Origin of the sequence: Streptomyces sp. NPDC088812 (assembly GCF_044750285.1) — a bacterium.
Classification (GTDB): domain Bacteria; phylum Actinomycetota; class Actinomycetes; order Streptomycetales; family Streptomycetaceae; genus Streptomyces.
Map to the genome: position 1 here is coordinate 308,762 of NZ_JBIVJP010000007.1, position 56,213 is coordinate 364,974.

At 72.2% G+C, this 56,213-nt stretch carries 53 protein-coding genes, 6 pseudogenes and 1 riboswitch; of the genes and pseudogenes, 40 read left to right on the plus strand and 19 right to left on the minus strand.

Annotated features, from left to right (window positions below):
• Nucleotides 1–69 precede the first annotated feature (69 nt).
• A complete protein-coding gene (locus ACIP67_RS15310; RefSeq protein WP_401692014.1) occupies nt 70–744 on the minus strand; it encodes an AAA family ATPase in 675 nt (224 codons plus the stop codon).
• A gap of 171 nt (nt 745–915) precedes the next feature.
• A riboswitch (glycine riboswitch) is annotated at nt 916–1,009 on the plus strand.
• A gap of 194 nt (nt 1,010–1,203) precedes the next feature.
• On the opposite strand from ACIP67_RS15310, the gene gcvT reads away from it, so the two are divergent.
• From gcvT to ACIP67_RS15370, 12 genes are all read left to right on the plus strand, one after another.
• Nucleotides 1,204–2,331 carry a glycine cleavage system aminomethyltransferase GcvT gene (gcvT, locus tag ACIP67_RS15315; protein ID WP_401692016.1) on the plus strand — a complete coding sequence of 376 codons (1,128 nt, stop codon included), beginning with the start codon at nt 1,204–1,206 and terminating at the stop codon, nt 2,329–2,331.
• 147 nt (nt 2,332–2,478) lie between these two features.
• On the plus strand, nt 2,479–2,856 hold the full coding sequence (gcvH, locus tag ACIP67_RS15320) for a glycine cleavage system protein GcvH (protein WP_385068641.1): 378 nt from the start codon (nt 2,479–2,481) through the stop codon (nt 2,854–2,856).
• A gap of 14 nt (nt 2,857–2,870) precedes the next feature.
• Complete coding sequence (gene glyA / locus ACIP67_RS15325) at nt 2,871–4,133, plus strand: serine hydroxymethyltransferase (RefSeq protein WP_401692019.1); 1,263 nt, start codon at nt 2,871–2,873, stop codon at nt 4,131–4,133.
• A gap of 161 nt (nt 4,134–4,294) precedes the next feature.
• Complete coding sequence (locus ACIP67_RS15330) at nt 4,295–5,662, plus strand: L-serine ammonia-lyase (RefSeq protein ID WP_401692022.1); 1,368 nt, start codon at nt 4,295–4,297, stop codon at nt 5,660–5,662.
• Between the two features lie 202 nt (nt 5,663–5,864).
• A complete protein-coding gene (locus ACIP67_RS15335) occupies nt 5,865–6,050 on the plus strand; it encodes a hypothetical protein (protein ID WP_401692023.1) in 186 nt (61 codons plus the stop codon).
• Between the two features lie 311 nt (nt 6,051–6,361).
• The gene (locus tag ACIP67_RS15340) at nt 6,362–6,913 is read left to right on the plus strand and encodes a Uma2 family endonuclease (RefSeq protein WP_330348718.1); all 552 of its coding nucleotides are present in this window, start codon (nt 6,362–6,364) and stop codon (nt 6,911–6,913) included.
• A 914-nt stretch (nt 6,914–7,827) separates the two neighbouring features.
• Nucleotides 7,828–8,181 (plus strand): hypothetical protein, encoded by a 354-nt coding sequence (locus tag ACIP67_RS15345; protein WP_401692026.1) that lies wholly within the window; start codon nt 7,828–7,830, stop codon nt 8,179–8,181.
• Complete coding sequence (locus ACIP67_RS15350; RefSeq protein WP_401692029.1) at nt 8,178–8,357, plus strand: hypothetical protein; 180 nt, start codon at nt 8,178–8,180, stop codon at nt 8,355–8,357. Before ACIP67_RS15345 ends, ACIP67_RS15350 begins: the two co-directional genes overlap by 4 nt.
• Before the next feature lie 25 nt (nt 8,358–8,382).
• Entirely contained in the window at nt 8,383–8,691 is a 309-nt protein-coding gene (locus tag ACIP67_RS15355; RefSeq protein WP_401692031.1) for a hypothetical protein, read from the plus strand.
• The gene (locus ACIP67_RS15360; protein ID WP_401692033.1) at nt 8,688–9,278 is read left to right on the plus strand and encodes a hypothetical protein; all 591 of its coding nucleotides are present in this window, start codon (nt 8,688–8,690) and stop codon (nt 9,276–9,278) included. Before ACIP67_RS15355 ends, ACIP67_RS15360 begins: the two co-directional genes overlap by 4 nt.
• Nucleotides 9,275–9,493: a hypothetical protein gene (locus ACIP67_RS15365; protein WP_401692035.1), complete on the plus strand. Its 219-nt coding sequence runs from the start codon at nt 9,275–9,277 to the stop codon at nt 9,491–9,493. The genes ACIP67_RS15360 and ACIP67_RS15365 overlap by 4 nt, the downstream gene beginning before the upstream one ends.
• Nucleotides 9,494–9,786: 293 nt before the next feature.
• Nucleotides 9,787–10,032 (plus strand): hypothetical protein, encoded by a 246-nt coding sequence (locus ACIP67_RS15370; protein ID WP_401692037.1) that lies wholly within the window; start codon nt 9,787–9,789, stop codon nt 10,030–10,032.
• Between the two features lie 183 nt (nt 10,033–10,215).
• On the opposite strand, the gene ACIP67_RS15375 is transcribed toward ACIP67_RS15370, so the two are convergent.
• Genes ACIP67_RS15375 through ACIP67_RS15385 form a run of 3 tightly spaced genes read right to left on the minus strand, consistent with a single transcriptional unit; the run spans nt 10,216 to nt 13,234 of the window.
• On the minus strand, nt 10,216–10,785 hold the full coding sequence (locus ACIP67_RS15375) for a TetR/AcrR family transcriptional regulator (protein WP_401692039.1): 570 nt from the start codon (nt 10,783–10,785) through the stop codon (nt 10,216–10,218).
• Between the two features lie 30 nt (nt 10,786–10,815).
• Nucleotides 10,816–12,327, minus strand: coding sequence for an MFS transporter (locus ACIP67_RS15380; RefSeq protein WP_401692041.1), 1,512 nt, complete (start codon nt 12,325–12,327; stop codon nt 10,816–10,818).
• A gap of 13 nt (nt 12,328–12,340) precedes the next feature.
• A complete protein-coding gene (locus ACIP67_RS15385) occupies nt 12,341–13,234 on the minus strand; it encodes an SDR family oxidoreductase (protein ID WP_401692043.1) in 894 nt (297 codons plus the stop codon).
• Nucleotides 13,235–13,375: 141 nt separating this feature from the next.
• Between ACIP67_RS15385 and ACIP67_RS15390 the strand changes: the two genes are divergently transcribed.
• The 7 genes and pseudogenes from ACIP67_RS15390 to ACIP67_RS15420 form a co-directional block, all read left to right on the plus strand.
• The gene (locus ACIP67_RS15390; RefSeq protein ID WP_401692045.1) at nt 13,376–14,314 is read left to right on the plus strand and encodes a DUF3500 domain-containing protein; all 939 of its coding nucleotides are present in this window, start codon (nt 13,376–13,378) and stop codon (nt 14,312–14,314) included.
• Between the two features lie 146 nt (nt 14,315–14,460).
• Nucleotides 14,461–15,360 carry an SDR family oxidoreductase gene (locus ACIP67_RS15395; protein ID WP_401692047.1) on the plus strand — a complete coding sequence of 300 codons (900 nt, stop codon included), beginning with the start codon at nt 14,461–14,463 and terminating at the stop codon, nt 15,358–15,360.
• A gap of 48 nt (nt 15,361–15,408) precedes the next feature.
• The gene (locus ACIP67_RS15400) at nt 15,409–15,792 is read left to right on the plus strand and encodes a darcynin family protein (protein ID WP_401692050.1); all 384 of its coding nucleotides are present in this window, start codon (nt 15,409–15,411) and stop codon (nt 15,790–15,792) included.
• 6 nt (nt 15,793–15,798) lie between these two features.
• Nucleotides 15,799–16,056, plus strand: a pseudogene (locus ACIP67_RS15405) (IS5/IS1182 family transposase); the annotation flags it as partial.
• 136 nt (nt 16,057–16,192) lie between these two features.
• Nucleotides 16,193–16,819, plus strand: coding sequence for a transposase (locus tag ACIP67_RS15410; RefSeq protein WP_401692052.1), 627 nt, complete (start codon nt 16,193–16,195; stop codon nt 16,817–16,819).
• Nucleotides 16,820–16,853: 34 nt separating this feature from the next.
• Nucleotides 16,854–17,032 (plus strand): annotated as a pseudogene (locus ACIP67_RS15415) (transposase); the annotation flags it as partial.
• A gap of 201 nt (nt 17,033–17,233) precedes the next feature.
• Nucleotides 17,234–17,466, plus strand: a pseudogene (locus ACIP67_RS15420) (Tn3 family transposase); the annotation flags it as partial.
• 316 nt (nt 17,467–17,782) lie between these two features.
• On the opposite strand, the gene ACIP67_RS15425 reads toward ACIP67_RS15420, so the two are convergent.
• The 4 genes from ACIP67_RS15425 to ACIP67_RS15440 are packed head-to-tail and all read right to left on the minus strand — an operon-like array spanning nt 17,783 to nt 21,416.
• Complete coding sequence (locus ACIP67_RS15425) at nt 17,783–18,757, minus strand: NADP-dependent oxidoreductase (RefSeq protein WP_401692055.1); 975 nt, start codon at nt 18,755–18,757, stop codon at nt 17,783–17,785.
• Nucleotides 18,758–18,760: 3 nt separating this feature from the next.
• Nucleotides 18,761–19,660 (minus strand): alpha/beta hydrolase fold domain-containing protein, encoded by a 900-nt coding sequence (locus tag ACIP67_RS15430; RefSeq protein ID WP_401692058.1) that lies wholly within the window; start codon nt 19,658–19,660, stop codon nt 18,761–18,763.
• A gap of 55 nt (nt 19,661–19,715) precedes the next feature.
• Entirely contained in the window at nt 19,716–20,609 is an 894-nt protein-coding gene (locus ACIP67_RS15435; RefSeq protein WP_401692060.1) for an SDR family NAD(P)-dependent oxidoreductase, read from the minus strand.
• Between the two features lie 45 nt (nt 20,610–20,654).
• Complete coding sequence (locus ACIP67_RS15440; RefSeq protein ID WP_401692063.1) at nt 20,655–21,416, minus strand: SDR family oxidoreductase; 762 nt, start codon at nt 21,414–21,416, stop codon at nt 20,655–20,657.
• Between the two features lie 137 nt (nt 21,417–21,553).
• Here ACIP67_RS15440 and ACIP67_RS15445 point away from each other — a divergent pair, with 137 nt between their 5' ends.
• Nucleotides 21,554–22,495 carry a LysR family transcriptional regulator gene (locus tag ACIP67_RS15445; protein ID WP_401692065.1) on the plus strand — a complete coding sequence of 314 codons (942 nt, stop codon included), beginning with the start codon at nt 21,554–21,556 and terminating at the stop codon, nt 22,493–22,495.
• A gap of 28 nt (nt 22,496–22,523) precedes the next feature.
• On the opposite strand, the pseudogene ACIP67_RS15450 reads toward ACIP67_RS15445, so the two are convergent.
• A pseudogene (locus ACIP67_RS15450) lies at nt 22,524–23,083 on the minus strand (IS5 family transposase).
• A 61-nt stretch (nt 23,084–23,144) separates the two neighbouring features.
• A complete protein-coding gene (locus ACIP67_RS15455) occupies nt 23,145–23,495 on the minus strand; it encodes a hypothetical protein (RefSeq protein ID WP_401692068.1) in 351 nt (116 codons plus the stop codon).
• A gap of 350 nt (nt 23,496–23,845) precedes the next feature.
• Here ACIP67_RS15455 and ACIP67_RS15460 point away from each other — a divergent pair.
• The 3 genes and pseudogenes from ACIP67_RS15460 to ACIP67_RS15470 all read left to right on the plus strand — a co-directional run.
• A pseudogene (locus ACIP67_RS15460) lies at nt 23,846–24,410 on the plus strand (transposase); the annotation flags it as partial.
• Nucleotides 24,411–24,650: 240 nt separating this feature from the next.
• Nucleotides 24,651–25,223 carry a hypothetical protein gene (locus ACIP67_RS15465; RefSeq protein WP_401692148.1) on the plus strand — a complete coding sequence of 191 codons (573 nt, stop codon included), beginning with the start codon at nt 24,651–24,653 and terminating at the stop codon, nt 25,221–25,223.
• Entirely contained in the window at nt 25,136–25,960 is an 825-nt protein-coding gene (locus ACIP67_RS15470) for a right-handed parallel beta-helix repeat-containing protein (protein WP_401692145.1), read from the plus strand. The genes ACIP67_RS15465 and ACIP67_RS15470 overlap by 88 nt, the downstream gene beginning before the upstream one ends.
• A gap of 60 nt (nt 25,961–26,020) precedes the next feature.
• On the opposite strand, the pseudogene ACIP67_RS15475 reads toward ACIP67_RS15470, so the two are convergent.
• A pseudogene (locus ACIP67_RS15475) lies at nt 26,021–26,218 on the minus strand (winged helix-turn-helix domain-containing protein); the annotation flags it as partial.
• A gap of 226 nt (nt 26,219–26,444) precedes the next feature.
• On the opposite strand from ACIP67_RS15475, the gene ACIP67_RS15480 reads away from it, so the two are divergent.
• Entirely contained in the window at nt 26,445–27,002 is a 558-nt protein-coding gene (locus ACIP67_RS15480; RefSeq protein ID WP_401692070.1) for a glycoside hydrolase family 25 protein, read from the plus strand.
• A gap of 105 nt (nt 27,003–27,107) precedes the next feature.
• Here the strand turns inward: ACIP67_RS15480 and ACIP67_RS15485 are convergent, their stop codons facing one another.
• Complete coding sequence (locus ACIP67_RS15485; RefSeq protein WP_401692072.1) at nt 27,108–27,770, minus strand: NADPH-dependent F420 reductase; 663 nt, start codon at nt 27,768–27,770, stop codon at nt 27,108–27,110.
• 87 nt (nt 27,771–27,857) lie between these two features.
• Nucleotides 27,858–28,544 (minus strand): FadR/GntR family transcriptional regulator, encoded by a 687-nt coding sequence (locus ACIP67_RS15490; RefSeq protein ID WP_401692074.1) that lies wholly within the window; start codon nt 28,542–28,544, stop codon nt 27,858–27,860.
• 226 nt (nt 28,545–28,770) lie between these two features.
• Here ACIP67_RS15490 and ACIP67_RS15495 point away from each other — a divergent pair, with 226 nt between their 5' ends.
• Complete coding sequence (locus ACIP67_RS15495) at nt 28,771–30,726, plus strand: 2-isopropylmalate synthase (protein ID WP_401692076.1); 1,956 nt, start codon at nt 28,771–28,773, stop codon at nt 30,724–30,726.
• Nucleotides 30,723–31,571 (plus strand): ABC transporter ATP-binding protein, encoded by an 849-nt coding sequence (locus ACIP67_RS15500; RefSeq protein ID WP_401692078.1) that lies wholly within the window; start codon nt 30,723–30,725, stop codon nt 31,569–31,571. The genes ACIP67_RS15495 and ACIP67_RS15500 overlap by 4 nt, the downstream gene beginning before the upstream one ends.
• A gap of 42 nt (nt 31,572–31,613) precedes the next feature.
• Here ACIP67_RS15500 and ACIP67_RS15505 read toward each other — a convergent pair whose 3' ends face one another.
• On the minus strand, nt 31,614–31,826 hold the full coding sequence (locus ACIP67_RS15505) for an EF-hand domain-containing protein (protein ID WP_385068663.1): 213 nt from the start codon (nt 31,824–31,826) through the stop codon (nt 31,614–31,616).
• 47 nt (nt 31,827–31,873) lie between these two features.
• Complete coding sequence (locus ACIP67_RS15510; protein ID WP_401692082.1) at nt 31,874–32,788, minus strand: MerR family transcriptional regulator; 915 nt, start codon at nt 32,786–32,788, stop codon at nt 31,874–31,876.
• 58 nt (nt 32,789–32,846) lie between these two features.
• Here ACIP67_RS15510 and ACIP67_RS15515 point away from each other — a divergent pair, with 58 nt between their 5' ends.
• Nucleotides 32,847–33,482: a GNAT family N-acetyltransferase gene (locus ACIP67_RS15515; protein ID WP_401692084.1), complete on the plus strand. Its 636-nt coding sequence runs from the start codon at nt 32,847–32,849 to the stop codon at nt 33,480–33,482.
• Between the two features lie 201 nt (nt 33,483–33,683).
• Here ACIP67_RS15515 and ACIP67_RS15520 read toward each other — a convergent pair whose 3' ends face one another.
• From ACIP67_RS15520 to ACIP67_RS15530, 3 genes are all read right to left on the minus strand, one after another.
• Nucleotides 33,684–34,307: an ADP-ribosyltransferase gene (locus ACIP67_RS15520; protein ID WP_401692086.1), complete on the minus strand. Its 624-nt coding sequence runs from the start codon at nt 34,305–34,307 to the stop codon at nt 33,684–33,686.
• Nucleotides 34,308–34,382: 75 nt separating this feature from the next.
• A complete protein-coding gene (locus ACIP67_RS15525; protein ID WP_401692088.1) occupies nt 34,383–35,567 on the minus strand; it encodes a YncE family protein in 1,185 nt (394 codons plus the stop codon).
• Entirely contained in the window at nt 35,567–36,370 is an 804-nt protein-coding gene (locus tag ACIP67_RS15530; RefSeq protein WP_401692090.1) for a polysaccharide deacetylase family protein, read from the minus strand. The genes ACIP67_RS15525 and ACIP67_RS15530 overlap by 1 nt, the downstream gene beginning before the upstream one ends.
• Before the next feature lie 102 nt (nt 36,371–36,472).
• Here ACIP67_RS15530 and ACIP67_RS15535 point away from each other — a divergent pair, with 102 nt between their 5' ends.
• Nucleotides 36,473–36,925, plus strand: coding sequence for a hypothetical protein (locus ACIP67_RS15535; RefSeq protein WP_401692093.1), 453 nt, complete (start codon nt 36,473–36,475; stop codon nt 36,923–36,925).
• Nucleotides 36,926–37,033: 108 nt separating this feature from the next.
• On the opposite strand, the gene glgX is transcribed toward ACIP67_RS15535, so the two are convergent.
• Complete coding sequence (glgX, locus tag ACIP67_RS15540) at nt 37,034–39,268, minus strand: glycogen debranching protein GlgX (RefSeq protein ID WP_401692094.1); 2,235 nt, start codon at nt 39,266–39,268, stop codon at nt 37,034–37,036.
• Between the two features lie 206 nt (nt 39,269–39,474).
• Here glgX and ACIP67_RS15545 point away from each other — a divergent pair, with 206 nt between their 5' ends.
• From ACIP67_RS15545 to ACIP67_RS15600, 12 genes are all read left to right on the plus strand, one after another.
• On the plus strand, nt 39,475–40,665 hold the full coding sequence (locus ACIP67_RS15545) for an Ig-like domain-containing protein (protein ID WP_401692097.1): 1,191 nt from the start codon (nt 39,475–39,477) through the stop codon (nt 40,663–40,665).
• Between the two features lie 144 nt (nt 40,666–40,809).
• Nucleotides 40,810–42,060: an Ig-like domain-containing protein gene (locus ACIP67_RS15550; protein ID WP_401692099.1), complete on the plus strand. Its 1,251-nt coding sequence runs from the start codon at nt 40,810–40,812 to the stop codon at nt 42,058–42,060.
• Between the two features lie 78 nt (nt 42,061–42,138).
• Nucleotides 42,139–42,906, plus strand: a complete 768-nt coding sequence (locus ACIP67_RS15555) for an enoyl-CoA hydratase/isomerase family protein (protein ID WP_401692102.1) — start codon at nt 42,139–42,141, stop codon at nt 42,904–42,906.
• A 310-nt stretch (nt 42,907–43,216) separates the two neighbouring features.
• Complete coding sequence (locus tag ACIP67_RS15560; RefSeq protein WP_401692105.1) at nt 43,217–43,720, plus strand: ATP-binding protein; 504 nt, start codon at nt 43,217–43,219, stop codon at nt 43,718–43,720.
• Nucleotides 43,721–43,811: 91 nt separating this feature from the next.
• Entirely contained in the window at nt 43,812–43,907 is a 96-nt protein-coding gene (locus tag ACIP67_RS15565) for a putative leader peptide (RefSeq protein ID WP_401692107.1), read from the plus strand.
• A 122-nt stretch (nt 43,908–44,029) separates the two neighbouring features.
• Nucleotides 44,030–45,451: a sulfatase-like hydrolase/transferase gene (locus ACIP67_RS15570; RefSeq protein ID WP_401692110.1), complete on the plus strand. Its 1,422-nt coding sequence runs from the start codon at nt 44,030–44,032 to the stop codon at nt 45,449–45,451.
• A gap of 259 nt (nt 45,452–45,710) precedes the next feature.
• Nucleotides 45,711–47,684 (plus strand): ABC transporter ATP-binding protein, encoded by a 1,974-nt coding sequence (locus ACIP67_RS15575; RefSeq protein WP_401692113.1) that lies wholly within the window; start codon nt 45,711–45,713, stop codon nt 47,682–47,684.
• Complete coding sequence (locus ACIP67_RS15580; protein WP_401692116.1) at nt 47,681–49,582, plus strand: ABC transporter ATP-binding protein; 1,902 nt, start codon at nt 47,681–47,683, stop codon at nt 49,580–49,582. Before ACIP67_RS15575 ends, ACIP67_RS15580 begins: the two co-directional genes overlap by 4 nt.
• Before the next feature lie 105 nt (nt 49,583–49,687).
• Complete coding sequence (locus ACIP67_RS15585) at nt 49,688–51,499, plus strand: ABC transporter transmembrane domain-containing protein (protein ID WP_401692119.1); 1,812 nt, start codon at nt 49,688–49,690, stop codon at nt 51,497–51,499.
• Nucleotides 51,500–51,672: 173 nt separating this feature from the next.
• Complete coding sequence (locus tag ACIP67_RS15590) at nt 51,673–53,433, plus strand: ABC transporter ATP-binding protein (protein WP_401692122.1); 1,761 nt, start codon at nt 51,673–51,675, stop codon at nt 53,431–53,433.
• A gap of 441 nt (nt 53,434–53,874) precedes the next feature.
• Nucleotides 53,875–55,548: a M4 family metallopeptidase gene (locus tag ACIP67_RS15595; protein WP_401692124.1), complete on the plus strand. Its 1,674-nt coding sequence runs from the start codon at nt 53,875–53,877 to the stop codon at nt 55,546–55,548.
• Between the two features lie 71 nt (nt 55,549–55,619).
• Complete coding sequence (locus ACIP67_RS15600) at nt 55,620–56,141, plus strand: DUF1990 domain-containing protein (protein WP_401692127.1); 522 nt, start codon at nt 55,620–55,622, stop codon at nt 56,139–56,141.
• Nucleotides 56,142–56,213 lie beyond the last annotated feature (72 nt).

A 56,213-nucleotide genomic window follows, 5' to 3' on the forward strand; every position in this document is an offset into this window, starting at 1 on the left:
GGGCGCCGGGCCCGGGTCGGCGGCCTGCCGCGCTCCGCCGCCGGGGAAGGGAGGGCAGGGGCGGCCGGATCAGCCCGTGAAGGCGATGCGGCGGAGGGTGTCCGCCGCGGGGCGGTCGAGGAGGATCGCCGAGCCGCAGCCCTCGGGGAGGCGGCCCCGCTCGACGGAGCGCAGGAGGCGGGAGGCGGCCCGGCGGTGGCGCAGGAAGGCGTAGCGGGAGACGCCCCGGCCGCGCTCGCGCTGGCCCTCCAGGGCGGTGCCGGGGGTGACGTCGAGCATCAGCAGGTGCAGGGTGCCGCCGCGGCGGCGGGCCTCGCGGGCCAGCCAGGCGCGCACCCAGGCCTGCGTGCCGCAGTCGTGCACCACGACGCCCTCGCCGGTGCGCACGGCGCGGCGCAGCCCGGCGTAGTGGGCGACGCGGACGAGGGGGCGGTAGAGCGCGTAGGGCAGGAAGCGCGGCACGCCGGCGTCCCAGCGGTCGCGGGTGTCCTGGGAGTCGATACGGGCGCCCTTCACCGTGCGCCGCATCAGGGTGGACTTACCGCTGCCGGGCAGGCCCGTGACGACGACCAGGTCGTGGGGGCCGAACAGCAGGCCGTGCGGGCTGTGGCCGGCGCGGTCGCGCAGGTCGCGGACGACGGACGCGCGGGCCGTACCGCACGCCCCCCGGGCCGGGGTCGCGGGCTGCGCGGGCAGTGCGATCGCCGAGGTCGTCGCGTACGCCGTGGTCCTGTTCACCGTCATCGTCCTCCCCTGGGGTCAGACAAGTCTTCTCCCCTTCGAGCGTAAAGAGAAGGTAATGCTCGGTGTCTTCCTGTTTCGTACGCGTCCCGCCACAAGCCGGTTACAGATGCGGCCTGCCGTGACGGGGGCCGGGCGTGCAATGATGGCCGCGCCAACTGCATACCGGCCGTTTGAATCCGCGCGGGAGAGTCCCGGACCGTGTCCGGGCGCCGAAGGAGCAAGTCCCTCCCTTGAATCTCTCAGGCCCCGTTACCGCGCGGGCGAGGCACATCTGAAAAGCGGGCCGCTGCCACAGGGCCCCACCCAAGGTGCAAGTCAGGACCGCGTGATCGTCGCCGATCACCCGCGGTCAGGGCGAACCTCTCAGGTTCCGATGACAGATGGGGAGGACTTTCCTCGCCCTCCCCCGCGCCCGGCTGTGCTCGCGCGGGGCCCCTCGCCCTGGGAGACGACCGTCCGATGAGCAGTACCGAACCCTCGCGGCAGCGCCGTACCGCGCTCGACGCCGTGCACCGCTCGCTCGGTGCCACGATGACCGATTTCGCCGGCTGGGACATGCCGCTGCGCTACGGCTCCGAGCGCGACGAGCACCACGCCGTCCGCACCCACGCCGGCCTGTTCGACCTCTCGCACATGGGCGAGATCACGGTCACCGGTCCGCAGGCGGCCGCCCTGCTGAACTTCGCCCTGGTCGGCGACATCGCGTCCGTCGGCGTCGGCCGCGCCCGCTACACCATGATCTGCCGGGCCGACGGCGGCATCCTCGACGACCTGATCGTCTACCGGCTCGCCGACGGCGCGTACCTGGTCGTCGCGAACGCCTCGAACGCGCAGGTGGTGCTGGACGCGCTCGGGGAGCGCTCCGCCGGCTTCGACGCCGAGGTCCGCGACGACCGGGACGCCTACGCCCTGATCGCCGTCCAGGGCCCCCGGTCGCCGGGCATCCTGGCGTCCCTCACCGACGCCGACCTCGACGGCCTCAAGTACTACGCCGGACTGCCCGGCACCGTCGCCGGGGTCCCGGCGCTGATCGCCCGCACCGGCTACACCGGCGAGGACGGCTTCGAACTGTTCGTGAAGCCGGAGCACGCGGTGGAGCTGTGGCAGGCCCTGACCAAGGCCGGCGAGGGCGCCGGACTGGTCCCCTGCGGCCTGTCCTGCCGGGACACGCTGCGCCTGGAGGCCGGCATGCCGCTGTACGGGCACGAGCTGTCGACCGCGCTGACCCCCTTCGACGCCGGGCTCGGCCGGGTGGTCAAGTTCGGCAAGGAGGGCGACTTCGTCGGGCGCTCGGCGCTCGCCGAGGCGGCCTCGCGCGCGGAGACGGACCCGCCGCGCGTCCTGGTCGGCCTGGTCGCCGAGGGCCGCCGGGTGCCGCGCGCCGGGTACGCGGTGGTCGCGGGCGGCGAGGCGATCGGCGAGGTCACCTCCGGCGCCCCCTCCCCCACGCTGGGCAAGCCGATCGCGATGGCGTACGTCGACGCCGCGCACGCGGCACCGGGCACGCCGGGTGTCGGCGTGGACATCCGGGGCAGCCACGAACCGTACGAGGTCGTGGCGCTGCCGTTCTACCGGCGCCGGAAGTAAAGACTTCCACGAAGTAAGGACTCAGCGCAGAGATCGCCGCCGGGAACGGCCGGTGCGCGTGACCCTGCGCACATGTCCGCTGCTCACGAACGTCTTCAGCAGTCCCCCCTTCACCAGCACTCCCCCGCGTACAGGAGAATTCAGGCCATGAGCAACCCCCAGCAGCTGCGCTACAGCAAGGAGCACGAGTGGCTGTCGGCCGCCGAGGACGGCGTCTCGACGGTCGGCATCACGGAGCACGCGGCCAACGCGCTCGGCGACGTGGTCTTCGTGCAGCTCCCGGCGGTCGGCGACTCGGTGACCGCGGGCGAGTCCTGCGGCGAACTGGAATCGACCAAGTCGGTCAGTGAGCTGTACTCGCCCGTCGACGGCGAGATCGTCGAGGTCAACCAGGATGTCGTCGACGACCCGGCGCTGGTGAACTCCGCCCCCTTCGAGGGCGGATGGCTGTTCAAGGTACGCGTCTCGGGCGAGCAGGAAGAACTGCTCTCCGCCGACGAGTACACCGCCTACACCGCCGGCTGAGGAGTCGTAGACGCATGTCTGTCCTGAACACGCCCCTGCACGAGCTCGACCCGGAGATCGCCGCGGCGGTCGACGCCGAGCTGCGCCGCCAGCAGTCCACGCTGGAGATGATCGCCTCGGAGAACTTCGCTCCGCTCGCGGTCATGGAGGCGCAGGGCTCGGTCCTGACCAACAAGTACGCCGAGGGCTACCCCGGCCGCCGCTACTACGGCGGCTGCGAGCACGTCGACGTCGCCGAGCAGATCGCGATCGACCGGATCAAGGAGCTGTTCGGCGCCGAGTACGCCAACGTGCAGCCGCACTCGGGCGCCTCCGCCAACCAGGCCGCCCTGTTCGCGCTGGCCCAGCCGGGTGACACCATCCTCGGCCTGGACCTGGCGCACGGCGGTCACCTGACCCACGGGATGCGGCTGAACTTCTCCGGCAAGCAGTTCGATGTGGTCGCCTACCACGTGGACGAGGCCGGCCTGGTCGACATGGCCGAGGTCGAGCGGCTGGCCAAGGAGCACCGCCCGAAGGTGATCATCGCGGGCTGGTCGGCGTACCCGCGCCAGCTGGACTTCGCCGAGTTCCGCCGGATCGCCGACGAGGTCGAGGCGTACCTGTGGGTCGACATGGCGCACTTCGCCGGTCTGGTCGCGGCGGGCCTGCACCCGAACCCCGTCGAGTACGCCGACGTCGTCACCTCCACCACCCACAAGACGCTGGGCGGCCCGCGCGGCGGCATCATCCTCGCGAAGAAGGAGTTCGCGAAGAAGCTGAACTCGTCCGTCTTCCCGGGCTTCCAGGGCGGTCCCCTGGAGCACGTGATCGCGGCCAAGGCGGTGTCCTTCAAGGTCGCGGCCGGCGAGGAGTTCCAGGAGCGCCAGCGCCGTACGGTCGAGGGCGCGAAGATCCTCGCCGAGCGCCTGACGGCCGCCGACGCCCGCGAGGCCGGGGTCAACGTCCTGTCCGGCGGCACCGACGTGCACCTGCTCCTGGTCGACCTGCGCGAGTCGGAGCTGGACGGGCAGCAGGCCGAGGACCGTCTGCACGAGGTCGGCATCACCGTCAACCGCAACGCGGTGCCGAACGACCCGCGCCCGCCGATGGTCACCTCCGGCCTGCGGATCGGCACGCCCGCCCTCGCCACCCGCGGCTTCACCGCCGAGGACTTCGCCGAGGTCGCGGACGTGATCGCCGAGGCGCTGAAGCCGTCCTACGACGCCGAGGCGCTGAAGGCCCGGGTCGTCGCCCTGGCGGACAAGCACCCGCTGTACCCCGCTCTGACCAAGTAGGTTCCCGTTCCCGGTGGGGCATCCCGCACACTCGTAGACGGGTGTGCGGGGCGCCCCGGACCGGCGCCACCCCGGTGCGGCGATCCCGCGCCCGGTGGCACGCCGAGCCCGCACCACCCTTATGCGGAGACCCCGCACCACCCCCGTCCCGAGGAGTCACCGTGGCCATCTCGGTCTTCGACCTGTTCTCGATCGGCATCGGCCCGTCCAGCTCCCACACGGTCGGCCCCCTGCGCGCGGCGCGCATGTTCGCCCGCCGGCTGCGCAACGAGGACCTGCTGGCCTCCGTCGCCTCCGTCCGCACGGAGCTGTACGGCTCCCTGGGCGCCACCGGTCACGGCCACGGCACCCCGAAGGCCGTCCTCCTCGGCCTGGAGGGCGACTCGCCGCGCACGGTGGACGTGGAGACGGCGGACGAACGGGTGGAGTCGATCAGGTCGGCGGGCCGGATCCGGCTGCTCGGCGAGCACGAGATCCCGTTCTCCTACGACGACGACCTGGTCCTGCACCGCCGTACGGCCCTGCCGTACCACGCGAACGGCATGACGCTATGGGCGTACGACGCGCAGGGCGCGGAGCTGCTGACGAAGACGTACTACTCGGTGGGCGGCGGTTTCGTCGTCGACGAGGACGCGGTGGGCGCGGACCGCATCAAGCTCGACGACACCGTCCTGAAGTACCCCTTCCGCACGGGCGACGAGCTGCTGCGCCTGACGAAGGAGACGGGCCTGTCGATCTCCTCGCTGATGCTGGAGAACGAGCGGGCCTGGCGGACCGAGGAGGAGATCCGCGCGGGTCTGCTGGAGATCTGGCGGGTGATGCGGGTGTGCGTGGCGCGCGGCATGTCCCGCGAGGGCATCCTGCCGGGCGGCCTGCGGGTGCGCCGCCGCGCGGCGGTCACGGCCCGGCAGCTGCGCGCCGAGGGCGATCCGCAGGCCCACGCCATGGAGTGGATCACGCTCTACGCGATGGCGGTGAACGAGGAGAACGCGGCCGGCGGCCGGGTGGTCACCGCCCCCACGAACGGCGCCGCCGGCATCATCCCCGCCGTCCTCCACTACTACGTGAACTTCGTGCCGGGCGCGGACGAGGACGGCGTCGTCCGCTTCCTGCTCGCCGCCGGCGCGATCGGCATGCTCTTCAAGGAGAACGCCTCGATCTCCGGCGCCGAGGTCGGCTGCCAGGGCGAGGTCGGCTCGGCCTGCTCGATGGCCGCGGGCGCCCTGGCGGAGGTCCTCGGCGGCTCCCCGGAGCAGGTGGAGAACGCGGCCGAGATCGGCATGGAGCACAACCTCGGCCTGACCTGCGACCCGGTCGGCGGCCTGGTCCAGATCCCCTGCATCGAGCGCAACGGCATGGCCGCGGTGAAGGCGGTCACGGCGGCCCGTATGGCGATGCGCGGCGACGGCTCCCACAAGGTGTCCCTCGACAAGGTCATCAAGACGATGAAGGAGACGGGCGCCGACATGTCGGTGAAGTACAAGGAGACCGCGCGCGGTGGGCTCGCGGTGAACATCATCGAGTGCTAGGAGAACGGGCCCTGACCAGTGCGTTCGTGTCTTTCAGCGCTGTCAGGGCCTTCCCTGCTTACGCGGCGGAAAGTCCCTGAAACCGCCCCGGGACAGACGTGAAAGTCCCTGAAAAGTCCCTGGGGTGCCTGGTGGGCGGCCGCGCCAGTCGGACCAGGCAAGTGAGTGGGCCGTGTCACGGGCGGGCCGGACGACGAGCGCGATGAACAGGCGGCAGATCTCGTTGCAGGACAAACGGGATCACGTCGTCCGGCGTGGGCCGGTGTGCGTGTTCGTCGGCGCGGACGACGGCGAGGAAGGCGTGGGCCGGCATCGCGAGGGTGACCCGGCGGGCCCAGGCGGGACAGCGGCGGACCTGGTGCTCATCCAGCCCGCCCGGCCCTGGTGACGACTGATGCCGCCAGACGCCGTTGTGCCTGATCAAACCACATGCGTCGTACCGGACGCCGGTACCTCGTACCGCAACGTCCAAAGGCGTCCGGCCACCCCATGGCCACCCGGAAGGTGCCCGCCGCCCCTGGAGGCCACCCAACGCCAGCTGTTGGGTCCGAACACCTACGGGCCCAGCTCACGCCCCGTGTCACGGCGTCCGCTCGTGCGGACCGGTTCCCCCCTGTGGTGCGCGCACACCACGGAAGTCCACCCGTGGGACGGCTCTGTCCGCCGTATCATGACGGCACACGGGAAGGAGCACCGTCCATGAGTGTCGACGCGATCACGCACACCGAGTTCCCCGCGGGATACGTGGTGTTCTTCGGCGCCGACGGAAAGATCATCATGACCCCGCAGAGCGAAGAGCACTCCAGCACGATCAGGTCGATGCAGATCGACTCTCTCGCCCTCGGCCGTCACGCGAAGGTCACCTCGGACGTCTACATCGACTTCCCCGCTGACGAGAACTCCGCCCCCGACCTGGCCATCCTGCGCGAGGACGCGCGCAAGGAGGGCAAGCGCTACAGCTTCGAGGACGTCCTGTTGATCTCGGAGGTCGTCTCCACGTCCTCGGCACGCAAGGATTACGACGACTGCACCGCGAAGTACGGCCGGTACGGCATCCCCGTCTACCTCGTCGTGGATCCCTACGCCCGGGAAGTCGTCCTGCACACCGAGCCCACCTCCAGCGGCTACAGCACCGCCCACACCCGCGCATACGGCACAGGCAAGCTCCCCATCCCCCTGGCCGACGGCCGCACCTTCACCCTCGACCTCGACGAACTCCCCCTGCCGGACCCGGAGCCCGACACTCACTGAGTCTGAGAAAACGCGCCCCGAAGCAGGAAGAGGCCCGGCAGCCGGTCGGCGAGGGCACGATCATCGAAACCGCGACTGAAGAGCTCCACGCATTGGGGTGCCCGGAGTTTGGTGATCACGCCCGGGGTTTCCCTGTCCTTCCGGCCCCATTCTGGGCCCCAGGAAGGCCCGGCGGCGGGCTGGGCCCCGTCGGGCGGGACTCCAATTCTGGACCCGGCGACAAAAGGGCGTCCAGCGCACCGACCTTGCGACGCGAAGACGCTCTTCTCACATCCCCCGCACCGTTCATCCTGTGCGGGGCAAGCTCGGCACCATCACCGACGTGGTCCGCTCCGTCGTCGCCCCCGCCGCCCTCATCGCCGACCAAGCCGAGACCGCGATCGTCGAGGTCCGGAACCCGGCCGGCCTGGACGAGGTCGACGAGATCCCCCCGGTCGCGCCGCCGACCAGGCCCGCCGCACTGACCGCGGCGAGCGCGCCGCGAAGAAGGTCCTCGACAAGCTGCCCGCCGACACCTACGGCACATGACGCGTCTTCCGCACCCCGTCCTCGCGGTAGGCCCCGGACCTCGCCGAGATCACCCGCATCTCCAAGGCCCACGGCCTCGGCCCCGTCTCGATGAAGGCCTGCGCCCCGAGCCTCAAGGTCGAGCTCGCCGAGGCCACACCGGTCGGCGTCGATACCGCGGTCCTCGTCGCGGCCTAGCAGTCACCCAAGATCTGCAAAAAGGCGCATTCTACGCGCTTCGTAGCAGGGCGGTAATCGGTCTCGGGGGCAGCGTCCCCCGAACGGAGAAGGACGCCTGTTCCGCCCTCGCCAGGGCGACTACCACCGAAAGCAGAACGCCCTCGGCCGGTGGTTACGTCAACGGTCCCGAGGTCTGGACCCAACTCCTGCATTGAAGGAGCAAGACCATGGCGAAAACAGCAACAGGCGTTACTCCCGTCGGCGTCACCAAGCACCTAGCTTCTCGGCCTCCACAGCCCGAAGCCCTCAATTTCGACGCAGAAATGCAGGCCCGTGTCGAGCAGGACTCCGCCCGCATCATGGCTGCCATCAACGACCCCACCACCGTGTTCGAGGTGCTCACCGCTGCGCATGGCATCCAGGTCGTGGAGTTGGAAGTTCCATTCGACCGCCTGTACGGGCACTACCTGCAGCACAAGGACGGCACCCGTCTCCTCGTTGTCCCCGCCGGACAGGCTCCCTCCACCCGCCTGTGGGCCGCACGCGCCCTCCTCGCCCACCAGGGCGTGATGCCGGCATGACCTTCTCCGACTTCGACAAGGCCACCGCCGCCACCCCCACCGCGTTCCTCGACCGGCTCGCCGCCGTCCCCGGGGCAGTCGACGAGGCGATGCGGAAGGCCCTCCCGGACGTGTACACCCCGGAGAAGGCCAAGGAACTCGCGGACGACATCTTCCTCCGCCTCCGCCAGCTGTAACCGACAAGGCCACGGAGGTGACGCTGTGACCGTCTCCGCCACGAAGCCGTCCGCCGACCACCTGATGGACACCCCCCTGCCCGTGCTCATCAACGAGTTGGGCATCACCCTCACCGACTCCTCGATCACCGACCCGGCGTTCTTCGGCGCCGTCATCGTCCAGCGCAAGACGGGTGAGCTGCGGCTCACCATGCCGACCGGGCGCAGCGAACTGGAGCACGACACCGTCACCCGGTACCTGCTCGCCCAGGCGCTCGGGGTACCGGTGCCTGGCATGCCAGCGCCGTTCGTCACGACCCGTATCCCCGCCGAGCAGACCGAGGTGACGCTGTGACCGCCACGGTCCCCCTCGACCTCGCCCTCACGGTCCGACGCGGAACCACCTCCCCCGGCAAGGCCGCCGACATCCGCGACCTCAGCCCCGCCGACGGCACCGCCACCCTCGTCTACGACAGGCACCTCGCCAACCCCGGCACCGCCGTCTGGCTCGCCCGCATCTCGCTGCGCCGGCACGGGTACGCCGTCCGCGAGGTGATCCTCGACGGCATGGGCCCGGGCATCACCGCCCTGTTCCAGGAAGCGTCCCGGCTCCGCCTGGACGTCCACCTGGGCAGCGGCAAAGGCACTCCCAGGGTCGTCACCTACGACGACAGCCCGGCCGCGTACCAGGTCCCGGCTGGCTGGGACCTGGCGGACGCCACCGACCGGCTGCCCGCCGCGCATGCGGCGGCCCGCCCCCACGTTGTCCGCGCACTGCGCGCCATCGACGTAGAGAAGGAGAACAACGGCGGGCGTATCGACAAGGCCCTCGACGTGGTAGCCGGGATGATCCTGGAGACCGGGGACCCCGACCAGGTGTGGGGCACGCTCACCCGTGTCCTCTGCGAGACCCGGTCCGAGCGGGCGGAGGTGTCGGCATGACGACCGCCGTCAACGCCGACGCCGCCCGCATCATCGGGCAACTCCAGGAAGGGCACGCCGCGATAAACGCGGCCGGGCTCGGCAGCCCCGCACTGGACGACTTCAACAACCTGCTCACCGAAATGATCGCCGAGGCTCCCGACCCGAAGTTCCGTCTCCACGAGATCGTCGAGTTCCTCGCCCGAGAACGCGGCATGACTGCCAAGTCTGCCTGAGCGGCACCCCGTAGATGGCCCCGGGCTCAGCGACTCCGCCGCTGGCCCAGGGCCTGGGACTCGACCATTCACCAACAAGGAGTCAGACCTTGTGCAGGGCGCGGCGACGCGATCGACGCGCTGAACCAGAAGATCGGTGACAATCTCCCGGAAAAGCTGCGCAGGACGGTGACGTCCTTTCACGACGCGGCCCAGGCCTACACCGACTACGCGCCCCGGCTGCGGGAGGCGCAGGAGACGTTCGACCGGGCGGTGGACCAGGCCAACGACTGCCCGGCGCCCTGGTCGCTGCGGTGTCGGTGTTCTTCCCCGTCGCGGGCGCGCTGCTGGCCGGGGCGCTGTTCGCGCTCGACCAGATATCAGCCCTGGCGAATGGCCATTTCAACCTCGGTGACCTCGCACTCGGCCTGCTCAGCTTCGTTCCCCTCGGCTCGCTGTTCAAGGGCGGTGCGGGTGCGGCGTCGAAGTCTCTCCCGAACCTGAAGAACACCGGCGGTTCCATCAAGGACATCAAGTCCACCGTAGGCCCGGAAGGATAACGAACAGATCCCAGAGAAAGAGTTCGAGGACTCAGCGGAGCAGAAAGGCCCCGACGAGGATCACGGCACATCCAGCTCAAGAGGCAGGTGAAGCGGCGGGCCGAGCAGCCCCTGGACGGCCCCTGGCTCCGCAACCCGCTCCAAGGCCGGCACCGCCGCCTCGACCGCGGCAGCCGCGCTCGGTCAAGTCCACGCCGCGGCGAGGTGCTGGGCGTGGGCCCGCAGTTCGCGCAGTGCGGGCGGCGTGTTGCCGATGACCACCATGAGCACGACCGGCCCGCACAGTTCGGCGGCGGCCAGGCGGTCCTCGGGCATCCCTGGGAACGCCGGGCGCACCTGGTCCAGCACCGCTCGAGCCGGCCCGGCGAGCAGGTCGGCGTCGGCGAAGAGCCTGCTCACCTCGGCGTCGTGCTGGGCCTCGCCGAGCAGGGCTCGGTAGGCCGCGCCGGCGGTCGAGGTGGTCAGGAACTGAGCCAGGGCGACGAGGAAGTCGGTGACGGTGCGGACCGGCTCCTCGTGCGCGGGGACGGTCAGCTCGGTGTCGGCGTCGTCGGCACAGGACTCGATCAGAATGTGCGCCTTGGTCGGCCACCAGCGGTAGACGGTCTGCCGGCCGACACCGGCCCGCTCGGCGATGCCCTTCATGGTCATCGCCGAGTAGCCGATGTCGACGAGCAGGTCATCGACGGCGTGCAGGACGGCGAGCCGCGCGCTCTGGCTGCGCGGACGCCCCGGGGTGGCAGGCTTGGTCACGTCGTCAGCATATCGGGCCACAGTGCGCCGTTATCGCTGATCGGCTGTCGGCCCGGACCGCTGCCGCCCGGCGCGAACCGCCACGGTGACGACCACGGCCCCGACGAGCGCGGTGAGCAGAGCGGCCGTCCGCAGCGCCGTGCCGACCCCGGAGGCGAAGGCGTCGACGACGGCCTGCCGCTGTCCCGGCGCCGCGACGAGCGCTTCGGCGACGGTCCGCGGAACCGGATGCCCGTGCCGCACGCCGGCCGGCAGGTGTGCGGTGAACGCGGCCGTGAGCACCGTACCGACCACCGCGATACCCAGCGCGCTGCCGAACTCCCGGGTCGCCGACTGCAACCCGCCCGCCACGCCGGCCTGCTCGGCCGGCAGCGCCCTGGTGAGTTCGGCGCTCAGCGTGGGCAGGGCGAGCATGAAGCCGGTCCCGACGACGACCAGCCACCCCGCGTACACCGGGTAGGGCAGGCCGGTCGCTGTGGACACGCCGAGCAGCCCGCAGCTGATGGCCAGGAACGCCACGGTCAGGACGGCCGGGATGCCGAAGCGCCGCGCCAGACCCGGCACGCGCCGGGAACCGATCAGCAGCGGTACCGCCAGCGGGAGGGTCCCCAACCCGGCCGCCAGCACCGAGTAGCCGCGGCCGTACTGCAACAGGGAGGCGTTGGCGAAGAACAGCCCGAAGCTGCCGAAGAAGGTCACGAACATGCCCAGGCCGGCGCTGCTCAGCACCGGGATGCGGAACAACCGGGGGTCCAACAACGGGTGGGTCAACCGGAGTTCGGCACCGATCCAGACCGCGCCCAGCACACCGCCGGCGATGAACGCCGACACCACCGAGGCGCTGCCCCAGCCCCGTTCGGGCCCTTCGATGATGCCCAGGAGCAAGGCCACCGTCGCCGTGATGAGCAGCACGGTGCCTACCGGGTCCAGCCGACGGGCGCTGCGGGCGCTCGGCGCCGCCACCATGGCGACCCAGACCGCGAAGACCACGGCGGTCAGCGCGACGACGCCGAACATGACGCGCCAGGACGCGACGGCCAGCAGCGCGCCGCCGGCCGTGTTCCCGACGAGCCCGCCCATGCCGGACACCGTGCCCCAGACGGCCAGGGCTCGGCCCCGGCGCTCCGGAGCGGTGGCGTGCACGAGCACCCCGACACAGTTCGGGAGCACCAGCGCCGCGCCCAGCCCGGTGAGCGCGCGGGCGGCCAGCATGACCGGCACGTCGTGCGCGGCGGCGGCGAGCGCCGCACCGGCGGCGAAGGTGAACAGCCCGGCCAGCAGCACGCCCTTGCGGCCGAACCGGTCCCCGGCCGCGCCCGCGGGGATGACCAGGCAGGCGAAGACGACGACGTAGGCGTCGACGATCCACAGCAACTGCGAGGAACTCGGGTGCAGCCCGCCGGCGGTGATCTGCGGCACCGCCAGATTGATGGCGGCGACCAGCCCCATGACCAGAATGGTGCAGGCGCATACGCAGGCCAGCACGGCATCGGGGCCGTGGGTGCGCTCCGCACCGGCGGGGCGAGCTTCGACGGTGGTCATTCGGATACCCTCCTCACCCGCTGTAGGCGCCGGTCAAAACGTCCTCGACCAGGGTCGGGCCGGTCGGGTCCCAGCCGAGCAGGTCGCGGGTCAGCCGGCTGGAGGCGGTCATGGTCATGCCGAAGAAGCCGCCGACGAAACCGAAGTGCTCGTCGGCGTCCGCCGGGTCGATCGAGGCCACCGGAAGGTCCAGGGCCTGCCCCAGGGCCTCGGCGATGGCGCGGGTGGTCACGGCCTGTTCGGCGACGGCGTGCAGCCGGGTGCCTGCGGGGGCGTGTTCCAGGCCGAGCCGGATGAGCCGGGCGGCGTCGGGGCGGTGCACCGCGGACCAGGCGGCCGAGCCGTCACCGATGTAGCCGGAGACCCCGCGCTCCTTGGCGGCGGCGGCCAGGAAGGTGACGAACCCCCAGTCACCGGCGCCGTGCACGGAGGGGGCGAACCGGATCGCCATGCCCCGCACCCCGCGCGAGACGTAATCCAGTGTGAGGTTCTCGCTGCCACCGCGGTCCGCGCCCGGTCCGACCTCCGGCGAGGCGTCTGTCTCGGTCGCCGGGCGGCCGTCGGTCAGGCCCGACAGCGCGTTCGCGACCAGGAACGGGCGGTCGGTGCCGACCAGTGTGTCGAGCATGGCCTCCACGGCGGCGCGCTCCGCGCGGTCCGATTCGGCGGGGTTGGCCCAGTCGTGCTTGTTGGCGAGGTGGACGACGGCGTCGGCGGTGCCGGCGCCGGTGCGCAGGCTGTCCAGGTCGTCGAGGTGGCCGGGCAGGGCGGTGGCGCCCTTGGCGGTGAGGGTCTGGGCGGCGTCCGGGGTGCGGGCGAGGCCGGTGACGGTGTGGCCGGCGGCGAGCAGCTCATCGACGGTGGCCGAGCCGATCCAGCCGGTGGCTCCGGTGACGAACACATGCATGGGAGAACTCCTTCAGAAAGATGAACCGCGATGGAAGTCGGCAGCCAGTTTCGAGCCACCGTGTATTGCAAACGTATCAGAAACGAGGCACGATGTCTCTTAACAGCGAGAAGAAGTGAGAGAGGCGGAGAAGTCATGCACGTGCCCGAGCTTGCGGAGTCGTTCGCAGCCACGCTGTCCCGGGCCCAGCGTGCCCGACTGCACCAGGAGTACTCGGCGGCGAACGCGGCGCGCTGGTCGAACTTCCCCCAGTCCGTGCTGGGCCGTCGCGGCCGGCTCGGTCTGCGGACCGGCACGCTCGACCCCGAGCAGTGGCGGGCGCTGAACACCCTGCTCGCCGCCGCCACCGGAACGGCACCGAACCGGGGCTACGACAGAATCCAGCAGCACCTCGACGCGGACGACCACCTCCGCGCGCACGGCGCCGGCCACGGCTACGGCCGTGGGAACTTCTACGTCGCCTTCCTCGGCGCGCCGTCGGACACCGGACGGTGGGAGTTGCAGTTCGGCGGGCACCATCTCGCGGTCGCCAACACCTACGCCGACGGCGTCCTGGCAGGAGCCACGCCGTCCTTCCGAGGCATCGAGCCGTTCGCCGGATTCCAGGCCCGGGATGGAGTCCGCGAACCCGAACGACAGGCGCGGGAGGCCCTGGCCGCGCTGCTCGCGGCACTCGGTCCCGCCCAGTCGGCCGCGGCCCGGCTCGGGCGCTCCCACCACGACCTGCTGCTGGGGCCGGGACAGGACTGGGCGTTCCCGAGCCGGGCGGAGGGCATAGCGGGCGTCGAGCTGACCGCCGGACAGCGGGCTCTGCTGCTGGCGGCGATCGAGGAATACGTCGCCGACGTCGACGAGGAGAGTGCGGCGCGCATCCTCGCCGGCTACGCCCGCGAACTGGACGCGACCCACGTCGCCTGGACGGGGTCGGCCTCCCTGCTCCGGCCCGGGGACTACATCCGCATCGACGGCCCGTCGGTGTGGGTCGAGTTCTCGATGCACGACGGCATCGTCCTGGCCGACCCGCATCCGCACGCGGTCTGGCGCGACAAGAACACCGACTACGGCGGGCGGGAATTCTGAGGCTCATCCCACATTCGAGACACGAAGACTTGTATGTCACCCCTTTAGGGTGCACCATGGTTCGAAACGGGAGTCATGGGCAGCCCACATTCCAGGCTTCCCTCACAGTCATCTGTCGCAGTTCACCTTTCTGAAGGAGTTCTCCCATGCATGTGTTCGTCACCGGAGCCACCGGCTGGATCGGCTCGGCCACCGTCGATGAGCTGCTCGCCGCCGGCCACACCGTCACCGGCCTCGCCCGCACCCCGGACGCCGCCCAGACCCTCACCGCCAAGGGCGCCACCGCCCTGCCCGGCCACCTCGACGACCTGGACAGCCTGCGCACCGGCGCCGGCACCGCCGACGCCGTCGTCCACCTCGCCAACAAGCACGACTGGGCCAACCCGGCCGAGACCAACCGGGCCGAGCGCACCGCCGTGCGGACCATCGCCGACGCGCTGACCGGCACGGACCGCCCGCTGGTCCTGGCCGCCGGGCTGTCCGGCCTGGTCCAGGGCCGGCCGGCGACCGAGGACGACGCCTCGCCCGCCGTGGGCCCGGACTCGCCGCGCGGCGGCAGCGAGAACCTCGCCCTGGAGTACGCGGACAAGGGCGTCCGAGTGGTCAGCGCCCGCTTCGCGCCGTCCGTGCACGGCGTCGGCGACCACGGATTCATCGCGCAGGTCGCCGCCGCCGCCCGCAAGCACGGTGTCTCGGCCTACATCGGCGACGGCACCGCGTCCTGGGCCGCCGTCCACCGCCCCGACGCCGCCCGGCTCATCCGGCTCGGCCTGGAACACGCCCCCGCAGGCACCCGGCTGCACGCCGTCGCCGAACAGGCCGTGACCACCCGCGCCATCGCCGAGGCCATCGGCCGCGCGCTCGGCGTCCCCGTGAAGTCGGTCGCGCCGGACGACGCCATGGGGCACTTCGGGTTCGTCGGCCGCTTCTTCGGTATGGACATGTCCGCCTCCGGCGCCCACACCCGCTCCCTGCTGACCTGGAGCCCCTTGGGCCCGACCCTGGTCGAGGACATCGAGGCCGGAGCGTACGGCACGGCCGAGTAGCACGGCGGATCAGAGCTTGAACACAACCAGGGAACTGGAGACATCGTCATGAGCGACGACAACACGCGCGGCGACAAGACCTTCGACGCCGCCCTCACGGCGTTCATCATGGTGCGCACCACGCCGGAATGGCTGGCGCTCACCGTGCCGCGGCGGTTCGAGGTCTTCACGAAGGAGATCCTCGACCCGGTGCTGGCCAAGGTCGAGAACGTCCGTTCGCGCTTCTTCGACACCGAGTTCTACTCGGCCCGGGTGACCGACGTGTGGGTGTGGGAGGCCGCCGACCACCACGCCTTCCAACTCGTCGTCGAAGCCCTGCGCGAGACACCCTTCTGGGACCGGTACTTCCGGGTCGAGGAGATCCTGATCGGTGTCGAGAACGCCTACGCCAACAACTACGGCCGGGAGGCCATCCTCACCGTCGAGGCGTGAGCACGCATCACACATGCCGACCTCCACGAGCGCCAGGCCCTGATCCCGCTGGTGGGCGGCATCCCGCCCACCCGCTCCCGTCGCGGCCCGCGTCGGTGGAGGCCCGGCACGCTGCACGGGGACAAGGGATACGACTACCGGTACCCGCGGCGCCGGCTGTCCTCCCGCGGCATCCGCCACCCCCTCGCCCGCGAAGGCATCGAGTCCTTCCAACTACTGGGCCGGCACCGCTGGGGATCGTGTCCCTTGTGGGGGTGTAGGCGATCAACGTGTGAGTGTGCGCGGGCGGGTGCCCGGGGCGTGCATCCGCTGAGGACTTTCGCTGCCTGATCACAGAGCAGGCCACCGTGCAAATCTCCCTGGTGAACGACCAGTTCAACCGTGGAGGTGCCCGATGGCCTTGCCCCAGTCTGACCTGCAACGCCTGCTGGAGTCACTACGTACGGCCGCCGGAATCGACCTCGTCCGAAGTGCCGCCGAGCGCATGCTGCAGGAACTGATCGAAGCCGAGCTCCGTACCGGCGCCTTCTTCCCTGGCCTGCTCGAACGCCGACGCCGCATCGACCAGGCCTTCTACGCCGTCATCATGGAGGCATATGTCCAGGGTATGTCCACACGCTCGGTCGCTGGTCAAATTCCTGGGCGAGGTCTCCGGGATCTGCGGCGACCTCGCGTCCAGCTGACCGCCTTCCGGGAACGGCCGCTGAACCATACCCGGTTCCCCTACATCTACCTCGACGCCACGTACTGCAAGGTTCGCGTCGACCACCAGATCGTCTCCCAGGCCGTGGTCATCGCCACCGGCATCACCGAGGACGGCAACCGCGAGGTCCTGGGCGTCGTGGTCGGCGACAACGAGACCGAGGCGTTCTGGACGGAGTTCCTGCGCTCACTCAGATCCCGAGGTCTGTCCGGCGTCCGCCTCGTCCTTGGCGACAACCACGCCGGGCTGGTCGCCGCGATCCGCAAGGTCATGCTCGGCTCCGCCTACCGCAGGTGCCGTGTTCACTTCCTGCGCAATGTCTGAACTCGTGCGCCAGCAGCTCGATACCGTCGCCGACATGCTCGGCCCACAGTTCCCCAAGGTCAAACGGATGCTCCTGGACGCGAAGGACGACCTGACCGCCTTCGCGGTCTTCCCTGTCCAGCACTGGAAGAAGATCCAGCCCGCCAATCCCCTGGAACGCCTGAACCGTAGATCAAGAGGCGCAGCGACGTCGTCCAGGTCTTCCCAAACCCCGAGGCACTCCCGAGGCTGACCACCGCGGTGCTCAGCGAAATGCACGACGACTGGATCGCCCTCTCCCGCCGCTACCTCTCCGAGGGAAGCAGAGAAGCCATCTACGCCGACGAACACTCCGGCTCCACCACCCGTGAGCTCCCCAACACTCCAAACGCTACCGATAGTTGCTCGCCTACACCACCACAAGGGACACGACCCGCCATCGTGCTCTGGACCACGAAGTACATCGACGCCGCCGTCGCCCAGCTCCGCGCTGAAGGCCACGAGATCCGCGACGAGGACAGCGCCCGCCTGTCCCCACTCAAGCACCGCAACTGAACCTCCTCGGCCGCTACAGCTTCACCGCCTCCACTCCGCCTGCTGGCGCTCTGCGTCCGCTGGGCGACCCGGATACGCCCGAGCTGGATGAGGACGAAGAGGGCGAGGAGTGAGCGCGAGGTTGCTGCTCGACGGTTACGCAGCGCCCTCGATCTCGGCCCACAGCCGGGCGGCCAAGACACAGGTCCCTCCGCCTGGACTGTTGCCCCGGGGACGTTGTCGGCGTTGACGCGGCGGGCGTCACTTCTCGTCCGCACCGGGTTCCGCGCTGTCGAAGATCGGCATCAGGTTGCCGCGGGTAAAGTTCCCATAGGGTGAAGAGGTGGGCGATGATCTGTGCCCACGGCCCCTGCGCCAGAGCCGCCGCCGGGAGGGGAACGAGCTCTTCGCTGGGCACTCCCGCGCGACTTCGCCCGGTCTGAGCCAACGTCACCCGGCTGCGTCCCGCGCGTCCCCGGCAATACCGCCCGGGGTGGCGTTTGGCAGGAGGACGACCTTGCCCAACGGGTGGTCGTGTTCCAGGTGGGCGAAGGCCGCCCGGACCTCGGTCAGCGGGTAGGTCCGGCTGATCGGCGCCTCGATCCTGCCGACCGCCGCCAGCCCGGCCAGTTCGGCCAGTACCGCCCGGTCGGTGCCCTCGGCGCTGCCGTGCGACCGGGTGCCGAGCGCGGCGGCGGCGCCGTAGTCGAGCGTGTTGACCCGGCTGGGCGGCACCCCCAGGGACAGCGCGATGCGCGGGTAGTCGCCGCCGTGGAAGTCGAGGAAGGCGTGCGCTGTGCCGCCGCCGTCGCCTTCGATCGCCCGGCGAAGGCGTTCGTCGACCCTGCTTCCATAGCCGACGAGGGCGGCGCCCTGGGACTCCAGCCAGTCCTGGTGCCGTGCCGAGGCGACCGCCACCACGCGCGCCCTGCGCAGGCGCAGGAGTTGAACGGCGAAGCTGCCGACCCCACCCGTGGCCCCGCTGACCACGACCGTCTCCCCGGCCTGCGGGGCGACCGCAGCGACGGCTGCCCAGGCGGTGCTGCCCGCGACGTAGAGGGCGCCTGCAGCGGCCCAGGGGAGCGTCTCGGGCTTGCGGACGAGCTGGTCCGCCGGGACGACGACGTACTCGGCGTGGCTGGACCGCTCCCAGGACCAGCCAAGGACCGGGTCCCCCGGTGCCCAACCGGCCACTGCGGCCCCGGTCGCGGTGACGGTACCGGCCAGGTCACTGCCCTGTCCGGAAGGGAACGTCGCAGGAAAGTGCTCGTGCAGGGCCCCGGTGCGGATCTTGGCCTCGCCCGGGTTGATGCCGGCGGCCCGTACCCGGACCAGGACGTCGTGGGGGCCGAGCGGACGCGGTTCGACGTCCTCGACGCCGAGCACGTCGATGTCTCCGTAGCGGTGGAAGCGTACGGCTCGCATGAGTCAGCCCTCCGGGTGGATGTGGCTGTTGAGGAAGGCGGCGACGTGGTCAAGGGCGCGCGCGGCCTCCTCGACGAGGGGGGCGAAGCCCTGGAAGACGTGCGGTGCCCCGGGGAAGGTCTGCAAGGTGACCGGGATGTCGGCGCGGGCGGCCCGGGCGGCCAGCCGCAGGGCGTCGTCGAGCAGGATCTCCCGGGCGCCGGCCTGGATCAGCAGCGGCGGCAGTCCGCGCAGATCGGCGTGGAGCGGGCTGGCGAGCGGGGTGCGCGGATCCGCCCCGGCGAGGTAGTCGGCGGCCCGGACCTGAAGGGCCCGGCGAGTGAGCGCCGGATCCGCCTCCGCCCGGGTCGACATGGTGCCGCCCGACTGGGTCAGGTCCGCCCACGGGGACAGAACCGTCGCGGACGACGGCTGCGGCAGCCCCGCGTCCCGGATCGCCAGCAGCAGGGCGAGGGCCAGTCCGCCACCGGCCGACTCTCCGGTGACCGCGACCGACCCGGCCGGGACACCCCCGTCGAGCAGCGCCCGGTAGGCGGTGAGGGCGTCATCGACGGCGGCCGGGAAGGGGTGCTCGGGGGCGAGCCGGTAGTCGACGGAGAGGACGGTGGCCGCGGCGCGCCGGGCTATCTCGGAAACCAGGCCGACACTGGCGGCGGCCGACCCCATCGCGTAGGCGCCGCCGTGGAAGTACAGCACGGTGCCGGCCGGCGGCGCGGCGCCGGCCCGCACCTCGACGGCGGGCACCCCGCCCAGCTCGATGGTCCGGGTGCGGACGTCGTCGGGCAGCGGCGCGGAGCCCAGCATCTCGTCGAAGACGCGGCGCATCTTCTCGACGTCGCCGCCCAGGTCCAGTGGGGAGTTCCGCAGCAGGTCGGAGACGGCATTCAGCTGATCACAGGTCATGTCATCGAGTCCTTGCGAGGGGCAGTGGTTGGCGGAGGGAGGGATGCGGGGCGGCCTACGCCCGGGCGACGTGCAGGACCTTTTCGAAGCCCATGCGCCGCACGAAGTCCGTACGGGCTTCCAGTACCGCGGAGTTGGCCTGCTCCACCATCGAGTTGGTCAGGTCCACCACGCTGCGGAAGGGGCGCTCGCCGAAGGGCAGGGCCATGATCCTGGTGATCTCCTCGGCGACCACCACCGGGTCGGCCTGCGTGCCCGGGGTGAACAGACCTTCGGTGGCTTCCTCGTTGCGTGCGGCCAACGGGTCCAGGGCCCGATACCCGGCGGCGACATCGGTGGTGTCCGTAGGCCGTGCCGCCTTGGGGAAGTGGTCGGTGCCCTGGGTGAAGGCACCCGGCATGACGATCACGGTCTCGATGCCGAGCGGGGCCACCTCGTAGGAGGTCACCAGCGCCAGCGCGTCCATGGCCGCCTTGGAGACCACGTACGGGCCGAGGAACGGCGGGGTGGTCACCGGGATGGTGCTGCCCACGTAGAGGAGGGTGCCGTGGCCTTGGGCGCGCAGGTGCGGCAGCACGGCCCGGTTCAGCCGCTGGACGCCGAGGGCGTTGACGTCGATCAGGTGGGCGATCTCCTCGGCGGTGAACGCCTCGACATATCCGGTGACCAGGTGACCGGCGTTGTGGACGACGACGTCAAACGCGCCCGCGTCGTCGAGCACGGCCGCCACCGCGTGGTCGGCGGATTCCTGCGAGGTGACGTCGAGTTCGACCACGTGCAGGTCGAGCCGTTCGGCCGCTGCCAGGCGGTTGAGTTCCTCGGCGCGGGCGGCGTTGCGGGTGCCGGGGGCTCGCATCGAGGCGTAGACGCGGTGGCCGGCCCGGGCGAGCGCCCGCGCGGTCAGGTTGCCGATGCCGGTTCCGGCACCGGTGATGAGGACGGTTGACATGGTGGTCTTCCGATCGGTGAGGTGGGGTGGGGCGGGATCGAGAGGTCAGGCGATACCGCCGTTGCTGTACAGCACCTGGCCGTTGATCCAGCGGCCGCCGGGCCCGGCCAGGAAGGCCACCGCCTCGGCGATGTCCTCGGGGGTGCCGAGCCGCTCCAGGGGTGCGGCGGCGGCGATCCGGGCGATCAGCTCCTCGCTCTTGCCCTCGACGAACAGCGGCGTCGCGGTCGGCCCGGGGGCGACCGCGTTGACGGTGACGTCCCGGCCGCGCAACTCGCGGGCCAGGATCAGGGTCATGGCCTCAACCGCGCCCTTGGTGGCCGCGTAGCCGCCGTAGCCGGGCTGCTGAAGCCGGGTGATGGAGGTGGAGAAGTTGATCAGCGAGCCGCCGGGACGCAGTCGGCGGGCGGCGAGCCGGGAGACGACGAAGGTCCCCCGGACGTTGACCCGGTGCATGCGGTCGAAGTCGTCCAGCGTCATCTCGGTGAACGGGGCGAGCAGCATGATCCCTGCGGTGTTGACGACGACGTCGATGCCGCCGAAACGCGCCTCCGCGGCGTCGAAGAGCTCCGCCATCTCCGCCGGCTCGGCGACGTCGCCGGAGTGGGCCATTGCTGTGCCCCCGGCCGCGGTGATCGACTCGACGATCGCCTCGGCCTTGGCCGCGCTGCCCGCGTAGTGGACTACGACGGCCGTACCGTCCGCGGCCAGCCGGTGCGCGACCGTGCTGCCGATGCCGCCCGAGCCGCCGGTCACCACGGCCACCGTGGGCCGGCCGGATCCGTTCTCCGCTGTCACGCCGTCCATGACTGCTCCGATCCCGGCATCCGGACGGATGCCCATGGTGATGAGGCCGTTCGCGGGCGATTTGCCCGGCGACGTGATCCACCCTCCGCCTCGCACACTTATTTGTCTAATGCATGAAATTCATTTACATTATGCGGATGGCGAATATCGAACGGGTCGACCTGAATCTGCTGGCTCCGTTGGCCGCACTGCTGGAGGAACGGCACGTCTCGCACGCCGCCGAACTCGCCGGGATGAGCCAGCCGGCGATGAGCCGGGCGCTGCAGCGGCTACGCGACACGCTCGGCGACGAGCTGCTGGTGCGCGCGCCGGGCGGCTACCGGCTCACCCCACGAGCCGAGCGCGTGCAGCGCCAGCTGCGAGCGGTGCTGCCGCGGCTGGAAAGCCTGTTCGCCCCCGAGGAGTTCGACCCTGCCGTGGCCGCCGAGGCATTCCGGGTCGCCGGGACCGACTACGCCCGGGTGTTCGCCCCCGCGGTCTTCCAGCGCGTCTTCCAGGAGTCACCGCGCTCCACGCTGCACTTCCGCACGTGGCACAACGCCATCTACGACGATCTCGACCGAGGCGTCGTCGACCTGGTGTTCTATGCCGGGCCGGGGCCGGTCGCCGTGCTGCGCACGGAGCACTTGTTCGACGACCGGTTTGTCTGCGTCCTGTCCGCGGACCACCCGCTGGCCGAGCAACCGGAGATCGCCCTGGAGGAGTATCTGAACGCCGCTCACGTGATCGTCGGCACCACCGACGAACGCCAGACTGCGATCGAGGGGCGCCTGGAGGGCCTCGGGGCACGCCGCCGGGCCGGGCTGACCGTGCCCTACCACTCCCTGGCCGCTCATTCCGTCCTGGGCACCCGGCTGATCCTCACCCTGCCCGCGAGGCTGCTCGCGCAGCAGCGCCCGGACACCGAAATCCGGATCCTGCCCGCGCCCGAGGAGATCCGCCCACTGCACTACCAGATGGCCTGGCACCCGCGCCTCGACGGCGACCTGGGACAGCGTTGGCTCCGGGACACCGTCCGCGCCGTCACGGCCGAACTGCCGGAGCCGGCCCCTGAGGGGACGGGTGGGGAGACAGACTGATCACCGGGAGCATCATGAATAAGAGGTCCTAACAAAGGCGTTGGACGTGTCGGTGGGTGATGAGGCAGGTGGCGAGGCCGAGGAAAGCCTCGTGGATGTCGTCGCGCCGTTCCCAGCGGATGCGCAGGCGGCGGAAGCCGTGCAGCCAGGAGGGGATGCCCTGCCCGCCGACAAGGACGTGGTGCTTGCTGCCCGGCCGTGCACGGTCGACCGGGCTGGGACCGCTTCTGGGCCCCGGCGGGCCGCCCGGACATGGGAGGAGTCGATCACCGCCCGCGACCAGTCCAGCTGTTTCGCCGACCGCAGCTTCTTCAGCAGCACCAGGTGCAGCTTCTCCCACACGCCGGCCTCGTTCCAGGCGGCCAGGCGCCGCCAGCAGGTCATGCCCGAGCCGAAGCCCAGCTCCTGGGGCAAGTACTCCCACTGGATGCCGGTGTGCAGCACGAACAGGATCCCGCACAAAGCCTGGCGGTCCGGCACCCGTGGCCGGCCCGCCACCAGCTTCGGCCCCGGCACGGGCAGCAACGGCTCGATGAGCGACCACAGTTCGTCCGACACGATCCATGGCCGCGACTGACGTTTCCCCACGATCCGACCAGCGAGCAGACAGACCGATGGTTACTTGATCAACAACTTCTGTTAGGAACTCTTAGAGTCGCGCCAGTCGCGCATCTGCTGCTCGGGCGGCATCGGCCGCGTCGTCGTGCCAGACATGCTGCCAACGACTGGCGTGGTAGCCAGCGCAGCGCTTCCATGCCGCGCCGAAGCGGACCAACTTGTTCCACTGCCGACGTCGAGCTGACAGGGAGGCGAGCGGCCCGCCGTACCCGAACGCCGCGCGGGCATCCTCCATCTGGGCGTCGAGGATGAGCCGGAAGGCCAGGACGAGCCGCCGCACATCAGCGTCGCCCTTGTGTGCCGCCCTCAGTTCGTCCAGCCGAGCGACGAGGAAGGCAGCGAAGGACTCGACGTCGTGCAAAGTCAGCTCGTTGGCGGTCACGGTGGACAACGGGGACGAGAGCGCAGGCGCTGTCACGGGCAGAGGTTCCTGTTCGCCCCGGGAGTCGATATCGCAGCCAGGCGCTATGCCCCGGTTTGTCATGTCGGATAGGGAGAGCTTATCCGACCCCATCGCTCCCGTCCGCGAATCGCGGACGCCAGGCGCGGGTGCAGAAACCGGTGCGCCACGTTTAAGAATTGTCCCGTAACTGCTGGTCACGGGTGAGATGATCTTGTCGTGTCTGGTGTGATCACGGCGTCGGAGCCTCCTGGATAGCCCCGTTTGCCGGGCTGAGCCCGCGGCAGTTCGGCAAGCTCATCACCGCACTGCGGCGCGAGGGTGCCGACCCGGTGCGCAAGGGCCGGCCCTGGAGCCTGCCGCTTGAAGACCGGGTCCTGCTGGTCGCCGCTTACTGGCGCACGAACCTCACCCTGCGCCAACTGGCGCCGTTGTTCGGGGTGTCGAAGTCAGCCGCGGATCGCATCATCGGCCATCTCGGCCCGTCGCTCGCGCTCCAGCAGCGCAAGCGGTTCCGCAGGGACACCGTGCTGATCGTGGACGGCACCTTGGTCCCCACCCGCGACCACACGGTGGCCGAGCAGTCCAAGAACTACCGCTACTCCACCAAACACCAGGTCGTCATTGATGCCGACACCCGGCTCGTCGTCGCGGTCGGCCGGCCGGTCACCGGCAACCGCAACGACTGCAAGGCGTGGGAGCTGTCCGGCGCGAAAGACGCCGTCGGCCACACCACGGTCATCGCGGACGGCGGCTACCGGGGCACCGGCCTGGTCATCCCGCACCGCCGCGAAACGCGGCCAGACAGAACTGCCGGCCTGGAAGGAAGAACACAACCGTTCGCACCGCAAGGTCCGCGCCCGTGTCGAGCACGCCTTCGCCCGCATGAAGACCTGGAAGATTCTCCGCGACTGCCGACTGAAAGGCGACGGCGTTCATCACACCATGCTCGGCATGCCTCTCTGCCTACGATCCGGTGACCCGGTGCCGCCGCCGGCCCGGGTGGGTGAACCACAGTCGTCGGTGCCGCGTCGTCCGCGCACGCGCGTACGTGGCTCAGAGAGGTTGGACAGTGTCACGGCAGGTGCTCTTGGTCTGCCGGAACGCCCGGACGGCTACCGTACGATCGGCGCGGCCGTGGCGCAGGCGCGCACGGGAGCCGTGATCAGCGTGGCCCCCGGACGCTATGCCGAGAACCTCACCATCCGGACCAGGGTGACGATCGTCGCCGAGGGCGAGCGGGACAGCGTCGAGATATGTCCGCGTCTCGGCAGCGCGGTGACCGTCATGGCCGAGGAGGTCATGCTCACCGGTCTCCTGCTGCGCGGCGGCGACGAGGACGTGCCGGTGGTCGACGCGCCGCGCGGCCAGGCGGTCATGGAGCGCTGCACCGTGGCCGGCTCCGGCTGGGCCGCCGTCCTGGCCCGGATGTCGGGATCGCTGGCCATGCGGGGCTGCCGGGTCACCAATCCGGCGGGCGCGGGAGTGGTGGACATCGCGCCGGGCGGCAGTGTCGTCGAGGACTGCCAGATCGAGCACCTGGGCTCGTCCGCGGTCGTCCTCGCGAACGCTCCCGCACGGTCGTGCGGAACTGCCTGCTGCGGGACGCGCGCGGCAACGGCGTGCTCGCCAACGGCGAGGCGCGGGGCTCGGTCGAGGACTGCGAGATCTCCGCCACCGACAAGCCCGGCATCGCCCTGGAGGCCCTGAGCGGCACCACGGTGCTGCGCACCACCGCCCGCGACGTCACCACCGGCGTCTACGTCACCTCGACCGCCCGCACGGTCCTGGAGGACGTCACCGTCACCGGGACCTCGGAGGCCGGGATCGTGGTGTCCTCGGGCGGCGATCCCACCCTGCGCCGCTGCCGTACGGAGCGGACGGCCGCGGCCGGGCTCGTGGTCGACGAACGGTCCCGGGGGACCTTCGAGGAGTGCGCGTTCCTGTCGGCGGCCGGTTCCGCGATCCGGGTGGGCGGGGGCGCGACGCCCGTGTTCGACCGGGCCGTGGTGCGGGACTGCGCCGACCGGAGGGCCGCCGTGCTCGTCATGGACGGCTCCGCCCCCGAGTTCGACCGGCTGGAAGTCACGGACGCGGCCGGGGTCGCCGTGTCCGTGCGTTCGGGCGCCAACCCCCTGCTGCACGGGCCCGTGATCTCCGCCCCGGGCGGGAACGGCGTGGAGGTGGGCGACGGCGGACACGGCAGGCTGGAGGGCTGCCGCGTCGAGGGTGCGAAGGGCTCCGCGGTCCTGGTCTCCGAGGGCGGCGGCCTCCATGTGGGCGACAGCCGGCTGCTCGGGTCGGGCGAGGCGGGCGTGACCGTCGCCACCGGCGGGCGGGTGACCGTCGGCGAGCAACTCGCGTGCCTGCGCGGCCGGTACGCGACGGGCACGGCTCACCCGGGCCTCGAAGCGCCAGGCGTCCACCGCGTCCTGCGGCAGCCGTAGCGCGTACCCCGGAGGGGAGGTGATCAGGACGGAAGCGGGGGTGCGCGGGGGCCGCTCGGGTTCGAGCAGGCGGCGCAGGTTCGACACGTAGGCGTGCAGGGACACGGACGCCTTGGCCGGTGGCGCCCCGCGCCACAGGTCGTCGGCCATGCGGTCGACGGAGATCACGCCCTGGCGGGCCGCGATCAGCAGCGCGAGGACGGCGCGCTGCCGTGGGGGTCCCAGATCGACCGGCTTCCCCTCGACGTCGGCACCCATGGAACCCAGCACTCGGATACGCAGCACGCTGCGGGAATCTACCCGAGCGGCGTACGCGGCCCCTCAACGAAAAATAATCGCCCTTCCCGCCGACCGGCGCCCCTGGGCCGGACCGGGACGGCGGCAGCGACACGAACGGGTGACCAAGGCGGACGGACAGGTTCCGCCGGCGTACCGCGGGGCATCAGGTAAGTCCTCATCTACCCCTGCAATTACGGGAGTTGGCATGCTCCGTGGCATAGACGTCAGCGCCTACCAGTCCTCCTCCTTCGACACGGACGACATCTCCTTCGTCTTCGTCAAGGCGACGGAGGGCCGCACGTACGTCAACCCGAAACTCTCCGCCCAGACGAAGCACGCCCGCGAGGCCGGGCTCGTCGTCGGCTTCTACCACTTCCTGTGGCCCGGCAACATCACCGCCCAGGCGGAGCACTTCCTCTCCAAGGCCCCGGAGCGCGCGGGTGACATCCTCGCCGTCGACTGGGAGACGACGGGCGAGGGCACCCACGCGAGCAACGCCGAGAAGGACCGCTTCATCCGGAAGGTGAAGCAGTTGAGGCCGCACCACCGGGTGATCCTCTACTGCAACCGGAACTACTGGCTGAACGTCGACGACACCTCCTACGCGGGTGACGGCCTGTGGATCGCCGACTACGTCACGGCGGGCGAGCCCCGCGTCAAGGCCGACTGGCGCTTCCACCAGCACACCGACGACCCCGTCGACAGGAACGTGGCGGACTTCGCGAGCAGGGCGGCGCTGCGGGCGTGGGCGACACCGGACTGAGGACTGAGGGCTGAGGGCCGAGGACCGAGCGGGCCGGGGCCGGTCGCCCCCGCCGGGCGGCCCGGGCCCAGCGGTACGGCCCGGGCGGCCCGGCGGCGGTTCGTGTCAGCCCCGGAAGTCCGGGGTGCGTTCGGGGCTCGCCTCCGACAGGGCCTTGGTGACCTCGGCGGCCCCGGCGCGCAGGCCGTAGACCGGGGTGGCGGGCTGCTGGCGCCAGGAGTCGTCGATGCCGCCGGCGTCGACCGTGTCGAAGCCGAGTTCCTCGACGAGGGCCCGGACCTTCGCCTTCGCCGCCTGGTCGTCGCCGGCCACCGGCACGGCGATGCGGTCGGGGGCGCCCGCCGGGCGGTGGCGGTCCAGGATGTCCTGGGCGTAGGTGCCGTTGAAGACCTTGACCACCGGGTGGCCGATCCGCCGTTCCGTCCAGCGGCTCTCGGTGAGACCGTCGTCCTCGATCTCCGCGATCCGGCCGTCGCGCTGACGGGGGTAGTAGTTGTTGGTGTCGATCACCGCCACGCCCTCGGCGGCGCCGTCCAGGAAGCCGGCCGGGAGGTCGGGGATCGCCTTGAGGGGGATGGTGACGACGACGATCTCCGCGTCGCGGGCCGCCTCCCCCACCGCGACGGGGGTGGCGCCCGTCTCCTCGGCGAGCTCCTCGAGCGTGTGCGGACCCCGGGAGTTGGCGACGGAGACCTGGTGCCCGAGGGCGGTCAGCCGCCGGGTGAGATTGCCGCCGATGTTGCCGGCGCCGATGATGCCGATCTTCATGACAGACCCTTCGAGGTTGACTCACCTGCATGTGCACGACGCATGCATGCGCATACATCCGGTGGGTGAACCCCTCGGGACCGCCCGCTATTCCGGGCCCGCGCCGAACGGGTCCTCCAGTTCCCGTGCCAGCACCTCGGCCGCCCGCTCCGCGTCCCCCTCGGCGACCGCCCGCAGCAGACCCTCGTGGGCGTCGTCGCCGGTGTTCCGGTCGTGGTCGCGCAGGCCGGTGAGGGCGAGGAGGTCGACCAGACCCTCGCGCAGGACGGGGACGAACTCGGTGAAGAGATCGGCGAGGACGGGGTTGTGGGCGGCGGCGACCACCGCCGCGTGGAAGGCGATGTCGGCGTCGACGAAGGCGGTGTCGTCGGCGTCCACGGCCGCGCGCCGTCCGGCCAGGGCAGCCTCGATGGCGGCGACGTCCTCGGCGGTGCGGCGCCGCGCGGCCAGCCGCGCCGCGTGCACCTCCAGGGCCGCCCGGACCTCGTACACGTCGGTGACCGCGGCCCGCCGCAGCCGGGCCGGCCAGTCCTCGGCCGACTCGGTGGCGATGACGAAGACGCCCGAGCCCTGGCGCGGCCGTACGAGCCCGGCGCCGGCCAGCGCGCGCAGCGCCTCACGGACCGTGGAGCGCCCCACGCCGAGGTCCTTGGCGAGGGTGGTCTCACCGGGCAGGCGGGTGCCGACGGCCCACTGTCCGCCGGCGATACGGGCGCGCAGCCGCTCCACGACCTGCTCCACCAGGGGGCTGGGACGGACGGGGCCGAGGGACATCACTTCACCAACCTGCACACGGGACGACGGACTTCACAGCAATTCTCACTTGTCTGAGGACCTGAGGAGTCGCTAGCGTACCGGCCATGACGTTCCGCGGTCTCCTTCTCCTCGGCTGCCGCGGCGGGGCCTGACGCGACCGGCACCCCGCCGCGGGTCGCCGTGCTGCCGGTCACCGTCCGACCGAACCGGCCGACCCGGCCGAGACCGAGGCAGCGAACCCCAGATGTCCAGCGTCATTCCGTCCCCGGACCCGTCCCCCACCCAGGCCCCGGCCCCGCCGTGGAACCCGCAGCGTCCGAGCCCCATGCCCCACCACCGCTACCGCCCCTTCCAGGAGCGGGTGAGCGTCCCCGCCGCCGACCGGAGCTGGCCCTCCGCCCGTCTCGAGCGCGCCCCGCTGTGGGTCCCCGTCGACCTGCGCGACGGCAACCAGGCGCTCGCCGAGCCGATGGACACCCCGCGCAAGCGCCGCTTCTTCGACCTGCTGGTCGCCACCGGGTTCAAGGAGATCGAGGTCGGCTACCCGTCGGCCAGCCGCACGGACTTCGACTTCGTACGGCACCTCGTGACGGCCGGCGCCGTGCCGGACGACGTCACGCCGGTCGTGTTCACCCCGGCCCGGCCGGAGCTGATCGACCGGACCTTCGAGGCGATCGAGGGGCTGCCCCGGGCCGTCGTCCACCTGTACATCGCGACCTCCCCGGTGTGGCGGGAGGTGGTGCTCGGCCGGGACCGGGAGGAGGTGTGGCGCACGGTCCGCGAGGCCGCCACGCACATGGCCCGCCGGGCCGGCGACGCCCCGGGCGTCCGCTTCCAGTTCTCCCCTGAGACCTTCAACCTCACCGAACCCGACTTCGTCCTGGAGCTGTGCGACGGCCTCACCGAGCTGTGGGACGCGAGCCCCGACCGCCCGGTCACGCACAACCTGCCCGCGACCGTCGAGATCGCCACCCCCAACGTCTACGCCGACCAGATCGAGTACCTGCACCGGAACCTGGCCCGCCGCGACCGCGTCATCCTCTCGGTGCACCCGCACAACGACCGCGGCACCGGAGTGGCCTGCGCCGAACTCGCCGTGCTGGCCGGGGCGCAGCGGGTGGAGGGCTGTCTGTTCGGCAACGGCGAGCGGACCGGCAACGTCGACCTGGTGACCCTGGCCCTCAACCTCTACGCCCAGGGCGTCGACCCCATGGTCGACCTCGGCGACATCGACGCCGTCCGGGAGACGGTCGAGCACTGCAACCGGCTGCCCGTCCACCCCCGCCATCCGTACGCCGGCGAACTGGTCCACACGGCGTTCTCCGGCACGCACCAGGACGCCATCGACAAGGGCTTCGCCCACCACGCCCGCCGGGCGGCCGCGCTGGGGCTGCCGGAGCGGGAGGCGCCCTGGTCGGTGCCGTACCTGCCGATCGACCCGGCCGACCTGGGCCGCTCCTACGAGGCCGTCATCCGGGTCAACTCCCAGTCCGGCAAGGGCGGGGTGGCGTACCTGCTGCGCACGCACCACGGGATCGACCTGCCGGCGGCGATGCGGCCGGACTTCTCCCGGGTCGTGCAGGAGGCGACGGACGACAGCGGGCGGGAGGCCACCCCGAAGGAGCTGTACGAGCTGTTCCGGGCCACCTACCTGGCGGACGGTGAGCTCCGGCTGGACGCCTGGTCCACGCACCGGCAGGCTCCGGGCGTCCACCGCTTCGCCGGCACCCTGCGGCACGGCGACGACCGCGCCGGCGACCACGAGGGCACCGGCGCGGGGCCGGTGTCCGCCTTCGCCGACGCGCTGGCGGGCGCGGGGTACACGGTCGAGGTGCTGGACCTGACGGAGACCAGCCGGGACGCTCCGGCCGGGACGGCACCCGCCGACACCGCCGACACCGCCGACACCGCCGGCACCGCAAGCACCTCGGACACCGCCGCGACCGGAACGGCCACAGCGACCACGGCGACGGCGGCAGCGGCAGCAACAGCGACAGCGACAGCGACAGCGACAGCGACAGCGACAGCGACAGCGACGACGACCGTGGCACTGACGGCGACCGGCGGACCGGCCCCCCGGACGGCCTTCGCCCGGTGCCGGGTGAACGGCGTCACCGTCTGGGGCGCCGGCCAGGGCCCGACCGGGCCGGCCGCCTCCGTCCACGCCGTGCTGTCCGCGGTGAACCGGGCGGCACGATGACGACCGGGACACCGCCGGCGGAGGTCCTGCGGGCCAGGGACGTCCACCTCGTGCGGGACGGGCGGCCCCTGCTCCAGGACGTGTCGCTGACCGTGCGGGCCGGTGAGCACTGGGCCCTCCTCGGGGCCAACGGCGCCGGGAAGTCCACCCTGCTCGGTCTGCTCGGCGCCCGGACCCACCCCACGCGCGGCACGGTGGACGTGCTCGGGCGGCGGCTGGGCCGGGTGGACGTCCGGGAACTGCGGGCGTACGTGGGCCACGTCGACCCCCGCCACCCGCTGACCGAGCCGCTGCGGGTCCGGGACGTGGTCCTGACGGGCGCGACCAGTTCCGTGGCGCCGCTGCCCCGCTGGCGCCCGACCCCGGAGCAGGAGGCGCGGGCCGAGCGGCTGATCCGCACCCTGGGCCTCGCCGGCCACCGCGAGGCCCGCTGGCCGACCCTGTCGCAGGGCCAGCGCGGCCGGACCCTGATCGCCCGCGCGCTGATGCCTCGGCCCCGGCTGCTGCTGCTGGACGAACCGGCGACCGGGCTGGACCTGCCGGGCCGCGAGCGGCTGGTCGAGGCGCTCGACGCCCTGCGCCGTGACCACCGGGAGCTGGCCACGGTCCTGGTCACGCACCATCTGGAGGAGCTTCCGCCGGGCACCACGCACGCCCTGCTGCTGCGCGACGGCCGTGCGCTCGCCCAGGGCCCGGTGGCCGACGTCCTCACCGGCGACCTGGTCGGCGCGTGCTTCGGCCTGCCGCTGGCCCTGGCCCGGCACGGCGGCCGGTGGACCGTACGCACCACGGGCACCGGCACCGGCACCGGCACCGGCACCGGCACCGGCACCGGCACCGCATGACGAAGGGGGGCACCCGGCGGGTGCCCCCCTTCACCCCGCGCGTCACTTGTCGAGGTACGCCCAGAACTCGTCGAACGAGAGGACCTTGTCCCCGTTGAGGTCGCGGCTCTTGATGACGGCCTCGGCGACCGACTCGGTGACGTTCCAGTCGCCGCCCTGGGCGAGGGCGGTCTTGAACTCGGCGGCGGTGATGAATCCGTCACCGTCCGTGTCGATCCGCTGGAACTGCGTGCGCGCTTCTTCGATGTCCGCCACCGATCCGCCCCTTTTCCTGGCTTGCTGCCGTGCTGACGCAGGTCAGATTAACGGTCCGGGTGGGCGCGGAGCGCGTCGACCACCCACGCGAACTCCTCCTCGTACACGGGCTGCCCCTCCAGCCCGTTCACGACGGCCGACAACTGCCGGTAGCGGGCGACCCGTTCGTTGGCGGCCGCGGTCAGCCGCTCCAGTACGGCGGACCGGTCGGTGTCGCCGAGGAGGCCGCGCAGGATGCCGTCGGCCTCCGGGGCGCCGGGGGCGACGCCGTCGCGCAGGGCCTGTCCCGCGAGCTGTACCAGCCGGCTCATGAACCACAGGGAGGTGCCGGGCGGAACCGCGGGCCCCCGGTCGGCGGCGTTGAACTCGGCCATCTGCCGCATCAGCGCCCGGAACTCCGGGTCCTGGATCAGTTCGGCGAGCTCCACCCAGGCGTCGACCTGCTCGGGAGTGGGGTCGTCGGGCAGTTCGGCGGCGTGGAAGCGCAGCCGGGTGCGGATGTCGGGGTCGGCGGTGTCGAGGCCGTCGAAGACCTCCGCCAGGAACTCCTCGACGATCCGCCGTCGCTCGGCCGCCGACAGGCGGGCCAGTCTGTTCATCAAAGTCGTCTCCTCCGCGGTCGAGCCGCGTCGCGCCACGGTCGACAGCACCGCACGGGTCACCTTGAGGGACCGGATCTGCGCGTCGAGGGCGGCCACGTGCGCGGCCGCGACCTGCGCGACCGTGGTCTCCCCGGCCAGCACCGCGCGCACATGGTCCAGGCCGAGGCCCAGTTCGCGCAGGGTGTGGATCAGCTCCAGGCGGGCGGCGGCCTCGGCGTCGTAGAGGCGGTAGCCGCCCGGGGAGCGGGTGACCGGGGTGAGGACGCCCTCGTCGGACCAGTAGCGGATGGTGCGCACGGTCAGTCCCGTCGCGCGGGCCAGCTCGCCGATGGTGAGAAGTCCGGTGCCGTCGTCGATCATGTGTGTGAGTCTGGGCCTTCCAGCGGGTGGAGACTCAAGGAGCGGGGCGAGGAGCACGGTGGAGACGTTGCGGGACATTCTCGACGCGGCGGCGCGGGGTGTCTTCCCGCCGGCGGACGGCGGGACGACGGTCGTGCCGCAGCACGCGCCCCGGGACGCGGGTGTGCTGGCGTTCACGGCGCACTCCGTCGTCTTCACCGACGAGGATCCGCGGTGGGTGCGCGAGGCGCTGGCGGCGGTGGAGTGCGACGCCCTGGCGGCGCCCATGAGCCCGCGGTTCCTGACGGTGCTCATGGAGCGCACGGGCCGCGCCTGCGAGAACGTCGACGCGCTCCTGGTCGGCTCCCCGCTGCCGGGTGGGCCGCCGCCGGGGCTGACGGAGATCGAGGACGCGGACCATCCCCGGGTGGTCTACGCCCGCCGGCGGCGGGACGACGTACGGGCCTGGACGGCGGACGGCGGGGTGCTGGTGCTGGGCCGCGGGGTCGCCGGCCGGCTGGAGGTGTCGGTCGAGGTGGACGAGGGCGTACGGCACCGGGGACTGGGCCGGGCGCTGGTGGCGGCGGCCCGCCATCTCGTCGACGAGCCGCTGTGGGCGCAGGTCACGCCGGGGAACGCCCGCAGCGCGCGGGCGTTCCAGGCGGCCGGTTACCGTCAGGTCGGGGCGGAGGCGCTGCTCACCGCCCGCCGGTGAACGGTAGGGCGCTTCTGACGGGTCTCCGTGGGAGAAGGAGCGGCGTTCGGTGCGTGCCCTCGGCGTGCGGTGTGCAGGGCCAGGTGGCGGAGCCACCTGGCCCTGCACACCGTGCGGTGAGTGGGGGTACCGCCCACGCCGTTCAGGCAGTGGGGGAGCGTGCCGGGCGTCGCGACGCCGCGGAGATCCGTCAGAAGCGCCCTAGTGCCAGGCCTCGAAGTGCGGGTTGCTCTGGCAGCCGCTCATGATCTCGACCTTGGTCGTCTTGTTCACCGGGCAGACGCCGATGATGTACTTCCGGTCGATGCCGCCGGGGAAGGCGACCTCGACCTGGTCGGCCCATCGGTGGGTGTCGCCGATGGTCTTGTTGACGTCGATGCCGCCGGGGGCGTCGATGTAGTAGTTGTAGCCGGACTTCCACCACGTCTTGTACAGGTCGTGGTCGTACGTCGTGGACACGTACGGGGAGGGCTGGTTGACCAGGACGTACTTCTCGATGTCGTACTGCCCGTCGACCACGTCCCGGGGGTGGAAGCCCTCCTTGAAGACGGTGTCGGGGCCGCGTCCGTCGCTGCGGTAGAGGGTGCCGCAGGTCGTGCGCCAGACCGGGGCGGGGGTGATCCGGCCCAGGTCGACGCCGCGGTCGGCGGCGGCCTTGAGCTTGTCGTCGAAGAGGGGGCAGACGGGGGCGGCCTTGGCCGGGGCCTGGGCGCGCGGCTCCGCGGCGGCCGGGGTCGCGGGGACGGCGGCCGCGGCGGTGGCGAGGACGGTGGCCAGGGAGAGGACGGCGGCGGCTGCCCGCCGCCGCGCACGAGTGATGATCATGCGGGGCACGATCCCGGTTCCGCGGCGGCGGGTTGCGGATCCTCACCCGTGCGTGGCGTGTCAACTGACCTGTGGTCAGCGGAAGATGCCGGTGTGGCCGAGCGAGTAGCGGCCCGGCTGCGGGTAGACGGCGAGGCCGTGCGGGCCAGCGCCGACCGGGACGCGGGCCAGCTGGACGCCGGTGCGGGTGTCGATGGCGTACACCTCGTCGTCGTACCGGCCGGACAGCCACAGGACCTTGCCGTCGGCCGAGACACCGCCCATGTCGGGGCTGCCGCCCTCGGGCAGCTTCCACTTCTTGGTCAGCCGGCCGCGGGTGAAGTCGAAGACGGAGACGGTGCCCTCGCCGCGGTTGGAGACGTACATCTCGCGGGAGTCGCGGCCGACGTAGAGGCCGTGGCAGCCCTTGCCGGTGGGCAGGAGGGTCGGCTCGGTGAACTTGTCGCCGTCCAGGACCCACATGCCGTCGGCCATCATGTCGGCGATGTAGAAACGTTTCCCGTCCGGTGAGATCTTCACGTCCTGCGGCATCGCGCCCTCGAAGGGCAGTTGCTGCTGTCCGACGACCTCCATCTTCTCGGTGTCGACCTTGAGGATCTCGCCGCTGAACTCGCAGGAGACGATGAAGTAGCGGCCGTCGGCGGAGAAGTCGGCGTGATTGACGCCGTAGCAGGTGACCGGTTCGGCCTTCATCCGCTTCATGGTGTGCGGGTCGAGGAAGACCAGCTCGCGGTCGAGGGAGGCCATGACCACGGCGTACTTGCCGTTGGGCGTGAAGTAGAGGTTGTACGGGTCGTGCACCTCCACCTCCTTGCCCGCCTTGCCGGTCCGCGGGTCGATGGGGGTGAGGGTGTGGCCGCGGTTGTTGTTGACCCACAGGGTCTTCAGGTCCCAGGAGGGCACGACGTGCTGGGGCTGGCGGCCGACCTTGATGGTCTCGATCACCCGGTACGTCGCCGGGTCGATGACGGAGACGGTGTCGGACTCGGTGTTGGGGACGTAGACGCGGGACGGGAAGCCCTTGACCACGGGCGAGAGCCGGCCCGGACGGTCGGCGGCGTAGACGTCCTCGGGGTCGAGGACCGGGGGCATGCCGGGCAGGCCCTGGGCCGCCGCCTTCCGGGTCGGGGCGGGGACCGTGCTCCCGGTGGCCTCGGGCGCCGCCTTCCCGGTCCCGGCCCGGGGTGCGGTGCCGCAGGCGGCGAGGGCGGTGAGGGCGGCGCCGGCGAGCAGGGCGCTTGTCACAGTCGTGCGGTGCATCAGCTCAGCAGCTCCGTGGTGGTGACCGCGCGCAGACCGCGGCGGTGCAGTTCGGCCAGGACGGCGGGGAGCGCGGCGACGGTGTCCGCGTACCCGAAGTGCAGGCTCACGACGGATCCGCCTCGGATGCCGTCGAGGACCGTGCGGGCGACGGCGGGGCCGCCGGGGGAGGTGAAGTCGAGGGAGTCGACGTCGTAGGAGAGGACGTGCGGGTAGCCGGCGCGGCGGGCCAGGGCCTCGACGGCCGGGGAGGCGCGGGCGGCGCGGGAGGGGCGGAACCAGGTGCCGATGGACCCGGTGAGCCCGCGCAGCCGGTCCGCGCACGCGGTGATCTCCCGCTCCGCCTCCGCCTCGGGCAGGGTGTTGATGTCGAGGTGGTGGTGGGTGTGGTTGCCGAGGTCGTGGCCGCCGTCCAGGATGCGGCGGGCGAGGGCGGGGTGCTCCTCCAGCCAGGTGCCGACGGCCAGCACGGTGACCCGGGCGCCGTGCCGCTCGGCCTCGGCGAGGAGGGCGCGGGCGGTGGCGGGGTCGCCGTTGCCGTGGAAGGTGAGGGCGACGCGGGGGCGGTCCCGGGGGCCGTGGGTGATCTGGGCGGGGTGGTCGGGGTAGGCGCGGGGGGCGGGGGCCGCCGGGGCGGGAGCGGGGGTGGCGGCGGGAGGGGGAGTGGGGGATGCGGGAACCGGGCGGGCGGCGCCGGAGGAGGGGGCGGCCGGGGCGCACGCGGCCGCCAACGCGCTCCCTGCGACGATCCCGGCGCCCGCCCGGAGCGCGGCTCGGCGGTCGGTCGAAGTCACCCGCACCATTTAAGGGGCAGAAAGCTACAAAACGGGTCATTCACCCGATCGCCGCGGGGAGGGGCGTCGGCAGTGCGATGCTGGGGCCCTCCTCCCTCGGAAGGTGGCCCCGTGAAGCCCGTGGACCCGCTGATCGTGTTCAGGCCGACGGTGGTGCAGCGCGCGCTCCCCGGCCTCGTCGCGCTGCCGGCCTCCCTCCTGCTGACCGTCGTTCTCATCGCCTTCCAGGGCGAACGGGCGTCGGCGGCCGAACTGTGGCAGTGGACGTCCGGGGCGCTGATCGCCGTCGTCGCCGTCACTTTCCTACCGGGGAGCGACCGCGTGACCCTGACGCCGGACGCGCTGGTGGTCGTGGGCCTGCGGCGGCGACGGATCCCGTGGGCGCACATCCTGCGGCTGGAGGTGAGGCGGAGTCTGGGAGTGCGTCAGGTGATCGTCTGGACGGTGGACGGGCGCGGTACGACGCTACAGGCGCCGACGTCACCCGGGGATCCGGAGTTCGAGGCGAAGGTGAGGACGCTGGTGGAGTGGTGGGAGGTCCGGCGGTCGGTGCCAGCCGGGTGAGCGAGCGGCCGGTCGAGCGGGCCGAGCGGATGGGCGAATCGGCCGAGTGAGCGGGCCGGCCAGGTGAGCGGCCGGCCGCCCCGAGGACGCCGCGCCCCGCCCCCGCCCCTACCCCACGACCCGCAACAGCAGCACCGCCCGCGCCGGTACCGTCACCGCCGTCCCCGCCCGGTGCGTCACCCCCGGCACCTCCGCCTGCTCCTCCCTCGACGTGTCGACGACCACCTCGTACCGCTCCGCCCACGGCGGTCCGGGCAGGGCGAAGCCCACCGGGCGGTCCCCCGCGTGCAGGAGGGCGAGGAAGCTGTCGTCGGTGATCGGCGCACCCCGCTCGTCGCGCCCCGGGATGTCCCGGCCGGACAGGTACATGCCCAGCGTGGCGGCGGGGGCGTACCAGTCGCCCTCCGTCATCTCCGTGCCCCGCGCCGTGAACCAGGCCAGGTCCCGCAGCCCGTCCGCCGAGTGCGCCCGCCCGGAGAAGAAGGCCCGCCGGCGCAGCACGGGGTGCCGGTGGCGCAGGGCGATCAGACGGGAGGTCAGGTCGAACAGCGCCCTCCAGCCGGGGTCCTCCAGCAGCCCCCAGTCCAGCCAGCTGATCTCGTTGTCCTGGCAGTAGGCGTTGTTGTTGCCCCGCTGGGTCCGCCCCAGCTCGTCCCCCGCGACCAGCATCGGCACGCCCGTGGACAGCAGCAGCGTCGTCATCAGGTTCCGCAGCTGCCGCCGCCGCAGCGCCCGGACCCGCTCGTCGTCCGTCTCCCCCTCCGCCCCGCAGTTCCAGGCGCGGTTGCCGTCGGTGCCGTCCCGGTTGCCCTCGCCGTTGGCCTCGTTGTGCTTGCGCCCGTAGGAGACCAGGTCGCGCAGGGTGAAGCCGTCGTGCGCCGTCACGAAGTTGACCGAGGCGTACGGGCGCCGCCCGCCCCAGGCGTACAGGTCGCTGGAGCCCGACAGCCGGTACCCCATCTCCCGTACGTCGGGCAGCGCGTGCCGCCAGAAGTCGCGCACGGCGTCGCGGTAGCGGTCGTTCCACTCCGTCCACAGCGGCGGGAAGGCGCCCACCTGGTAGCCGCCCGAGCCCACGTCCCACGGCTCGGCGATCAGCTTCACCCGCCGCAGCACCGGGTCCTGCGCGATGACCGCCAGAAAGGGCGAGAGCATGTCCACGTCGTGCATGGAGCGGGCCAGGGCCGCCGCGAGGTCGAAGCGGAAGCCGTCCACCCCCATCTCCGTCACCCAGTACCGCAGCGAGTCGGTGATCAGGCGCAGCACGTGCGGCTGGACCACGTGCAGGGTGTTCCCGCAGCCGGTGTAGTCGGCGTACCGGCGCGCGTCGGACTGGAGCCGGTAGTAGCCGCGGTTGTCGATGCCCTTCAGCGACAGCATGGGCCCGAGCTCGCCCGCCTCCGCCGTGTGGTTGTAGACGACGTCGAGGATCACCTCGATCCCGGCCGCGTGCAGCGCGCGCACCATCCGCTTGAACTCGCCGACCTGCTGCCCGGTCGTCCCGGAGGAGGCGTACGCGGCGTGCGGGGCGAAGTAGCCGATGGAGTTGTAGCCCCAGTAGTTGGCGAGCCCCCTGCGCAGCAGGTGGTCCTCGTGGGCGAACTGGTGCACCGGCAGCAGCTCCACCGCCGTCACGCCCAGCCTCACCAGGTGCTCGACCGCCGCCGGGTGCGCGAGGCCCGCGTACGTGCCGCGCAGCTCCTCGGGGATGCCCGGGTGCAGCCGGGTGAAGCCGCGCACGTGCAGCTCGTAGATCACGGAGTCGGCCCACGGTGTCTTCGGGCGGCGGTCGTCGGCCCAGTCGTCGTCATCGTGGACGACGACGCCCTTGGGGACGTGCGGCGCCGAGTCCCGTTCGTCGCGCACGGTGTCGGCGACCTGCTGCTGGGGCCAGTCGCGGACGTGCCCGTACACCTCGGGCGGCAGGCGGAAGTCGCCGTCCACGGCGCGGGCGTACGGGTCGAGCAGCAGCTTCGCCGGGTTCCAGCGGCCGCCGGTCCAGGGGTCCCAGCGGCCGTGCACCCGGTAGCCGTAGCGCTGGCCGGGCATCACCCCGGGGACGAAGCCGTGCCAGATCTCATGGGTGAGCTCGGTGAGCCGGGCGCGGGTCTCACGGCCCTGCTCGTCGAAGAGGCACAGGTCGACCGCCTCCGCGCCGCCCGCCCAGAGGGCGAAGTTGGTGCCCGCCACGCCGTCCGGGCCGACCCGGAAACGGGCGCCGAGCGGCATGGGCGCGCCGGGCCGCACGGGGACGCCCGGCGTCCTGCGCGGTGCCCCGTTCACGACGGCGGAGGCAGCGGTGCGCTGCTCCGCCACCGTCTCCTGCTCGGCTGCGCTGGACACCGTTGCGCCTCCCGCGGCTCGTGGCACGACGCGGGCCAAGGGCGTACGGCGTCCCGGCCGCGGCTCCCCGTAGCGTCGTCCTCCCCCCTGTTCTGCCCAGAGCGTGCCTCGCACTCACGTTTCCCCGGAGCGGGCCCGTCGTTGGGTACCGCGTGAGGCACGTACAACGGCGCGCGCGGCGCGCGGGGGCCGTCCTGGCCGCCGTAATGACATGGGCAGCACTGCTGGCGGGGGCCGCCGGCTGCACGGGGGACCGCCCCGGCGGGTTCGACCGGATGCTCGGGAAACCGCCGGCTCCCGAGGAGGTCGTCCGCGTCACGCCGGAGGACGGCGCCAAGGGGGTACGCCCGGACGGCGGGCTCGGGGTGCGGGTCACCCAGGGGCGTCTGGAGTCGGTGAAGGTCGTCCGGTCGCAGGACGCGCAGGAGACCCGGGTGCCGGGCCGGATCTCCGCGGACGGCCGCAGCTGGCGCCCGGATGACGACCGGCTCGCGCTCGCCGCCCGGTACACGGTCGACGCGGTGGCCGTCGACGACGACGGCCGCCGCTCCGCCCGCCACACCACGTTCACCACGTACGTCCCCGAGGAGCGCTTCATCGGGTACGTCACGCCCGAGAACCGCGCCACCGTCGGCACCGGGATGATCGTCTCCCTGGAGTTCAACCGGGAGATCGAGCACCGCGCCGCCGTCGAACGCGCCGTCGAGGTCACGGCCAGCCCGCCCGTGGAGATCCGGCCGCACTGGTTCGGCAACGGCCGCCTCGACTTCCGGCCCGAGGACTACTGGCGGCCCGGCACCGAGGTCACCGTCGCCTTGCGCTTCCGCGACGTCGAGGGCGCGCCGGGTGTCTACGGGCTCCAGGACAAGACGTTCTCCTTCACCGTCGGCCGCCACCAGGTCTCCGTCGTCGACGCCGCCCGGCACACGATGAAGGTACGGCGCGAGGGCGAGCTGATCGCCACCGTGCCGGTCACCGCCGGGGCGCCCAAGACGACGACGTACAACGGGAAGATGGTGGTGACCGAGATGCTGGAGCTGACCCGCATGAACGGCGCCACGGTCGGCTTCAGGAAGAAGAACGGCAAGAGCGAGTACGACATCCCCGACGTGCCGCACGCCATGCGGCTCACGGCCTCCGGCACCTTCCTGCACGGCAACTACTGGGCCGAGCCGCAGGTGTTCGGGCGGACCAACGTCAGCCACGGCTGCGTGGGGCTGCGGGACGTCAAGGGCGGCGGCCCGGACACTCCGGCGGGCTGGTTCTTCGACCGTTCCCTCGTCGGGGACGTGGTCGAGGTCGTCCGCAGCAAGGACAAGCAGGTCGCCCCCGACAACGGGCTCGGGGGCTGGAACCTGACCTGGGAGGAGTGGACGCAGGGCAGCGCGGTGGAGTGACCCTTTCCTCCCGGGGTCGAAGTTGGGACGGAACGGTGACATATGGGGGCCGTCCACGCCGCTGACCTTGTGGTTAATATGCGCGCAGCGCGGGGGACACGCCTGCGTGCGGGCCTGACCGGCCCGGGGGAGGGGAGAACGGACTTGAACGTGCGACCGATATCGGGGGCATCGGTTGGCGGGCGCTCACGCGGCCGCAACAGGCGGCTGGCACTGATCGTCGGAGGGCTGCTGCTGGCCGTCACGGCCTGCGGCGGTGGCGGGGACTCCGACGCCGGTTCGCAGAAGGCGGGGGACGTGGCGGCCTCCGGCTCCGCCACCGCGCAGAGCGGGCAGTCGGAGGCGGTCGTCACCATCGCCCCGAAGGACGGCGCGCAGTCCGTCGACACCAGCGGCACCCTCAAGGTCACCGCCGCCAAGGGCAAACTGACCGAGGTCGTCGTCAAGGACGCCGACGGCGCCGCGGTCGACGGCGCGATATCGGCCGACGGCTCCGGCTGGACGCCCGCCACCCATCTGGCGGCCTCCACCCGCTACCAGGTGCACGCGGTCGCCAAGGACTCCGAAGGCCGCACGGCCGCCGAGGACTCCTCCTTCACGACGCTGAGCCCGCAGAACACCTTCATCGGGAACTTCACGCCGGAGGACGGCTCCACGGTCGGCGTCGGCATGCCGTTCTCGGTCCGCTTCACCCGGGGCATCACCGCGCCGGAGGACGTCGAGAAGGCCATCACCATCAAGACCGAGCCGGCCGTGGACGTGCAGGGCCACTGGTTCGGCAACGACCGCCTCGACTTCCGCCCCGAGCAGTACTGGAAGGCCGGCACCAAGGTCACGGTCGAGCTGAACCTGGACGGCGTCGAGGGCCGCAAGGGCGTCTACGGCAAGCAGTCCAAGACCGTCTCCTTCACCATCGGCCGCAACCAGGTGACCGTCGTGGACGCCAAGAAGCACACCATGAAGGTCATGCAGGAGGGCAAGGTCGTCAAGACCATCCCGGTCACCACCGGCAAGCCCGGCTACGCCACCTGGAACGGCCAGATGGTCATCAGCGAGAAGTTCACGGTGACCCGGATGAACGGCGACACCGTCGGCTACGACGGCGAGTACGACATCAAGGACGTTCCGCACGCCATGCGGCTGACCAACTCCGGCACCTTCGTGCACGGCAACTACTGGGGCGGCGACGCCTTCGGCAACTACAACGCCAGCCACGGCTGCATAGGCCTGCGCGACGTGCGCGGCGGCTACGACAGCGGCGTACCGGCCGCGTGGTTCTTCAACCACTCCATCGTCGGCGACGTGGTGGTCGTGAAGAACTCCACCGACCCGACGGTCGACCCGTCCAACGGCCTGAACGGCTGGAACATGTCGTGGGCGGAGTGGACGAAGTAGGTCCCACCGCCCTGCGGGCCCGGTGCCGTGACCCACGGCACCGGGCCCGCCGTCGTTAGTCCCCGTTAACCTGCTGGCATGACCGTGAATCTCGAAGTCTCCGAGGGCGTCGGCACCCTGCGTCTGGACCGCCCGCCCATGAACGCGCTGGACGTCGCCACGCAGGACCGGCTCAGGGAACTCGCCGAGGAGGCGGGCCGCCGCGACGACGTACGGGCCGTCGTCGTGTACGGCGGCGAGAAGGTGTTCGCGGCGGGCGCGGACATCAAGGAGATGCAGGCCATGGACCACACGGCGATGGTCCTGCGCGCCCGCGCCCTGCAGGACTCCTTCACCGCGGTGGCCCGCATCCCCAAGCCGGTGGTGGCGGCCGTGACCGGCTACGCGCTGGGCGGCGGCTGCGAGCTGGCGCTGTGCGCGGACTTCCGCATCGCCGCAGACGACGCGAAGCTGGGCCAGCCCGAGATCCTGCTCGGTCTGATCCCCGGCGCGGGCGGCACCCAGCGCCTCGCCCGGCTGGTCGGCCCGTCCAAGGCGAAGGACCTCATCTTCACGGGCCGGATGGTCAAGGCGCAGGAGGCCCTGACCATCGGCCTGGTGGACCGGGTGGTCCCGGCCGACGAGGTGTACGCGCAGGCGCACGCCTGGGCCGCGAAGCTGGCGCAGGGCCCGGCGATCGCGCTGCGCGCGGCGAAGGAGTCGATCGACACGGGCCTGGAGACGGACATCGACACGGGCCTGGCGGTGGAACGCAGCTGGTTCGCCGGCCTGTTCGCGACCGCCGACCGCGAGACCGGCATGCGGAGCTTCGTGGAGGAGGGTCCCGGCAAGGCGAAGTTCCTGTGAGCGAGCGGGCGGGCAAGGGTGAGGCGCCGCTCGTCAAATCTCCGTGAAGCGGCTTGCAATTGACGGGCCGTCTTACCCGGCTCCCTCGATGGGGCGGTTTACGGGAGCCTTAAGGCACCCTTAAGGCTGCCGCGTCGAGGGAGCCCGCCGATTGCCTCCGGACGCTTCGTCGTCGCAGGTCGGCGTATGAGTGTCGGGCCTCGGCATGCCATCGGCACATGCCGGGTGACGTGGGGGGAACGAGGGCTCCCGGGGGGCGCATTCCCAGGGAACCACCACGGCGAAGTCGCCGGACGGCCATGATGGGGGCATGGCGGGGCTGGAGGGTTCTGAACAGCCGCGAGAGCACGGGCGTGCGACCGCGGCACGCTGGTCGCCCGCGGTCGAGGACGAACGGGCACGCAAGGCGCTGGAACTGTTCGGCAACCCGACGGAGGCCGAGGTTCCGCTGCCGTCCCGTCCCGAGTCCGCCGCCACCGCCCGGCGGCTCGCCCAGGTCGTCGTCCTGCGCCAGTGGCAGCTCACCCCCAAGATGACCGAGGACGCCGTCCTGCTCGTCTCCGAACTCGTCGGCAACGCCGTCCGCCACACCGGCGCCCGCACCTTCGGCCTGCGCATGCGCCGCCGCCGCGGCTGGATCCGCGTCGAGGTCCGCGACCCCTCCCGCGGGCTGCCCTGTCTGATGCCGGTCCAGGAGACGGACATCAGCGGACGGGGCCTGTTCCTCGTCGACAAGCTGTCCGACCGGTGGGGGGTCGACCTGCTGCCCCGGGGGAAGACGACGTGGTTCGAGATGCGGGTGGCGGACCGGTGACGAGCACGCCTCCGGCAGAGGAAAGGGCGCGGGTCCCGGTCCGTGGACGGCGCCTTGACGGCACGGCCCGACGATGACACCGTTCGCGATCATGAGGATCCCCGTTGACCACCGCCGCGCGTGCGTCGCGCTCGTGGAGCGGCGTCACGTCGACCTGTGCCGGCAGTCCAGCGCCATCTGTCGCTGAGCCGTAGCCCTCTCCTCTCTCCCTCTCCCTCTCTCCCTTTCTCCTTCTCCTCTTCACTTCTCCTCTTCACTTCTTCTCTTCGCGCGCCCTCCCACGGGGCACGCCGATCACGAGGATGCCGCATGCCCGAAATATCCCGTCGTACCTTCGGTGGCCTGGTCGGTGGCGGTGCCGTGACCGCGGTCGCCGGTACGGCCGGCAGCGCCGAAGCCGCTCCCGAGTCCGCCTCCGCCTCCGCCTCCGCCGAGCGTCCGTTCCGGGCCCGTTCCTCCGCCGGGTCCGGCGGGCGGCCCAACTTCCTGTTCATCCTGGGTGACGACCTGGGCTGGGCGGACCTGTCGTCGTACGGCTCACCGCACATCAAGACGCCGAACCTGGACCGGCTGGCCGCGCAGGGCGTGCGGTTCACGAACGCCTACTCCGGCTCCGCGACCTGCTCCCCCACCCGGTTCAGCCTGTACACCGGCCGCTACCCGGGACGTACGCAGGGCGGACTCGCCGAACCCATCGGCAACAAGACGCAGGGACTGGACCCGAACCACCCGACCCTGGCCTCCCTGCTGAAGAAGGCCGGCTACTCCACCGCCCTCATCGGCAAGTGGCACTGCGGCTGGCTGCCCGACTACAGCCCCACCAAGTCGGGCTGGGACGAGTTCTTCGGCAACTTCGGCGGCGCCCTGGAGTACTTCTCCAAGCTGGGCCAGCTCGGTGACTACGACCTCTACGAGGGCGACGCCGAGTACAAGGACCTGCGCTACTACACGACCGTCCTCACCGAGCGGGCCGTGGAGTACGTCTCCCGGAACCACGACGAGCCCTGGCTGCTCAACCTCAACTTCACCACCCCGCACTGGCCCTGGCTGGGCGAGGACGACGAGGAGACCGGCGCCGAGATCGCCGCGAAGATCCGCGCCGGCCAGGTGCTGAGCGGCCTCCTGCACAACGACGGCGGCTCGGTGGAGAAGTACACCGAGATGGTGGAGAACCTCGACGCCTCCATCGGCAAGGTGCTCACCGCGCTGAAGCGCTCCGGCCAGGAGCAGAACACCGTCGTGGTGTTCGCCAGCGACAACGGCGGCGAGCGGTTCTCCTACCTGTGGCCGCTCAGCGGCGCCAAGTCGGAGCTGCTGGAGGGCGGCATCCGGGTGCCGACCATCCTGCGCTGGCCCGCCCGGGTGGACGGCCACCAGGTCAGCGACGAGCCCGTCTTCTCCCCGGACTGGACGGCGACCCTGCTGGAGCTGGGCGGCGCCCGCCCGGCCTCGACGCACCCGCTCGACGGACACAGCTTCGCCGGCTACCTGCTGCGCGGCGAGGAGGTGCCCGAGCGCGACCTGTTCTGGCGGGTGCGCGGCAACCGGGCCCTGCGGCGCGGCGACTGGAAGTACTTCCAGGACTCCTCCGGCACGGACCACCTGTACAACCTGGCCCAGGACCAGCGCGAGCAGGCCGACCTCGCCACCGACCGGCCGGAGCTGCTCACCGAGCTGAAGGCGGCGTGGGAGAAGACCGCGAGCGGGCTTCTGCCGTACCCGACGGCCTGACCCGTCAAGGGCCCGACCGGCCGGGGACCCGGCGGGGGCCTGACCGGCGGGGCCTGACCCTGCCGGGGCCTGCCCGGTCGGCGGCCGGTGGCAACCGCGGCCGGCGGACTTCATTCGATCGAATGACGCAGCACTACGGGCTTGACCGCCCCACCCCGCGTTCGGGACCCTGAACGCGCAGGTCGCGGCGGTCGGGCCCGGGGCCCGTCCGGCCGAAACTCGGTGGGCGATGTCGGTGGCGGTCCGTAGGCTCGCGGTGATGCCGACGACATACCCCACCACCAAGGACCGCTCCGCGGTGAGGACGTTGCTGCGCCTGTGGCCGTACGTGCGGCCCGTACGCGCGCGGCTGTTCACCGCCGCTTTCGTCGCGATCGTCGCCTCCTGTACGGCGCTGGTGATCCCGCTCGTCCTGAAGTGGATGGTGGACGGCCCGGTCGCCGACCGGGACCCGGCGGGCGTGTGGCTGGGCGCGCTGTACCTGCTGCTGCTGGGCGTCGCCGAGGCGCTCCTGTTCGGGCTGCGGCGGTGGCTGGTCGCCCGGCCGCTGTCGCACGTCGAGGCGGAGATGCGGGCGGACCTCTACCGCCGCCTGCAACGGCTGCCCATGGCCTTCCACGACCGGTGGGCCTCGGGACAGCTGCTGTCCCGGGGCACCACCGATCTGATGCTGCTGCGTATGTTCCTCGCCTTTCCGCTGACGTTCCTGCTGGTCAACGGGGTGACGATTCTCGTCGGCGTGGTGATCATGCTGGTGCAGGAATGGACACTGGGCCTGATCGTCCTCGGTCCGGCCGTGCCCGTCGTCGTCACCTGCGTGCTCTTCGAGACCCGCTACACGCGGGTCGCGCGGCTCGCGCAGGACCAGGTCGGCGATCTGACGACGGTCGTCGAGGAGAGTGTGCTCGGCATCCGGATCATCAAGGGCTTCGGACGGCACCGCAGCCAGGCGCGGGCGTTCCGGCGGCTGTCGGAGACGCTGCGCGGGACGGAGCTGCGCAAGGCCCGGCTGCTGGCGACGCTCTCGGGGATCATCGTCACGCTGCCCGAGGTGGCCGTCGGGGCCGCGCTGGTGCTGGGCGCCGTGCAGGTGGCGGACGGCGAGCTGTCCGCGGGGACGCTGGTCGCCTTCCTGTCCACGGCCCTGGCCCTGCGCTGGCCCGTGGACTCGATCGGCTTCCTGCTGGCGATGAGCCAGGAGGCGGCGACGGCGACGGAGCGGTACTTCGAGGTGATGGACGAACGGCCGGAGTCGTCGACGGCTGCCACGGACCGTTCGACGGCTGCCACAGACCGTTCGACGGCTGCCACGGACCGTGCGACGGCTGCCACAGACCGTTCGACGGCTGCCACAGACCGTGCGACGGCTGCCACAGACCGTTCGACGGCCGCGGTCGGCCGTTCGGCGCCCCTGAACGGGGGCGGTGACGGGAACGGTGGCGGGACCGGTGACGGGAACGGTGGCGGGACCGGTGGCGGGACCGGCGACGGCCTCCGGTTCGAGGGCGTCGTCTTCCGCTACCCCGACGCCGCCCCCGGCTCCCCTCCCCTTCTCGACCACGTCGACCTCCACGTCCGGCCCGGTGAGTCCATGGCGCTCGTCGGGGCCACCGGGAGCGGCAAGACCACCCTCACCGCCCTGGTCCCCCGGCTGCACGAGCTGACGTCGGGGCGGATCACGCTCGACGGGCAGGACATCACCGCGCTGCCCCGCGAGGAACTGCGGTCGAACGTGGCCGTAGCCTTCGAGGAACCGACCCTCTTCTCCGCGAGCGTCGGGGAGAACGTGCTGATGGGCGCCGACGACCGGGCCGGCGCCGACGAGCTGGACCGGGCGCTGGCGGTGGCGCAGGCCGAGTTCGTGCACGCGCTGCCGCAGGGCACCCGCACCCAGGTCGGCGAACAGGGACTCAGTCTCTCCGGCGGCCAGCGGCAGCGGATCGCGCTCGCCCGGGCCGTCGTGGGACGGCCCCGCTTCCTCGTCCTGGACGACCCGCTGTCCGCGCTGGACGTCCACACGGAGGCCGCCGTGGAGGCGGCGCTGCGTCAGGTCCTCGCCGACACCACCGCGCTGATCGTCGCCCACCGCCCCTCCACCGTCCTGCTCGCCGACCGCGTCGCCCTGCTGTCGGGCGGCCGGATCACCGCCGTCGGCACCCACCAGGAGCTGCTGCGCACCAACGCCGAGTACGCCCACCTCATGTCCGGGAACCAGGAGGCCGACCGACGATGACCACCCCCACGACCTCCTCCCCCACCGTCGACGAGCCGGACCCGCCCCACGAGCGGGAGGCCGGCGAGCGGGAGGCCGGCGAGCGGGAGGCCGGCGAGCGGGAGGCCGGCGACCCCTTCGACCGGGACGTCCTGCCCACCCCGCCGGGCGCCACGGCCGCGCTGCTGCGGTCGCTGCTCGCCCCCATGAGGGCCCGCGTGGCCCTCACCACGCTTCTGCTGCTGCTCCAGCAGGCGGCCGTGCAGGCGGGCCCGCTGCTGGTGGCGTACGCCATCGACCGCGCCGTCCCCGCGTTCCGGGACGGCGACACCCGACCGCTGGCCGCCGTGGCCGTCGGCTACCTGCTGTGCGCGCTCGCCTCGGGCGGGCTCCAGACCGCCTTCCTGATCGCCGCCGCCCGGGTCACCCAGGACGTGCTGCTGGACCTGCGCGGGCGGATCTTCCGGCACGCGCAGGCGCTGAGCGTCGACTTCCACGAGCGCTACACCTCGGGCCGGCTGATCTCCCGTTCCACCACGGACGTGGAGTCGCTGCGCGAACTGCTCAACGACGGCCTCCAGGAGCTGGTCGGGGTCGTCCTGTCCTTCGTGTACATCTCGGCGATGCTGCTCTGGCTGGACCTGGGGCTGGGAGCGGTCGCGGTGGCGTCCTTCGGGCCGCTGTACCTCCTGGTCCGGATCTACCGGCGGCGCGCCGCACGGGTGTACCGGGCGCGGTCCACCGCGATCGCGGCCGTGATCGTGAAGTTCGTGGAGACCATGAACGGCATCCGCCCGGTGCGCGCGTTCCGCCGCGAGGCCGTCAACGACGCCGGGTTCCGGGCGCTCAACCAGCGGCACGAGCGGACCAACGGCGACGCGCTGCTGGAGATGGCCCGGTACGTCACCGGATCGCGGCTGGTGGCCAACACGGCCGTCGCGGCGATCGTGCTGTGGGGTGCCCACCGGGTGGCGGACGGCTCGCTGGAGCTGGGGGTGCTGGCGGCGGCGGTGCTGTACCTGCGGCGGCTGTACGACCCGATCGACCGGCTCGGCATGTTCCTCAACTCCTACCAGTCGGCGGCGGCCTCGCTGGAGAAGATCGCCGGGCTGCTGGCGCAGACGCCGTCGGTGCCGGAGCCGGCCGCGCCCCGGGAGCTGCCGGCCCGCCGCTCCGGGCTCCCGGGCCGGGAGGTCGTGTTCGACGGCGTCGGCTTCGGCTACCGCACCGGCGGCGAGGTGCTGCCCCGCTTCGACCTCACCCTGCCGGCCGGGCAGACCGTCGCCGTGGTCGGCTCCACCGGCGCCGGGAAGTCCACGCTGGCCAAGCTCCTCGCCCGCTTCTACGACCCCACGGCGGGCCGGGTCCTCCTCGACGGTGTCGACCTGCGTGACCTCGCGGTGCCCGAACTGCGGCGCGGGGTGGTCATGGTGACGCAGGAGGCGTTCCTGTTCTCCGGCACGGTCGCCGAGAACATCGCCGTCGGGCGGCCCGACGCGACCCGGGAGGAGATCGAGCGGGCGGCGAAGGCGATCGGCGCGCACGAGTTCATCAGCGCCCTGCCCGACGGCTACGACACCGACGTCCGCAAGCGGGGCGGCCGCATCTCCGCCGGTCAGCGCCAACTGGTGGCCTTCGCGCGGGCGTTGCTGGCCGACCCGGCCGTGCTGATCCTCGACGAGGCGACCAGCTCCCTCGACGTCCCCGGCGAGCGGGCCGTACAGGCGGCGATGGCGACGGTGCTGGCGGGCCGGACGGCGGTGGTGATCGCGCACCGGCTGTCGACCGTGGAGATCGCCGACCGGGTCCTCGTCATGGAACAGGGCCGGATCGTCGAGGACGGCAGCCCCGCCGAACTGATCGCGGGCACCGGCCGGTTCGCGGACCTGCACCGCGCCTGGCGGGACAGCCTGGCCTGACCGGGACCGCCGCCACGACCGCGCGAGCCCGGCCCGACCGGGGCCAGGGGCCCGCCGAGCAGTTCGGCCCGACCCGGGCCGTCACGACCGAAGGGACGGGGGCGGATGATCGACGTCTACGGGGATCCCGGCACGCCCGACTGCCGCGGCGGCTGGTGGTACCTGTGGTGGCTGGTGCGCCGCCAGCCGGGGCGGGCGCTGGCCGGGGCCGTGCTGGCCAGTGTCTGGATGGTGCTGCTGGCGGCCGCGCCGTACCTGCTGTCGAAGGCGGTCGACGAGGGGCTGGAGGCCGGGGACCCGGCCGCACTGGCGGGCTGGACCGCCGCCCTGGTCGTCGTGGGGGCGGCCAACGCCTGGGTGAGCATCATGCGGCACCGCACGATGACCCGGCTGCGCATGGACGCGAACTTCCGCACGGTCAAGGTCGTCGTCGGGCAGGTGGTGCGGCTGGGGGCCGCGCTGCCGCGCCGGGTGGGGGCCGGTGAGGTCGTCACCGTCGGGGTGGGCGACGTGCAGACCATCGCCGGGTCGCTGACGGTGATCGGGCCGGGCGTCGGCTCGGTCGTCGTGTACGTCGTCGTCGCCGGGCTGCTGCTGGCGGTCTCACCGCTGCTCGCGGCGGTCGTGCTGCTCGGGATGCCGGTGGTGGCCGTGCTCGTGGGACCGCTGATGGCGCGGCTCCAGGGGGTGGAGGGCGAGTACCGGGAACGGCAGGGCGTGCTCACGGCCCGGATCGGCGACCTGGCGGGCGGGCTGCGGGTGCTCAACGGGCTAGGCGGGAAGGGCCTGTTCGCGGACGCCTTCCGGCGCGACTCCCGGCGGCTGCGCGACCAGGGCTACCGGGTCGGCGCGGTCACCAGCTGGATGCAGGCGCTCGGCACGGGCCTGCCGACGGTGTTCCTCGCCGTCGTCACCTGGCTGGCGGCCCGGCTCGCCGCCCGGGGGGACCTGACGGTGGGCGAGTTGGTGTCGGTGTACGGCTATGTCGCCGTACTGGTCGGCCCGGTGGCGTTCCTCGTCGACATGGGGTACCAGCTGAGCCGGGGTGTGGTGGCCGCCCGCCGGGTCGTCCGGCTGCTGCGGCTGGAGCCGGACCCGGACACCGGCACCGCGCCGGCGCCCGCCGGGCCGGCGGTGCTGTACGACCCCGCGTCGGGGGTACGGGTGGTGCCGGGCCGGCTGACGGCGCTGGTGGGCGCCCGGCCGGCCGACACCGCAGGGGTCGTCGACCGGCTGGGCCGGTACGCGCCGTCCGACGTCACCTGGGGTTCCGTACGCCTCGACGCGGTCCCGCTGGCGCGGGTCAGGGAGCGCATCCTGGTCGCCGACAACGAGGCCGACCTGTTCGCGGGCCCGCTGCGCGAGGTGGTGGGCGGCGGGCGCGTCCACACCGACGCCGCCGTGGGGCGCGCGGTGCGGGCGGCTGCCGCCGAGGACGTCGTGCGGGGCCTGCCGGAGGGGCTGGACTCGCCGGTGGCCGCACAGGGCCGCAGTCTCTCCGGCGGGCAGCGGCAGCGCGTACGGCTGGTGCGGGCGCTGCTCGCCGACGCCGAGGTGCTGCTCGCCGTGGAGCCGACGTCGGCGCTGGACGCGCACACCGAGGCGGCGGTCGCCGCACGGCTGCGCGCGGCGCGGGACGGCCGGACGACCGTCGTCACCAGCACCTCCCCGCTGCTGCTCGACCACGCCGACACCGTGCTGTACCTGGTGGACGGGAAGGTCGCGGCGAGCGGGCGGCACCGGGTGCTGAGGGAGACGGAGCCGGGCTACCGGGCGCTGGTGGCACGGGACGCCGGGGAGACCGAGGACGCCGAGGACGCCGGGGACGCCGGGGACGCTGCGCAATTCGGGCACACCGGGCCGGGCGGGGAAGGCGAGGCCGCCGGCCCCGGCGATGTCGAGGAGGCCGTGACATGACGTCGGGACGACAGGAGGGGAGGCCACGGGCCTCGGCGGCACCGGAGCCAGGGGGACCACGGGCTTCGGCGGCACCGGAGCCGGGAGGTCCAGGGCTTCCGGCGGCACCGGAGCCGGAAGGACCACGGACGATCTCGGCGGTACCGGAGCCGGAGACCACGGGCCGGCTCCCGGTGGCCGGCCCGGCCGGCGTCCGGCGGGCGGCCGCCCGGCTGGTGCGGGCCGACGGGCGGGCCTTCACCGTCGTCCTCGTGGCGAACGCGCTGGCCGCCGCGGCCGGGCTGGCCGGGCCCTGGCTGCTGGGGCGGATCATCGACGAGGTGCGCGCCGGGAGCGGCACCGGGGCCGTGGACCGGCTGGCGGCGTCCCTCCTGGTGTGCGCGGCGGCGCAGTTGCTGCTGGCGCGCTGGGCCCGGTACGCCGGGCACCGCTTCGGGGAGCGGACGCTGGCGCGGGTGCGGGAGCAGTTCGTGGGGCGGGCGCTGGAGCTGCCCGCGTCGGTCGTGGAGCGGGCCGGCACCGGCGATCTGACCACGCGGGGCACCGCCGACGTGGCGGCCGTGGGGACCACGCTGCGCGACGCCGGCCCGGAGCTGCTGGTCTGCACGGTGCAGGCGCTGTTCGTGCTGGGCGCCGTCTTCGTGATCGATCCGCTGCTGGGCGCGGTCGGGGTGCTCGGGCTGACGCCGATCTGGTGCGCGCTGCGCTGGTACCTGCGGCGGGCGCGCGCCGGGTACCTCGCCGAGGGCGCGGCCGGCTCCGAGGTCGCCGAGATCCTCGCGGCGACCGCGTCCGGGGCGCGCACGGTGGAGGCGTTCGGGCTCCAGGAGGCGCGCGTCGGGGCGAGCCGTACGGCGCTGGAGGTCTCGCGGCGCGCCCGCTTCCACACCCTGTACCTGCGGTCGGTGTTCTTCCCGGTCATCGAGGTGTCGTACGCGCTGCCCGTGGCGGGCGTCCTGCTACTGGGCGGGGCGCTGCACGCGCGCGGCGCGATGAGTCTGGGCACGGTGGTGGCGGCCGCGCTGTACCTGCGGCAGTTCACCGAGCCTCTGGACATGATCCTGGTGCGGGTGGAGCAACTCCAGAGCAGCGGCGCCTCGTTCGCGCGGGTGGAGGGACTGGCGCCGGACCCGCGGCGGGACGGCGCGGAACCGGACGGCACGGCTCCCCGGGCCGGCGTCCCGGCCCCGGCGGACGACCGGATCGACGTGACCGGCGTGCGGTACGCCTACGAGCGCGGCGGCGAGGTGCTGCGCGGGGTCGACCTGACGCTACGGCCCGGGGAGCGGCTCGCGGTCGTCGGCCCGTCCGGCGCCGGGAAGACCACGCTGAGCAGGCTGCTGGCGGGCGTGGACGCGCCGACGGCGGGTTCGGTGACGGTGGGCGGGGTGCCGGTGGCCGCCCTGGGACCGGAGGTGCTGCGCCGCCAGGTCGTCCTGGTCACCCAGGAGCACCATGTCTTCATCGGCACGGTCCGCGACAACCTGCTGATCGCCGAGCCCGGTGCCTCGGACGAGCGGGTGTGGGCGGCGCTGGCGGCGGTCGGCGCGGCGGGCTGGGTCCGGGAGCTGCCCGGCGGGCTGGACGCGGAGCTGGGGGCGGGCGGCTGCCGTACGGACGGTTCGCAGGCGCAGCAGCTCGCGTTGGCCCGGGTCGTGCTGGCCGACCCGCACACCCTGATCCTGGACGAGGCGACGGCGCTGCTGGACCCGACGACCGCCCGGCACACCGAGCGCGCCCTCGCCGCCGTCCTGCGGGGCCGTACGGTCATCGCCATCGCGCACCGGCTGCACACGGCGCACGACGCGGACCGGGTGGCCGTGATGGAGGACGGCCGCCTCACCGAACTCGGCACGCACGAGGAGCTGGTGCGGGCGGGCGGCGCGTACGCGGCGCTGTGGGCGACGTGGCACGGGGAGCCGAGCGAGGCGTAGTCCGACGCGGGAGCAGTCCCCGCGGGGGCAGTCCCCTGGGGAGCAGTCCCCTCGGAAACAGTCCCTGGGGACCTATCGATTCCGGACAACGGCACGGCCGTCCCCTCCCCGGCGACGGTCTCCGGCCGCCCCGGCCACGCCCCGTCCCGCCCGCTGCCGGGCGTCCGCATCATGCGTGCCTGACGCGGTCGGCCCCGCCGGGACGGCGTCCACTCTTTGCCGGTCCCTTACCTCCGACCTGTTGGCCCTTGACCGGGGTCACGCCCCTTTTACACGGCGGCAATGTTCACCGGCCGGTCGGTTTCCGGCCAACATCACGAGGGGGTCATGACATGTACGCGACCTCGGTGCCACTCTTCCTCTCACCCGCCGCACAGCGTCAGCACAGCACCGGTCGGCCACCCCACGCCGTCCGGGCTCCCCCACTCCCAAGGAGCTCGTGTGACTGTCTCGCCCGCCTTCTACGCGCGTCACAAGCGCACCACCCTGGCCGTCGCCACCGCCGTCGCGGCCGGAGCCCTGATCACCACCGGCCTGACCGGTGGCACCGCCGCCGCCCAGACCGCGCCGGACTCCGCGGGCTCCACCCCGCTCGCCGTCCCCACCGCCCTGGCCCCGGCCGCCCGCACCGCCCTCATCCAGGACAAGCAGGCCGACGCCCCCGCGACCGCGCAGGAGATCGGTCTGGGCGCCCAGGAGAAGCTGGTCGTCCGCGACGTGATCAAGGACGCGGACGGCGCGGTCCACACCCGCTACGAGCGCACCTACGCGGGCCTGCCGGTCCTCGGCGGCGACCTGGTCGTCCACGAGTCGGCCTCGGGCGCGGAGCAGGGCGTCACCAAGGCGACGAACGCCACCATCAAGGTCGCCTCCACCACCCCGGCCGTGACCGCGGCGAAGGCCGAGTCCCAGGCGCTCTCCCTCGCCAAGGCGGCGGGCTCGGAGGACACCGACGCCTCCCAGGCGCCCCGCAAGGTGGTCTGGGCGGGCAACGGCAGCAAGCCGACCCTGGCCTACGAGACGGTCGTCGGCGGCCTCCAGGAGGACGGCACCCCGAACGAGCTGCACGTCATCACCGACGCGGCGACCGGCGCGAAGCTGTACGAGTACCAGGGCATAGAGACCGGCACCGGCAAGAGCCTGTACTCCGGCACCGTCACCCTCGGCACGTACCTCTCGGGCTCGACGTACCAGCTGTACGACACCTCGCGCGGCGGCCACAAGACGTACAACAAGGCGCGCAGCACCAGCAGTTCGGCGGGCACCCTGTTCACGGACACCGACGACACCTGGGGCACCGGCGCGGCCTCCAGCTCGTCCACGGACCAGACGGCGGCGGTGGACGCGGCCTACGGCGCCCAGACCACCTGGGACTTCTACAAGAACACCTTCGGCCGCAACGGCATCAAGAACAACGGCGTGGCGGCGTACTCCCGCGTCCACTACGGCAACGCCTACGTCAACGCCTTCTGGGACGACAGCTGCTTCTGCATGACGTACGGCGACGGCTCGGGCAACGTCAAGCCGCTCACCTCGCTCGACGTCGCCGGCCACGAGATGACCCACGGCGTCACCTCGAACACGGCGGGCCTGAACTACTCCGGCGAGTCCGGCGGCCTGAACGAGGCGACGTCCGACATCTTCGGCACGGCGGTCGAGTTCTACGCGGCGAACTCCAACGACGTCGGGGACTACCTCATCGGCGAGAAGATCGACATCAACGGCGACGGCACCCCGCTGCGCTACATGGACCAGCCCAGCAAGGACGGCGCGTCCGCCAACTACTGGTCGTCGACGCTGAAGAACCTGGACGTGCACTACTCGTCCGGCCCGGCGAACCACTTCTTCTTCCTCCTCTCCGAGGGCAGCGGCAGCAAGACCATCAACGGGGTCTCGTACAACTCCCCGACCTACAACGGCTCGACGATCACCGGCATAGGCCGGGCCAAGGCGGTCCAGATCTGGTACAAGGCCCTGACGACGTACATGACGTCGACCACGACGTACTCGGGCGCCCGCACGGCGACCCTGAGCGCGGCGTCGGCCCTGTACGGCTCCTCCAGCACCGAGTACGCGACGGTCGCGGCGGCCTGGACGGCGATCAACGTCAGCTGACCGCACAGTAGGTGAGCGGAGGCGGCACCCGGGAGGCGCATATTCCGGGTGCCGCCCTACGCTTGGGCACCATGTCTTCGGAGGACTTCACGTACGCCGATGTCGGCGCGACCCGCGAGCGGCCCGGCTTCTGCCCGCCCGGCTTCCACTCCCTGCACGTGCGCACCCGCCTCGGCGAGGGCGAGGAGGTCTTCCGCCGCGCGGCCGAGGCCGTGTTCACCTGGGAGATGCACCGCTCGATGGGCGTCGGCATGACCACCGACGCCGACCGCGCGGCCCCCGACGTGGACGTCACCGTGACACTCGCCGGCATGATCAAGGCCCCCTGCCGCGTGGTCTGGACGGTCGAGGAACGCCGCCGCGCCGGCTGGGCCTACGGCACCCTGCCCGGCCACCCCGAATGCGGCGAGGAGGCCTTCGTCGTCGACCGCACCGGCGACGGCACGGTCTGGCTGACCGTCTCCGCCTTCAGCCGCCCCGCCAAGTGGTACGCCCGCGCGGCCGGCCCGGCGACGCGGGGGTTGCAGCAGGCGTACGCCCGCAGATGCGGGACGGTGCTGCGGGGGCTGGCTACGGCGGGGGTGGAGGAGTAACCCGCGCCGGGACGCGGCACACTTCCACGCGCCTCCGAGCCCGTACAGCGACATATGCTCGTATTCACCTTG

Bases quoted from the DNA above. Each gene is read 5' to 3' on its own strand.
- ACIP67_RS15310 (WP_401692014.1), bottom strand. From the start codon at position 744: ATGACGGTGAACAGGACCACGGCGTACGCGACGACCTCGGCGATCGCA.
- gcvT (WP_401692016.1), top strand. From the start codon at position 1,204: ATGAGCAGTACCGAACCCTCGCGGCAGCGCCGTACCGCGCTCGACGCC.
- gcvH (WP_385068641.1), top strand. From the start codon at position 2,479: ATGAGCAACCCCCAGCAGCTGCGCTACAGCAAGGAGCACGAGTGGCTG.
- glyA (WP_401692019.1), top strand. From the start codon at position 2,871: ATGTCTGTCCTGAACACGCCCCTGCACGAGCTCGACCCGGAGATCGCC.
- ACIP67_RS15335 (WP_401692023.1), top strand. From the start codon at position 5,865: ATGAACAGGCGGCAGATCTCGTTGCAGGACAAACGGGATCACGTCGTC.
- ACIP67_RS15340 (WP_330348718.1), top strand. From the start codon at position 6,362: ATGAGTGTCGACGCGATCACGCACACCGAGTTCCCCGCGGGATACGTG.
- ACIP67_RS15345 (WP_401692026.1), top strand. From the start codon at position 7,828: ATGGCGAAAACAGCAACAGGCGTTACTCCCGTCGGCGTCACCAAGCAC.
- ACIP67_RS15350 (WP_401692029.1), top strand. From the start codon at position 8,178: ATGACCTTCTCCGACTTCGACAAGGCCACCGCCGCCACCCCCACCGCG.
- ACIP67_RS15365 (WP_401692035.1), top strand. From the start codon at position 9,275: ATGACGACCGCCGTCAACGCCGACGCCGCCCGCATCATCGGGCAACTC.
- ACIP67_RS15380 (WP_401692041.1), bottom strand. From the start codon at position 12,327: ATGACCACCGTCGAAGCTCGCCCCGCCGGTGCGGAGCGCACCCACGGC.
- ACIP67_RS15385 (WP_401692043.1), bottom strand. From the start codon at position 13,234: ATGCATGTGTTCGTCACCGGAGCCACCGGCTGGATCGGCTCGGCCACC.
- ACIP67_RS15395 (WP_401692047.1), top strand. From the start codon at position 14,461: ATGCATGTGTTCGTCACCGGAGCCACCGGCTGGATCGGCTCGGCCACC.
- ACIP67_RS15400 (WP_401692050.1), top strand. From the start codon at position 15,409: ATGAGCGACGACAACACGCGCGGCGACAAGACCTTCGACGCCGCCCTC.
- ACIP67_RS15425 (WP_401692055.1), bottom strand. From the start codon at position 18,757: ATGCGAGCCGTACGCTTCCACCGCTACGGAGACATCGACGTGCTCGGC.
- ACIP67_RS15430 (WP_401692058.1), bottom strand. From the start codon at position 19,660: ATGACCTGTGATCAGCTGAATGCCGTCTCCGACCTGCTGCGGAACTCC.
- ACIP67_RS15435 (WP_401692060.1), bottom strand. From the start codon at position 20,609: ATGTCAACCGTCCTCATCACCGGTGCCGGAACCGGCATCGGCAACCTG.
- ACIP67_RS15440 (WP_401692063.1), bottom strand. From the start codon at position 21,416: ATGGACGGCGTGACAGCGGAGAACGGATCCGGCCGGCCCACGGTGGCC.
- ACIP67_RS15445 (WP_401692065.1), top strand. From the start codon at position 21,554: ATGGCGAATATCGAACGGGTCGACCTGAATCTGCTGGCTCCGTTGGCC.
- ACIP67_RS15480 (WP_401692070.1), top strand. From the start codon at position 26,445: ATGCTCCGTGGCATAGACGTCAGCGCCTACCAGTCCTCCTCCTTCGAC.
- ACIP67_RS15485 (WP_401692072.1), bottom strand. From the start codon at position 27,770: ATGAAGATCGGCATCATCGGCGCCGGCAACATCGGCGGCAATCTCACC.
- ACIP67_RS15490 (WP_401692074.1), bottom strand. From the start codon at position 28,544: ATGTCCCTCGGCCCCGTCCGTCCCAGCCCCCTGGTGGAGCAGGTCGTG.
- ACIP67_RS15495 (WP_401692076.1), top strand. From the start codon at position 28,771: ATGTCCAGCGTCATTCCGTCCCCGGACCCGTCCCCCACCCAGGCCCCG.
- ACIP67_RS15500 (WP_401692078.1), top strand. From the start codon at position 30,723: ATGACGACCGGGACACCGCCGGCGGAGGTCCTGCGGGCCAGGGACGTC.
- ACIP67_RS15510 (WP_401692082.1), bottom strand. From the start codon at position 32,788: ATGATCGACGACGGCACCGGACTTCTCACCATCGGCGAGCTGGCCCGC.
- ACIP67_RS15520 (WP_401692086.1), bottom strand. From the start codon at position 34,307: ATGATCATCACTCGTGCGCGGCGGCGGGCAGCCGCCGCCGTCCTCTCC.
- ACIP67_RS15525 (WP_401692088.1), bottom strand. From the start codon at position 35,567: ATGCACCGCACGACTGTGACAAGCGCCCTGCTCGCCGGCGCCGCCCTC.
- ACIP67_RS15530 (WP_401692090.1), bottom strand. From the start codon at position 36,370: ATGGTGCGGGTGACTTCGACCGACCGCCGAGCCGCGCTCCGGGCGGGC.
- ACIP67_RS15545 (WP_401692097.1), top strand. From the start codon at position 39,475: ATGACATGGGCAGCACTGCTGGCGGGGGCCGCCGGCTGCACGGGGGAC.
- ACIP67_RS15555 (WP_401692102.1), top strand. From the start codon at position 42,139: ATGACCGTGAATCTCGAAGTCTCCGAGGGCGTCGGCACCCTGCGTCTG.
- ACIP67_RS15560 (WP_401692105.1), top strand. From the start codon at position 43,217: ATGGCGGGGCTGGAGGGTTCTGAACAGCCGCGAGAGCACGGGCGTGCG.
- ACIP67_RS15565 (WP_401692107.1), top strand. From the start codon at position 43,812: ATGAGGATCCCCGTTGACCACCGCCGCGCGTGCGTCGCGCTCGTGGAG.
- ACIP67_RS15570 (WP_401692110.1), top strand. From the start codon at position 44,030: ATGCCCGAAATATCCCGTCGTACCTTCGGTGGCCTGGTCGGTGGCGGT.
- ACIP67_RS15575 (WP_401692113.1), top strand. From the start codon at position 45,711: ATGCCGACGACATACCCCACCACCAAGGACCGCTCCGCGGTGAGGACG.
- ACIP67_RS15580 (WP_401692116.1), top strand. From the start codon at position 47,681: ATGACCACCCCCACGACCTCCTCCCCCACCGTCGACGAGCCGGACCCG.
- ACIP67_RS15585 (WP_401692119.1), top strand. From the start codon at position 49,688: ATGATCGACGTCTACGGGGATCCCGGCACGCCCGACTGCCGCGGCGGC.
- ACIP67_RS15600 (WP_401692127.1), top strand. From the start codon at position 55,620: ATGTCTTCGGAGGACTTCACGTACGCCGATGTCGGCGCGACCCGCGAG.